This window comes from Methyloligella halotolerans (assembly GCF_001708935.1).
Lineage (GTDB): Bacteria > Pseudomonadota > Alphaproteobacteria > Rhizobiales > Methyloligellaceae > Methyloligella > Methyloligella halotolerans.
Genome location: NZ_MASI01000001.1, coordinates 222,748 through 279,697, shown reverse-complemented (window position 1 = coordinate 279,697; position 56,950 = coordinate 222,748). Strand labels below are relative to the sequence as shown.

General features: G+C 64.0%; 53 protein-coding genes and 5 pseudogenes (2 of these 58 running past the window's edge). 31 read left to right on the top strand and 27 right to left on the bottom strand.

Translation table 11 applies throughout. The annotated features are described in order from the left end of the window. From trpC to A7A08_RS01410, 6 genes and pseudogenes are all read right to left on the bottom strand, one after another. Positions 1–556, bottom strand: the 5' portion of a protein-coding gene (gene trpC / locus A7A08_RS01435; RefSeq protein WP_069093772.1) for an indole-3-glycerol phosphate synthase TrpC. The gene continues 254 nt to the left of window position 1, outside the view; 556 of the gene's 810 nt are visible here — the first part of the coding sequence; its start codon is at positions 554–556; the stop codon falls past the left edge of the window. A 4-nt stretch (positions 557–560) separates the two neighbouring features. Next, positions 561–1,592, bottom strand: coding sequence for an anthranilate phosphoribosyltransferase (trpD, locus tag A7A08_RS01430; RefSeq protein ID WP_069093771.1), 1,032 nt, complete (start codon positions 1,590–1,592; stop codon positions 561–563). Positions 1,593–1,617: 25 nt separating this feature from the next. After that, a pseudogene (locus A7A08_RS01425) lies at positions 1,618–2,237 on the bottom strand (anthranilate synthase component II). Between the two features lie 93 nt (positions 2,238–2,330). Beyond that, positions 2,331–2,870 carry a SixA phosphatase family protein gene (locus A7A08_RS01420; protein WP_083226348.1) on the bottom strand — a complete coding sequence of 180 codons (540 nt, stop codon included), beginning with the start codon at positions 2,868–2,870 and terminating at the stop codon, positions 2,331–2,333. 34 nt (positions 2,871–2,904) lie between these two features. Beyond that, positions 2,905–4,473: an anthranilate synthase component I gene (trpE, locus tag A7A08_RS01415; protein ID WP_069093769.1), complete on the bottom strand. Its 1,569-nt coding sequence runs from the start codon at positions 4,471–4,473 to the stop codon at positions 2,905–2,907. Further along, the gene (locus A7A08_RS01410) at positions 4,470–6,368 is read right to left on the bottom strand and encodes a peptidyl-prolyl cis-trans isomerase (protein ID WP_141693792.1); all 1,899 of its coding nucleotides are present in this window, start codon (positions 6,366–6,368) and stop codon (positions 4,470–4,472) included. Before A7A08_RS01410 ends, trpE begins: the two co-directional genes overlap by 4 nt. Positions 6,369–6,643: 275 nt before the next feature. Here A7A08_RS01410 and tpiA point away from each other — a divergent pair, with 275 nt between their 5' ends. The 5 genes from tpiA to kdsA all read left to right on the top strand — a co-directional run bounded on the left by tpiA (position 6,644) and on the right by kdsA (position 11,115). After that, a complete protein-coding gene (gene tpiA, locus A7A08_RS01405) occupies positions 6,644–7,405 on the top strand; it encodes a triose-phosphate isomerase (protein ID WP_280948578.1) in 762 nt (253 codons plus the stop codon). Between the two features lie 171 nt (positions 7,406–7,576). Continuing rightward, a complete protein-coding gene (locus A7A08_RS01400; protein WP_141693791.1) occupies positions 7,577–7,999 on the top strand; it encodes a hypothetical protein in 423 nt (140 codons plus the stop codon). A gap of 81 nt (positions 8,000–8,080) precedes the next feature. Beyond that, positions 8,081–8,440 carry a preprotein translocase subunit SecG gene (gene secG / locus A7A08_RS01395; RefSeq protein WP_069094256.1) on the top strand — a complete coding sequence of 120 codons (360 nt, stop codon included), beginning with the start codon at positions 8,081–8,083 and terminating at the stop codon, positions 8,438–8,440. Between the two features lie 121 nt (positions 8,441–8,561). Then, the gene (locus tag A7A08_RS01390; RefSeq protein ID WP_069093765.1) at positions 8,562–10,190 is read left to right on the top strand and encodes a CTP synthase; all 1,629 of its coding nucleotides are present in this window, start codon (positions 8,562–8,564) and stop codon (positions 10,188–10,190) included. A 64-nt stretch (positions 10,191–10,254) separates the two neighbouring features. Then, positions 10,255–11,115 (top strand): 3-deoxy-8-phosphooctulonate synthase, encoded by an 861-nt coding sequence (gene kdsA / locus A7A08_RS01385; RefSeq protein WP_069093764.1) that lies wholly within the window; start codon positions 10,255–10,257, stop codon positions 11,113–11,115. Between the two features lie 130 nt (positions 11,116–11,245). On the opposite strand, the gene A7A08_RS16120 is transcribed toward kdsA, so the two are convergent. The 8 genes and pseudogenes from A7A08_RS16120 to A7A08_RS16660 form a co-directional block, all read right to left on the bottom strand. Then, positions 11,246–11,413, bottom strand: a complete 168-nt coding sequence (locus A7A08_RS16120; RefSeq protein WP_169822890.1) for a hypothetical protein — start codon at positions 11,411–11,413, stop codon at positions 11,246–11,248. Between the two features lie 8 nt (positions 11,414–11,421). Further along, positions 11,422–12,162 (bottom strand): hypothetical protein, encoded by a 741-nt coding sequence (locus tag A7A08_RS01380; RefSeq protein WP_069093763.1) that lies wholly within the window; start codon positions 12,160–12,162, stop codon positions 11,422–11,424. 94 nt (positions 12,163–12,256) lie between these two features. Further along, positions 12,257–12,736, bottom strand: coding sequence for a preQ(1) synthase (gene queF / locus A7A08_RS01375; RefSeq protein WP_069093762.1), 480 nt, complete (start codon positions 12,734–12,736; stop codon positions 12,257–12,259). A 23-nt stretch (positions 12,737–12,759) separates the two neighbouring features. Then, entirely contained in the window at positions 12,760–12,894 is a 135-nt protein-coding gene (locus tag A7A08_RS17060; RefSeq protein WP_280948648.1) for a hypothetical protein, read from the bottom strand. A 65-nt stretch (positions 12,895–12,959) separates the two neighbouring features. Beyond that, positions 12,960–13,136: pseudogene (locus tag A7A08_RS17055) on the bottom strand (6-pyruvoyl trahydropterin synthase family protein); the annotation flags it as partial. 69 nt (positions 13,137–13,205) lie between these two features. Beyond that, positions 13,206–13,841, bottom strand: a complete 636-nt coding sequence (queE, locus tag A7A08_RS01365) for a 7-carboxy-7-deazaguanine synthase (RefSeq protein WP_069093761.1) — start codon at positions 13,839–13,841, stop codon at positions 13,206–13,208. A gap of 126 nt (positions 13,842–13,967) precedes the next feature. After that, complete coding sequence (locus tag A7A08_RS16665) at positions 13,968–14,225, bottom strand: helix-turn-helix transcriptional regulator (RefSeq protein ID WP_245290800.1); 258 nt, start codon at positions 14,223–14,225, stop codon at positions 13,968–13,970. A gap of 180 nt (positions 14,226–14,405) precedes the next feature. Next, a pseudogene (locus A7A08_RS16660) lies at positions 14,406–14,869 on the bottom strand (AraC family transcriptional regulator); the annotation flags it as partial. 221 nt (positions 14,870–15,090) lie between these two features. Here A7A08_RS16660 and A7A08_RS01355 point away from each other — a divergent pair. Further along, positions 15,091–15,825, top strand: a complete 735-nt coding sequence (locus tag A7A08_RS01355; RefSeq protein ID WP_069093760.1) for an SDR family oxidoreductase — start codon at positions 15,091–15,093, stop codon at positions 15,823–15,825. 92 nt (positions 15,826–15,917) lie between these two features. Here the strand turns inward: A7A08_RS01355 and A7A08_RS01350 are convergent, their stop codons facing one another. Together A7A08_RS01350 and queC are read right to left on the bottom strand one after the other, a co-directional pair. Further along, on the bottom strand, positions 15,918–16,676 hold the full coding sequence (locus A7A08_RS01350; protein ID WP_069093759.1) for a hypothetical protein: 759 nt from the start codon (positions 16,674–16,676) through the stop codon (positions 15,918–15,920). 170 nt (positions 16,677–16,846) lie between these two features. Continuing rightward, positions 16,847–17,569 carry a 7-cyano-7-deazaguanine synthase QueC gene (gene queC, locus A7A08_RS01345; protein ID WP_069093758.1) on the bottom strand — a complete coding sequence of 241 codons (723 nt, stop codon included), beginning with the start codon at positions 17,567–17,569 and terminating at the stop codon, positions 16,847–16,849. 197 nt (positions 17,570–17,766) lie between these two features. Between queC and eno the strand changes: the two genes are divergently transcribed. From eno to A7A08_RS01290, 10 genes and pseudogenes are all read left to right on the top strand, one after another. Beyond that, on the top strand, positions 17,767–19,047 hold the full coding sequence (gene eno, locus A7A08_RS01340; protein ID WP_069093757.1) for a phosphopyruvate hydratase: 1,281 nt from the start codon (positions 17,767–17,769) through the stop codon (positions 19,045–19,047). A gap of 101 nt (positions 19,048–19,148) precedes the next feature. After that, entirely contained in the window at positions 19,149–19,475 is a 327-nt protein-coding gene (locus A7A08_RS01335) for an FtsB family cell division protein (protein ID WP_069093756.1), read from the top strand. A 333-nt stretch (positions 19,476–19,808) separates the two neighbouring features. Further along, entirely contained in the window at positions 19,809–20,756 is a 948-nt protein-coding gene (gene pdhA, locus A7A08_RS01330; RefSeq protein ID WP_069094255.1) for a pyruvate dehydrogenase (acetyl-transferring) E1 component subunit alpha, read from the top strand. Between the two features lie 17 nt (positions 20,757–20,773). Continuing rightward, positions 20,774–22,189 carry a pyruvate dehydrogenase complex E1 component subunit beta gene (locus A7A08_RS01325; RefSeq protein WP_069093755.1) on the top strand — a complete coding sequence of 472 codons (1,416 nt, stop codon included), beginning with the start codon at positions 20,774–20,776 and terminating at the stop codon, positions 22,187–22,189. 13 nt (positions 22,190–22,202) lie between these two features. Continuing rightward, the gene (locus tag A7A08_RS01320) at positions 22,203–22,688 is read left to right on the top strand and encodes a DUF6980 family protein (RefSeq protein ID WP_069093754.1); all 486 of its coding nucleotides are present in this window, start codon (positions 22,203–22,205) and stop codon (positions 22,686–22,688) included. An 8-nt stretch (positions 22,689–22,696) separates the two neighbouring features. Beyond that, positions 22,697–23,601: pseudogene (locus A7A08_RS16115) on the top strand (2-oxo acid dehydrogenase subunit E2). Between the two features lie 9 nt (positions 23,602–23,610). Next, complete coding sequence (locus tag A7A08_RS01305) at positions 23,611–24,210, top strand: GNAT family N-acetyltransferase (protein ID WP_069093751.1); 600 nt, start codon at positions 23,611–23,613, stop codon at positions 24,208–24,210. An 11-nt stretch (positions 24,211–24,221) separates the two neighbouring features. After that, positions 24,222–24,632 carry a hypothetical protein gene (locus A7A08_RS01300; protein WP_069093750.1) on the top strand — a complete coding sequence of 137 codons (411 nt, stop codon included), beginning with the start codon at positions 24,222–24,224 and terminating at the stop codon, positions 24,630–24,632. 121 nt (positions 24,633–24,753) lie between these two features. Further along, positions 24,754–25,731: a lipoyl synthase gene (lipA, locus tag A7A08_RS01295; RefSeq protein WP_069093749.1), complete on the top strand. Its 978-nt coding sequence runs from the start codon at positions 24,754–24,756 to the stop codon at positions 25,729–25,731. A 27-nt stretch (positions 25,732–25,758) separates the two neighbouring features. Then, complete coding sequence (locus tag A7A08_RS01290) at positions 25,759–26,238, top strand: type II toxin-antitoxin system RatA family toxin (protein WP_069093748.1); 480 nt, start codon at positions 25,759–25,761, stop codon at positions 26,236–26,238. A 23-nt stretch (positions 26,239–26,261) separates the two neighbouring features. On the opposite strand, the gene A7A08_RS01285 is transcribed toward A7A08_RS01290, so the two are convergent. Together A7A08_RS01285 and A7A08_RS01280 are read right to left on the bottom strand one after the other, a co-directional pair. After that, positions 26,262–26,786 (bottom strand): CinA family protein, encoded by a 525-nt coding sequence (locus A7A08_RS01285; protein ID WP_069094254.1) that lies wholly within the window; start codon positions 26,784–26,786, stop codon positions 26,262–26,264. 5 nt (positions 26,787–26,791) lie between these two features. Then, on the bottom strand, positions 26,792–28,006 hold the full coding sequence (locus A7A08_RS01280; protein WP_069093747.1) for a bifunctional 2-C-methyl-D-erythritol 4-phosphate cytidylyltransferase/2-C-methyl-D-erythritol 2,4-cyclodiphosphate synthase: 1,215 nt from the start codon (positions 28,004–28,006) through the stop codon (positions 26,792–26,794). Between the two features lie 177 nt (positions 28,007–28,183). Between A7A08_RS01280 and A7A08_RS01275 the strand changes: the two genes are divergently transcribed. From A7A08_RS01275 to A7A08_RS01245, 8 genes are all read left to right on the top strand, one after another. Continuing rightward, positions 28,184–29,332, top strand: a complete 1,149-nt coding sequence (locus tag A7A08_RS01275; RefSeq protein ID WP_245290772.1) for a two-component system sensor histidine kinase NtrB — start codon at positions 28,184–28,186, stop codon at positions 29,330–29,332. Positions 29,333–29,334: 2 nt separating this feature from the next. Continuing rightward, the gene (gene ntrC, locus A7A08_RS01270) at positions 29,335–30,777 is read left to right on the top strand and encodes a nitrogen regulation protein NR(I) (protein WP_069093745.1); all 1,443 of its coding nucleotides are present in this window, start codon (positions 29,335–29,337) and stop codon (positions 30,775–30,777) included. Positions 30,778–30,973: 196 nt separating this feature from the next. Then, positions 30,974–31,402, top strand: coding sequence for a hypothetical protein (locus tag A7A08_RS15815; RefSeq protein ID WP_141693790.1), 429 nt, complete (start codon positions 30,974–30,976; stop codon positions 31,400–31,402). Beyond that, positions 31,375–33,498 (top strand): sensor histidine kinase NtrY-like, encoded by a 2,124-nt coding sequence (locus A7A08_RS01265; RefSeq protein WP_245290799.1) that lies wholly within the window; start codon positions 31,375–31,377, stop codon positions 33,496–33,498. The genes A7A08_RS15815 and A7A08_RS01265 overlap by 28 nt, the downstream gene beginning before the upstream one ends. Beyond that, positions 33,488–34,879, top strand: a complete 1,392-nt coding sequence (gene ntrX, locus A7A08_RS01260; RefSeq protein ID WP_069093744.1) for a nitrogen assimilation response regulator NtrX — start codon at positions 33,488–33,490, stop codon at positions 34,877–34,879. The genes A7A08_RS01265 and ntrX overlap by 11 nt, the downstream gene beginning before the upstream one ends. A 136-nt stretch (positions 34,880–35,015) precedes the next feature. Then, a complete protein-coding gene (gene hfq / locus A7A08_RS01255; RefSeq protein WP_069093743.1) occupies positions 35,016–35,270 on the top strand; it encodes an RNA chaperone Hfq in 255 nt (84 codons plus the stop codon). A gap of 135 nt (positions 35,271–35,405) precedes the next feature. Beyond that, positions 35,406–36,680, top strand: a complete 1,275-nt coding sequence (gene hflX, locus A7A08_RS01250; RefSeq protein ID WP_083226430.1) for a GTPase HflX — start codon at positions 35,406–35,408, stop codon at positions 36,678–36,680. 212 nt (positions 36,681–36,892) lie between these two features. Continuing rightward, a complete protein-coding gene (locus A7A08_RS01245) occupies positions 36,893–38,857 on the top strand; it encodes an acyl CoA:acetate/3-ketoacid CoA transferase (protein ID WP_069093741.1) in 1,965 nt (654 codons plus the stop codon). A 41-nt stretch (positions 38,858–38,898) separates the two neighbouring features. Here A7A08_RS01245 and mazG read toward each other — a convergent pair whose 3' ends face one another. Further along, positions 38,899–39,738, bottom strand: a complete 840-nt coding sequence (gene mazG, locus A7A08_RS01240; protein ID WP_069093740.1) for a nucleoside triphosphate pyrophosphohydrolase — start codon at positions 39,736–39,738, stop codon at positions 38,899–38,901. 217 nt (positions 39,739–39,955) lie between these two features. Here mazG and A7A08_RS01235 point away from each other — a divergent pair, with 217 nt between their 5' ends. Further along, on the top strand, positions 39,956–40,669 hold the full coding sequence (locus A7A08_RS01235) for a DNA helicase (RefSeq protein ID WP_069093739.1): 714 nt from the start codon (positions 39,956–39,958) through the stop codon (positions 40,667–40,669). 229 nt (positions 40,670–40,898) lie between these two features. On the opposite strand, the gene A7A08_RS01230 is transcribed toward A7A08_RS01235, so the two are convergent. Beyond that, on the bottom strand, positions 40,899–42,419 hold the full coding sequence (locus tag A7A08_RS01230) for a leucyl aminopeptidase (RefSeq protein WP_069093738.1): 1,521 nt from the start codon (positions 42,417–42,419) through the stop codon (positions 40,899–40,901). Between the two features lie 302 nt (positions 42,420–42,721). On the opposite strand from A7A08_RS01230, the gene lptF reads away from it, so the two are divergent. The 6 genes from lptF (at position 42,722) to rsmA (ending at position 50,301) form a co-directional block, all read left to right on the top strand. Beyond that, positions 42,722–43,912, top strand: a complete 1,191-nt coding sequence (gene lptF, locus A7A08_RS01225) for an LPS export ABC transporter permease LptF (protein ID WP_069093737.1) — start codon at positions 42,722–42,724, stop codon at positions 43,910–43,912. A gap of 8 nt (positions 43,913–43,920) precedes the next feature. Next, positions 43,921–45,027, top strand: a complete 1,107-nt coding sequence (lptG, locus tag A7A08_RS01220) for an LPS export ABC transporter permease LptG (protein ID WP_069093736.1) — start codon at positions 43,921–43,923, stop codon at positions 45,025–45,027. Next, a complete protein-coding gene (locus tag A7A08_RS01215) occupies positions 45,024–47,333 on the top strand; it encodes an LPS-assembly protein LptD (RefSeq protein WP_083226346.1) in 2,310 nt (769 codons plus the stop codon). The genes lptG and A7A08_RS01215 overlap by 4 nt, the downstream gene beginning before the upstream one ends. 2 nt (positions 47,334–47,335) lie before the next feature. Continuing rightward, positions 47,336–48,328: a SurA N-terminal domain-containing protein gene (locus A7A08_RS01210; protein WP_083226345.1), complete on the top strand. Its 993-nt coding sequence runs from the start codon at positions 47,336–47,338 to the stop codon at positions 48,326–48,328. A 102-nt stretch (positions 48,329–48,430) separates the two neighbouring features. After that, positions 48,431–49,453: a 4-hydroxythreonine-4-phosphate dehydrogenase PdxA gene (gene pdxA / locus A7A08_RS01205; protein ID WP_069093733.1), complete on the top strand. Its 1,023-nt coding sequence runs from the start codon at positions 48,431–48,433 to the stop codon at positions 49,451–49,453. After that, the gene (rsmA, locus tag A7A08_RS01200) at positions 49,450–50,301 is read left to right on the top strand and encodes a 16S rRNA (adenine(1518)-N(6)/adenine(1519)-N(6))-dimethyltransferase RsmA (RefSeq protein WP_069093732.1); all 852 of its coding nucleotides are present in this window, start codon (positions 49,450–49,452) and stop codon (positions 50,299–50,301) included. The genes pdxA and rsmA overlap by 4 nt, the downstream gene beginning before the upstream one ends. Before the next feature lie 10 nt (positions 50,302–50,311). Here the strand turns inward: rsmA and gmk are convergent, their stop codons facing one another. From gmk to fabD, 7 genes and pseudogenes are all read right to left on the bottom strand, one after another. After that, a complete protein-coding gene (gene gmk / locus A7A08_RS01195) occupies positions 50,312–50,947 on the bottom strand; it encodes a guanylate kinase (protein WP_069093731.1) in 636 nt (211 codons plus the stop codon). Between the two features lie 60 nt (positions 50,948–51,007). After that, complete coding sequence (locus A7A08_RS01190; RefSeq protein ID WP_069093730.1) at positions 51,008–51,895, bottom strand: YicC/YloC family endoribonuclease; 888 nt, start codon at positions 51,893–51,895, stop codon at positions 51,008–51,010. A 166-nt stretch (positions 51,896–52,061) separates the two neighbouring features. After that, entirely contained in the window at positions 52,062–53,231 is a 1,170-nt protein-coding gene (gene mltG / locus A7A08_RS01185; RefSeq protein WP_069093729.1) for an endolytic transglycosylase MltG, read from the bottom strand. A gap of 263 nt (positions 53,232–53,494) precedes the next feature. After that, a complete protein-coding gene (gene fabF, locus A7A08_RS01180; RefSeq protein WP_069093728.1) occupies positions 53,495–54,760 on the bottom strand; it encodes a beta-ketoacyl-ACP synthase II in 1,266 nt (421 codons plus the stop codon). A gap of 95 nt (positions 54,761–54,855) precedes the next feature. Beyond that, positions 54,856–55,092, bottom strand: coding sequence for an acyl carrier protein (locus tag A7A08_RS01175; protein ID WP_069093727.1), 237 nt, complete (start codon positions 55,090–55,092; stop codon positions 54,856–54,858). A gap of 250 nt (positions 55,093–55,342) precedes the next feature. Continuing rightward, entirely contained in the window at positions 55,343–56,080 is a 738-nt protein-coding gene (gene fabG, locus A7A08_RS01170; protein WP_069093726.1) for a 3-oxoacyl-[acyl-carrier-protein] reductase, read from the bottom strand. Positions 56,081–56,111: 31 nt separating this feature from the next. Further along, positions 56,112–56,950, bottom strand: a pseudogene (fabD, locus tag A7A08_RS01165) (ACP S-malonyltransferase); it runs 102 nt beyond the window's last position.

Here is a 56,950-nt window from a genome sequence, read left to right as displayed (position 1 = left end):
GCGGCGCATCGAGCCGCAATGCCCGCGTCAGTTCGGCCTCGTCATGCACCTCGACCAGAACGTCCAGCTCGAAGGCCTTTGCGGTTCGGATCAAGGTGCGGGCCGTCTCGTCGTCCACCGCCGCCATGATGATCAGGATGCAATCGGCTCCCCAGGCGCGCGCCTCCGCGACCTGATAGGGATCGCACATGAAATCCTTCCGCAGGATCGGCAGGTCGACAGCCTCCCGGGCCGCCATCAGATAGTCTGGGCTGCCCTGGAAGGACGGACCGTCCGTCAGAACCGAAAGGCAGGCCGCGCCGCCTTCTGCATAGGCCTTGGCCAGCGCCGGCGGATCGAAGTCTTCGCGGATCAGCCCCTTGGACGGGCTGGCTTTCTTGATCTCGGCAATCAGCCCGAACCCGTCTTCCGCTGCCGCCTTGAGCCTCTCGATGAAGCCGCGCGGTGGGCACGTGGCTTCGGCCTTTTGGCATAGCGCGTCGAACGGCAGCGCCGTCTTGGCGGCCTCCACCTCCGCGCGCTTGTAGGTCATGATCTTCTGAAGGATATCGCCCATGGGCTTACGCAGCGCCTTCGGCGCTCTCCCGGCTGATCTCGACGAGCTTTGCGAGCACGTCCTTCGCCCGTCCGCTGTCGATGGAATCGGCCGCCAGCGCGACCCCGTCGCGCAAGGATTTCGCCTTGCCGCCGATCATAAGCGCCGCGCCCGCGTTGAACAGGACGATATCACGGAAGGGGCCTTCCATGCCCTCCAGCACCGCGCGGATATGGGCGGCATTGGCCGTCGCATCGCCGCCGAGCAGATCCTGCGGCTTCGCTTCCCGCAAGCCGGCATTCTTGGGCGAGACGTTGAAGGTCGAGATCCGGCCCTGATCGAGCGCAGCCACGTGGCTGATCGTCGTGGTGGTCAGCTCATCCAGCCCGTCGGCCCCATGCACCACCCAGGCGCGCTTCACCCCGAGCCGCCCGAGCACATGGGCGAGCGGTTCGACCCATTCCTTGCCATAGACCCCGATGAGCTGGAATTTCGTGTTCGCCGGATTCGCCAGAGGCCCAAGAAGATTGAAGATCGTCCGCGTGCCGAGCTCCCGGCGGACCGGCGCCACATGGCGCATGGCGGAATGATGAGCCGGGGCGAACATGAAGCCGAGCCCGGCCTCGCGGATGCAGCGGGTGACCTGCTCCGGTTCCAAATCGATATTGACGTCGAGCGCGGTCAGGACATCGGCCGAACCGGACCGGGAAGAGATCGAGCGATTGCCGTGCTTCGCCACGGGCAGTCCGGCGCCGGCCACCACGAAGGCCGCGCAGGTGGAAATGTTATGGGTGCCCTTGGAATCGCCGCCCGTGCCGCAGGTGTCGATGGCGCCTTCGGGCGCTTCGACCTTGCGCACCTTCGCCCGCAGCACCTTCGCCGCGCCCGTGATCTCGTCGACCGCTTCGCCGCGCATCTTCAGCGCGACCAGCAGCGCGCCAAGCTGACCCGGGGTGGCGTCGCCCGCCATCACCAGCTCGAAGGCTTCGGTCGCTTCCCGCTCGGATAGCTCTTTTCCCGAGACGACCTTGGCGATGGCATCGCGAAGGTCGGCCATGGGCGGGCGGTCCGCAGCGGGACCGCTAGACGGCACCGACCCGGCTCTCTGTTCCATCGGTTCTTGCCCTGCGCTCGACCCGGGCGAGGTCGAGGAAATTGGCGAGGAGCTGGTGCCCATGTTCGGACGCGATGCTCTCGGGGTGAAACTGCACGCCATGCACGGGGTGCGACTTGTGCTGGACGCCCATGATGATGCCGTCTTGGGTCTCGGCCGTCACCTCCAACACATCGGGGAGACTCGGCCGATCGATCATCAGCGAATGATAGCGGGTCGCCGAGAAATCCTGCGCCAGCCCGGCGAACACGCCACGATTCTCGTGATGCACCTTGGAGAGCTTGCCATGCATCAGCTCCGGCGCGCCCACGACCTTGCCGCCATAGGCCTGGCCAATGGCCTGATGGCCGAGGCAGACGCCGAGGATCGGCACATCCGCGCCGGCGCGCTCGATCAGCTCCAGGCAGATCCCGGCGCGATCGGGATCGCACGGCCCGGGCGAAAGCACGATGGCCGCCGGGTTCTCTGCCAGCACCTCATCCACCGTCACCTTGTCGTTGCGGTAGACGCGCGTCGCGCCCCGAGCTCGCCGAGGAAATGCACGAGGTTGTAGGTAAAGCTGTCGTAGTTATCGATGAGGGTGAGCATGGCCGTAGCTGTTATGCCCGCGCAACCGGGAGGTCAAGGAAACTAAGGCCTTCCGGCGCGCGGATCGTCCGTGACTGTAACCAGGATGTTTATCTAGGGATCGATGGGCGAGGGCGTAAGCCCCAGATCGGCGGGCACCAGGAACAGCGACAGCTCTCCGGTGCCGTAGCGGATATCGGCCCATTCCCCGACGGCGAAATCGGCGACCAGCAGGCCGCAGGTCGGGAATTTCTCGCCGAGCCGCTCCCGTGCATGTTTCGGGCCCCGTCCAATCAGGTCGAAGCCGAACAGATGAAAGCCCGGGTTGTGTCCGATGAGCATGAGATGCTTGGTCTCTGGCATCTGCTCGCGAACGATGTCGAGGAGCGTATCGGGGGCGGCGTGATAGAGCTCTTCGCGATACTCCACCGCCGGCGGCGGCTCCCAGGCCTGGGAGGCGAGGTCCAGCGTCTCCCGCGTCCGCCGTGCCGAGGAGCACAGGACGAGATCCGGCACCATGCCCCGCTCGGCGATGGCATCGCCCATCACAGGCGCCGCGACGCGCCCCCGCGACGATAGCGAGCGGTCGATATCCGCCATGCCGGGATTCTTCCAGCTCGACTTGGCATGCCGCAGAAGGCTCAGTCTCAACATCGTGGGCTCCGGCAACTGCGCGGTCGGAGAGGCCTCAACCGCCGCGCCGGTCCCGCGAGGAGAAGCGTACAGCCTCTTCGGCCGCTCGGAACAGCGCTTTCGCCTTGTTCACACATTCGGCCTGCTCCCGCTCGGGAACGGAATCGGCGACCAGCCCGGCGCCCGCCTGGACGTACATCTTGCCGTCCTTGATGACCGAGGTGCGCAGCACGATGCAGCTGTCCATCTCGCCGCCGGCGGAGAAATACCCGACGCAGCCTGCATAGGGCCCGCGACGCTCGTCCTCCAGCTCGTCGATGATCTGCATGGCGCGAACCTTCGGCGCCCCCGAAACCGTGCCGGCCGGAAAGCCCGCCATCAGCGCATCGATCGCGTCGTGGCGGGGGTCAAGCGTACCCTCCACGTTGGAAACGATGTGCATGACCTGGCTGTAGTATTCCAGGAAGAAGCTGTCGGTGACCGAAACGGAGCCGACCTCCGCCACACGCCCGACGTCGTTTCGCCCGAGATCCAGAAGCATCAGATGCTCCGAGCGCTCCTTGGCGTCGGCCAGCAGTTCCTGGGCGAGGGCAACATCCTCCTCAGGCGTCGCGCCTCTCGGCCGCGTGCCGGCAATCGGCCGGATGGTGGCCACCCCGTCGCGAACCCGCACCAGGATTTCCGGACTGGAGCCTGCCACGGCGAAATCGCCGAAATTCAGATAGTAGAGATAAGGCGATGGGTTCACCCGTCGCAGCGCCCGGTAAAGCGAGAAGGGCGGCAGGGTGAAGGGCGCCTCGAAACGCTGGCTCAGCACGACCTGGAAGATATCGCCTGCGGTGATGTAGTCCTTCGCCGCCGCGACCTTCTTCATGTAGTCCTCGGGCGCCGTCACATGCTGGGGCGTCGGTGCCTCGGCCAGGCTCTCCTCGCGCGGCTGATGGGGCAGCGGACTTTCCAGCTTGGCCAGCGCTGCGCCCAGCCGGGCCCGCGCCGCCTCATAGGCCGCCTCGGCGCCCACATTTGCAGACGGGCGCACCGGCGTGACCAGAATCATCTCGTCCCGCACGGAATCGAAAATCGCGATCAGCCGCGGCCGCACCATGAGGCTGGTCGGCAGCCCGAGCGGATCGGCCTTGTCGTTCGGCAGATCCTCCACCAGACGGACCGTGTCGTAGCCCATATAGCCGAAAACGCCCGCCGCCATGGGCGGCAGCTGATGGGGAAGATCGATCGCCGATTCCTTCAGCAGCGCCCGCAGCGACTCCAGCGGGGCATCGGCTTCGGCAGCGAAGGAATCCGCATCCTCGTCCGGCGTCCGGTTGATCTCGGCCTTGTCCGCCACGGCGCGCCAGATCAGGTCGGGATCGCAGCCGATAATGGAATAACGGCCGCGCGTTGCCCCGCCTTCCACCGACTCGAGCAGGAAGCTGTTCGGCCGTTCGTGGGCCAGCTTGAGGAACGCCGAGACAGGGGTCTCCAGATCGGCGACGAGCTGGGTCCAGACGACCTGGGCCGCGCCTGCGTCATACGCTTTCCGAAACGCCTCGAAATCCGGCTTCACGGATTCCGCACCGCCATTTCCGGCCGCGTCCCCAGTTGGAGCGGCGGTCTCCGAACTCACTGCTGTTCGGCCCCCGTCAGCCGGTTGATGGCTTCGTGGTTCACGCTCACCTGGTAACGGTCCTGCAGCGCACCGAAATACTGCGACAGGATATCGTCGCTGATGAACACCTTCAGCTGACGCTCAAGCTCCGCGCGCGCCGGTCCGTCGAGCGCCTTGGGCGGCGTGACCTCTGCGACCTGGAACAGGATACGCGCGCCCTGGACGCCGGCTTCGGCCGATCCGTAGGCCTTATCGGGCAGCGAGAAGGCCTGAGCCACCGCCTGAGGCAGCACGTTCAGCGCCATGCCGGACCGCTTCAGCGGCTGGGTGGTGACGACATCCTCCTCATGCTTCTTGGCGATGTCGGCGAGGGTCGCCTCGCCCTTGTCGAGCTCGGTGACCAGCTTGGCGGTGTATTCGGCGAGACGCTTCTGCCGGTCGTCCTGGCGCCACATGCGCCCGACCTCGGTCTTCACCTCCTCGAAGGGACGGACCCGCTGGGGGGTGATATCGACCACGTCGTACCAGACGAAGCCTTCATCCCCCGCATCGACCGGATCGTTCTCGACCCCCACATCGGAAGCGAAGGCCTCCTGCAGCAGCTTCTGCTTCTGCGGGATCTCCGGCTGCACGCCCGAGGCGGTGTTGCCCTGGGCGTCGACCTTCTCGATTTCCTTGTAGGGAAGATCGAGCTTCTCGGCGACTTCTTCCAGGGTGGCGCCCGAGGCACGCTCGTCCTCGATCCGGTCGTGGGTATCGAAAATGACGCTCTCGGCGCGGCTGGCGAGGATCTTCTTCTCGATCTCGGGCTTCACCTTGTCGAAGCTCGCTTCCTTGCCGGGAATGATATTGCTCACATGGAGCAGGGCGATCGCCCCCAGCTTGCCGGTGACCGGCTCGCTGACGCCGCCATCCTCCAGCTTGAACGCAGCCTCGGCCAGAACGGGATCGACCATGCCGGTGCGGGTCAGCACGCCGAGATCGACGTCACTCTCCTTCATGCCGCCGGCCTTGGCGACCTCCAGAAAGTCCTTGCCGCCCTTGATCTCGTCATAGGCTTTTTTGGCGTCTTCCGTGTTGGCGAAGGAGATCTGATAGACATGCCGCTTCTCAGGCGTGTCGTATTCGGCCTTGTTGGCCTCGTACTCGTCCTTCAGCTCCTTCTCGCTGATCTCCACCTGGTCCTTCACGGTCTCAGGCGACACCGCGATCACGCCGATGGTCCGGTATTCCGGCTGGGTAAACTCGGCCTGGTGGTTGTCGTAGAAGCTCTTGAGATCGGTCTCCGTGGGATCCGGAGAGGCATCCACGGCGCTCTCCGGCACCAAAACGTAGCGCAAGGTGCGGGTCTGATTGTTGTAGGTGTCCAGCGCATCGATCAGCAAATCCGGCGTGGCCACGGTCTGGCCGAGGGTGGACAGGATCTGGCGGCGCAGATTGCGCTCCCGCTGAATCTCCAGGAAGGTCTGCTCGCTCATGCCCATCTGAGCGAGATATTGCTGCAGCATGGCGCCGTTGAAGTTGCCCGCGTCGTCCTGCAAGCCGGGATCCTTCATGATCTCTTCCAGCAGCTTGTCGTCGCTGATGCCGAGGCCGAGATCCTGGGCATGGGTATCGAGCGCGGCACCGCCGACCAGCCGCTCCAGCACCTGGGCGTCGAGCCCCTGGGCGCGGGCTTCCTGAAGGCTCATGGTACGGCCGGCCTGGCCGCTCATCCCCTGCAGCACTTCGCGCTGGACCTGGAGATAGTCGTCACGGTTCACTTCCGTATCGCCGACCTTCACCAGGGTCTGGCTGCCGTAGCCGGTGAAGATGTCGGCAATGCCCCACACCCCGAAGCTCACCACCAGCAGACCGATGAGGATAACGCCGAAGAAGCGGCTGGCGCCTTTGCGCATAGAATCGAGAGCCACGCGTCTAACCTTCCCTAGGAGCCGGCACCGTCACCCTCGCGAAAGAAGAGGCGCTCGACCGTTCGAATTGTTTTCTACCGGTGCGGAATTCCACGCCAGAGCGCGGAAATGCAAGTTCAATCTTTGGACATTCCGGTGAGGCGGCGGCATCATAGGGAGCAACGTTTCGGGCGGCAAGCCGGGCCGACGCTGAGACGCGCGGGCCCGACCATAAAATAACCAACTGAAACGACTATGGAATCAGCCATCCAGCCAGAAAGGCGAGGGGGAACAGCGTGGGCGTAAGACCGCTTGTAGCCGGAAATTGGAAGATGAACGGGCTCGAGACCTCGTTGGCGGAACTCACGGCCCTGGGCAAGAAGCTGAAAGACGAGCCCATCGACGAGGCGGACATCATGATTTGCCCTCCGTCCACCCTCATCGCCCGCGCCCACGACATGCTGGCCGGGACCGCCATCGCCCTGGGCGGCCAGGATTGCCACGCCGCCGAATCCGGCGCCCATACCGGCGATATCTCCGCCGAGATGCTGGCGGACGCGGGCGCCGACGCCGTCATCGTGGGCCATTCGGAGCGCCGTGCCGATCACGGTGAGACCGACGCTCTCATCGCCGAAAAGGCCGCCGCTGCCCACCGCGCAGGACTGGTAGCCATCATTTGCGTCGGTGAGACGGAGCAGGAGCGGCGCGACGGCATCACCCTCGCGATCATCGGCAAGCAACTCGAAGGGTCGCTCCCCGACGATATCGACGCCGAGGACACGGTCATCGCCTACGAACCGGTCTGGGCCATCGGCACCGGGCTCACGCCGACCCCTGAGGATGTCGCCGAGGTACACCGGTTCATCCGCGGTCATCTCACTGAAAAGTTGGGCGAATCGGGCGAATCGGTCCGCATTCTCTATGGCGGCTCCGTGAAGCCTTCCAACGCCGCCGAGCTCCTGGCCGTGCCGGACGTGAATGGCGCTTTGGTAGGCGGAGCAAGCCTCAAGGCCGACGATTTCTATGGTATTCTGGCAACTTACGGCAAAAACTCGTGAGTCTCGGCCCCGTTTGAACCCTACAACGGTTGGCAGACCCCATCATCTTCGCCATTCTTCGGCCTAGTTCCGAAGCCAGACCGCGATCTCAGCCTGAGGTTGCGGCTGCAAGCTTCGGGTAACGAAAACGTGCCAAGGTTTTGGGGCTGAATGCGTCTGACAAGGGGCAGGATGTTGGTTTCGCGCACTGCGACTTTTCTTATAGCCGCCATCGCTTTTGCGTTGGTCTCCGGCGGAAGCGCGTATGCGCTGCCGCTCGATAAGGAGGCGTGCGACCAGCTCAAGGCCAAGCATGACGCCAAGCTCACCCCCGAGATCAAGGATGCCCTCGATCACGGGCCTGACTGGGTGAAGACGAATCTCGACGCGGCCAAGCTCGACCAGGTCCGCGAGTATCTCGTGCTCGAGGAGCGACTGGAGTTCCAGTGCCGCAAGGGCCGCTACATCAAGAAGTATTGGGACATGATCCCGCTCCCCATTCGCCGGCCTGAACCGCCCGTGCAAAAACGCGAGGAGGAGCAGCGGGCGGAGCATACGCCGCAGCACGAAGCGGGGCAGCGGGTCGTAAGCACTAGCCAAGCCCGCATCGATTAGCTAAGACCCCGCTTTGAAACAGTGCGTGCTCGCGCCGGACCGGCGTTGGAGCCGCTTTCTTGGATTCACGGACAGCTTCTGATGAGCACAATTCTTCTGGTCATCCATCTCATGATCGCCGCCGGCCTCGTGGCCGTGGTTCTGCTGCAGCGCTCCGAAGGCGGCGCGCTGGGCATTGGCGGCGGCGGCGGTGGAGGCGGCGGGCTGATGACCGGACGCGGTGCAGGCAACGCGCTCACCCGCGCAACCGCCGTGCTCGGCGCGGCCTTCTTCGCCACCAGCCTGCTGCTTACGATCCTGGCCGGATACAACACGGGCGGCACCTCGCCGCTCACCGGCGGCACGATCGGTGGGGATACCAACCTGCCGGCTCTGCCGTCGAGCCCGGCTCCGGCGACGCCGAAGGCGCCCGCCGAGCCACAGGCGCCCCAGTCCGAATAGGCGGGTAGGGCGGCAGGCCGCGAAAGACCGGCCGCCCGCGTCAATCTTTCCATCGCAATGCCGGTGGACGGCTGTTCTTTAAGCTACGCGTGCAACTGATTCCGGTGTAAGGTCGAGGCCCATGGCGCGGTACATATTCATTACCGGCGGCGTGGTTTCTTCCCTCGGAAAAGGACTGGCCTCCGCCGCTCTCGGAGCATTGCTGCAGGCGCGCGGATACAAGGTCCGCCTGCGCAAGCTGGACCCCTACCTCAACGTCGATCCGGGGACCATGAGCCCCTATCAGCACGGCGAGGTCTTCGTCACCGACGACGGCGCCGAGACCGATCTCGATCTCGGCCATTACGAGCGTTTCACGGGAACCCCGGCGAGCCAGGCCGACAACATCACCACCGGCCGCATCTATCAGGACATCATCGCCAAGGAGCGCCGCGGCGATTACCTCGGCTCGACGGTGCAGGTGATCCCCCACGTCACCGACGCCATCAAGGAGTTCATCGTCACCGGCAACGAGGGCGTGGACTTCGTGCTCTGCGAGATCGGCGGCACGGTCGGCGATATCGAGGGCCTGCCTTTCTTCGAAGCCATCCGCCAGCTCTCCAACGAACTGCCGCGCCAGGATTCGATCTTCATCCATCTCACCCTGGTGCCGTTCATTCCGAGCGCCGGCGAACTGAAGACCAAGCCGACACAGCACTCGGTGAAGGAGCTACGCTCCATCGGCATCCAGCCCGACGTGCTGCTCTGCCGGGTCGACCGGGAGATCCCGGAGGACGAACGCCGCAAGATCGCGCTGTTCTGCAACGTCCGGCCCGAATCGGTCATCCAGGCGCGCGACGTCTCGAGCATCTACGACGTGCCGTGCGCCTATCACGAGGAGGGGCTCGACACGGAGGTGCTGGAAGCGTTCGGCATCAAGGATGCGCCCCCGCCCAATCTCGCTGCCTGGCGGGAGATCGCCGAGACCGTCCACAACCCCGATGGCGAGGTGACCATCGCCGTCGTCGGCAAGTATACCGGCATGAAGGACGCCTATAAGTCCTTGAGCGAGGCGCTGGTCCATGGCGGCATCGCCAACCGGGTGAAGGTCAATCAGCGCTGGATCGAATCTCAGATTTTCGAGAAGCAGGATTCCGCGGCCTATCTGGAGGATGTCCACGGCATCCTGGTGCCCGGCGGCTTTGGCGAGCGGGGTGCGGAAGGCAAGATCGACGCCGCCAAGTTCGCGCGCACCCGCAATCTTCCCTATTTCGGTATCTGCTTCGGCATGCAGATGGCGGTGATCGAGACCGCTCGCCACCTTGCCGGCCTCGATGGGGCAAGCTCCACGGAATTCGGCCCGACGGAAGAGCCGGTCGTCGGCGTGATGACCGAATGGATGAAGGGCGAGGAGCTGCAGATCCGCCGCAATGGCGGCGATCTCGGGGGCACCATGCGGCTCGGCGCCTACGATGCCATTCTGGACGGTGGAAGCCGGGTGGCGAAGATCTATGGCGGCACCGAAATCTCCGAGCGCCATCGTCACCGCTACGAGGTGAACATGCGCTATCGCAACGTGCTCGAAGCGGCGGGCTTGCGCTTCTCAGGCCTCTCGCCCGACGGGCTCCTGCCCGAGATCGTCGAAATTCCCGATCATCGCTGGTTCGTCGGCGTGCAGTTCCACCCGGAGCTGAAGTCGCGGCCCTTCGCGCCCCATCCGCTCTTCGCCTCATTCATCGGCGCCGCGGTGGAGCAGAGCCGCCTGGTGTAATCGGGCGCCACTACCCATTTATCGAGGCTCGACGCGTCCCCGGAATTAGTGGCAGAAAGCCCGAATGGCTCTTTTCAAGAACGACCCCCACAAATCCGTCGCCGTCGGCAAGGTCGATTTCGACAATACCAAACCCTTCGCCCTGATCGCCGGCCCCTGCCAGATGGAGAGCCGCGACCACGCCATGGAGATGGCGAGCGCCCTGAAGGAGATGGCCCAGAACCTCGGGCTGGGTCTCGTCTACAAATCCTCCTTCGACAAGGCGAACCGCACATCCGGTTCGGCGAAGCGCGGCATCGGACTCGACAAGGCGCTTCCCATCTTCGCCGATATCCGCGAAGAGCTCGGCCTCCCCGTCATCACCGACGTCCACGAACCGGATCAATGCAAGAAGGTCGCCGAGGTCGTGGACGTGCTGCAGATTCCGGCCTTCCTCTGCCGCCAGACCGATCTGCTGGTTGCGGCTGCCGAGACGGGAAAGCCGGTCAATGTGAAGAAGGGGCAGTTCATGGCGCCCTGGGACATGAAGAACGTCCTGGCCAAGCTCTGCGACGCCGGCAATCAGGACGTGCTCCTGACCGAGCGCGGCGCCTCTTTCGGGTACAACACCCTCGTCACCGATTTCCGCAGCATCCCCATCATGGCGGAAACCGGCGCGCCGGTGATCTTCGACGCCACCCATTCGGTGCAGCAGCCGGGCGGGCAGGGGAATTCGTCGGGCGGCGAGCGCCGCTTCGTGGCGACCCTGGCCCGGGCGGCCGTCGCGGTCGGCGTCGCGGGGCTCTTCATCGAGACCCATGAGGATCCCGACAGCGCGCCCTCCGACGGGCCGAACATGGTGCCGTTGAGTGAGCTGGAAACGCTTCTCACCGACCTGATCGCCATCGACTACCTGATCAAGACGCCGGCGACGGAGACGGCCTAGCCCGACGCTGGCCTAGTCTCCTCATCGTCACTGGATCCCTGCTTTCGCAGGGATGACAGCCTGCGCGTCTGTCACCGCCGCAGCGACGCCCTCTGTCCTGCCCGTTTCAGCGGGAAGACACCGTCCTGATCTAAACCTCGATCACACCCGGCGGGATCAGCTCCTGAGCCTCCCGGTCCCAGCGCCAGAGATTGTCGTCGGTGAGGTGGGTCCCGCCCCACCAGCGATCGATGGAATTCTCCGAATACCGGTCCGCTTCGCCCATCACGACGGCCTTGCCGAATTCCGAAAGGCCCACCGAGCTCTTCAGATAGGTCTGGGTTCCGGCGGCGTCTTCGGGGCTGAAGAAGACGTTCTGAAGCCCGTCGACCAGCGGCGTATCGCAAAGCGACAGCCGTCCAGCACGGCCCAGAAGCTCCAATCGCCCATGAACATCGCCTCTTCCTGGCGCTGGGAAAGGGCGAACATCTGGGGCGGATTGAGCTCGGTGACTGCGAGTGGCTGCAACATCTGCCGCTCGGTGCGGGTCAGCCCGTCACGCCCCGGCAGCTCCTCCAGCATGCGCAAGACCGCCGGCCGGAGATAGGGCAGGGACGCATCCGCGCTGTCGAGAAGCTCCGCCCATTCCTCCGGCGTATCGGAGCGGAAGGCAGCCCAGCCTCGCGCGGCGAGCGCAAGCTGCTCCTCGGTGACCGGCTGCTCGGACGCGCGCAGATCCGGCAGGTCCTCCGCCGTCATGTGGGAGATGAACTCCGACGATTGCACCAGCAGGAGCTTGCCCGGCTCCCGCGGATGGGCGTCGAACCAATCGAGGATCTGGAGCAGCTGGAGCTGATCGTAGAGATCGTGCTCGAACCACAGCGCCACCCGGTCGAACACCTCCGAGACCATCAGCCCGCGATTGCGCGACTCGAAATCGTTGCGAAGCTGCTCGGGCGTTGCCCAGCCCCGGGAGGCCAGATAGTCGGCGCGGATCGCATCAAGCTCCTCGCGCTCCTCGGTGAAAGGCACCGGGCCTTCGTGCAGCACGTCACGCCAGGGCAGCACCTCGCGCCGGCGATGGACGAGCGCAGCAGGTTACCCGCCTGATCGCCATTGGTGATGATGAGGTCGTGCTCCATCGCAACCATGAAAACGCTCCTTAGCCGCGCCCGCGATAGGGCGCCACGCCTTGGTCCGGCAGCCAGAGGCCTTGCGGCGCCTCACCATGCTGCCAGAAGACATCGATGGGAATTCCGCCCCGCGGATACCAATAGCCGCCGATCCGCAGGAAGGGCGGCGCGATCTCCTCGACGATCCGCTTGCCGACGCTGACGGTGGTCTCCTCGTGGAATCCGCCGTGATCGCGGAAGCTGAACAGGTAGAGCTTCAGGGATTTGGATTCGAGCAGCCAGTCGCCCGGCACGTAGTCGATCACCAGATGGGCGAAATCCGGCTGACCGGTCACCGGACAGAGACAGGTGAATTCCGGACAGGTGAAGCGCGCGAGATACTCCGTCCCAGGATGCGGGTTCGGCACCCGCTCGAGCCGCGCCTCATCGGGCGACCGGGGAATGGCGGTCTCGTGGCCGAGCTGGGTCAGCTCTTCCGTATGTTTGGGCGTATCGGCCTCTCCGGCCATCGCAAGATCCTATTCGGCAAATGCTACTCGGCCGCGAGCGGGTGCGGCCCGTGATAGATGCAGCCTTCCTGGCAGCTGTCCCGGGACACGGCAACCTCCGACAGACCCGGCAGGCGGTTATGGAGCCGGTCCCAGATCCACATGGTGATACGCTCCAAGGTCGCAGCTCCAGCCCCTCGATATCGTTGAGGAAGCGGTGATCCAGCGCCTCGCGCGCCTCCGAGATCGCCTTCGCAACCTCTTCGAAATGCACGACCAGGCCGGTCTTCGGATCCGGCGCGCCGTCGATCGAGACGCGCACGCGGAACGAGTGGCCATGCACCCGCGCATTCGGGTGGCCATCGGGCGCCGACGGCAGCAGATGGGCCGCCTCGAAGAAGAATTCCTTATAGATCCGCATGGGCGCTGTTTATGAGATTTCGTTGGGCCAGACCAGTGGTTCGGCCAATTTGGCGCAAGCTAGGCTAATTTAGCGTAAGCCCAAGATCTTGTGGCTTTGCACGCTCAACCGCCATTTGGGGTGCGCCATGCAATAGTCAATCACGGCGTGGGTATTCTCCGCCTTGTGCGGACCGTCCATGGGCTGCAGCAGATGATGGGCGAAGTCGAGATCCCACAGGTCCTCGGGTCTGAGGCTGTCCTGAGGATAGACGAGCTTCAGTTCGTCGCCGCTCCGCTGCTGAAGCGGCGCGCCCGCCTTGGGGCTCACGCAGATCCAGTCGATGGAGCGCGGTACGGGCAGGGTGCCGTTGGTCTCGATGGCGATCTCGAAGCCGACCCCATGCAGCGCGTCGATCAACGCATCGTCCACCTGCAACATGGGCTCGCCACCGGTCAGCACGATGAATGGCCGTGTCCCGCCATTGCCCTTCCATTCGGCCTTGCAGGCAGCCGCGAGCGCCTCCGCTTCGCGGAACTTGCCGCCCCCGGTGCCGTCCGTTCCGACGAAATCCGTGTCGCAGAACTGGCAGACCGCCTCGCCTCGATCTTCCTCGCGCCCCGACCACAGATTGCAGCCGGCAAAACGGCAGAAGACGGCCGGCCTTCCGGCCTGCACCCCTTCGCCTTGCAGCGTGTAGAAGATCTCTTTGACGGCGTAAGTCATCTTGGCCCGGAAATTGGCGATTTATGCGGAGATGCGCAAGGGAACCCTTGAGTTCAGATCTCGGACCAATACTCCGCCTCGTCATCACCGGGTGAACCCGGCATGACGCTCGAGCGTGGTGGACCGCTAAGCCGCCACCAAACTCTGCGGCAGATCCCGCAACCGCTCGATATCCTGAGACGGCGGCAGGCCGAACAACCTCCGGTACTCCCGGCTAAACTGAGAGGGGCTGCTGTAGCCCACATCGTAGCTGGCTGACGCCGCATCCCGCATCCCCAGCAGCATCAGCCGGCGCGCCTCCTGAAGCCGGAGCTGCTTCTGGTACTGCAACGGGCTCATGGCGGTGATGGACTTGAAGTGGCTGTGGAAGGCCGACGCACTCATGCCAGCGGTCTCCGCCAGATCGTCCACCCGTAGCGTCTCGCGGTAATTGGTCTTCAGCCATCCGATCGCGCGGCTGACTCGCTGCAAGCGGCTATCGGCCATGGCGATCTCGCGAACTTTCGCCCCTTGCTCGCCCTGGAGAAGACGAAACAGGATCTCCCGCTCGATCAGCGGCGCGAGCACCTTGGCGTCTTCCGGCGAATCCAGCAGGCGCAGCATGCGGATGGCGGCATCCGTCAACTCCGGCGTCACCGCGCTGACCGAAAGGGCAGGGGCCGGCGCCATCGGCCGCACCTCAGAAAACGCCTGATCGAGCAGCAGGCTCGCCAGCGTCTCACGGTCCAGATCGAAGCGAAGGCAAAGATACGGCTCTTCCGGCGTCGCTCCATGATCTGGCCCACCGCCGGCACGTCGACGGAGATCACCAGATACTTCTCCGCATCGTAGGAAAGCACCTGTTCGCCCAGGATCGCCCGCTTGCTGCCTTGGGCGATGATGCAGACCGCGGGCTCGTAGACCGTATGGAGGGGAAGGGTCGGCGTGGAGCTCTTGATCAGGAACAGGCGCGGGATCGCAGTTGCCTGAACCCCGTCGGCCTCGGAAAATCGATCAATGAGAGAGGCGAGCTCGCGCCGCTTTTCCATTCTTTGCAATCCTTTTGTAAGCCCAAGACCGCGGGAGAAAACCGCGCATCCAGCCCGACGCCAACCTAGCGCCTCCCGATCCGCCGCGTCTTGCGCAAAACGGCAACTTTAGAGGATTAGGCAAGAGGCCCGGACCATCTGACTACCGCTCCACGCGCACAAGCCCCACTTTCCCAACCAGTCACAAGGCGCCGAGGCGCAGATTAAGAAGGAGAGTGACCATGGCGAATATCGAAGGAAAAGTCGTACTGATCACCGGCGCCAGCAGCGGCATCGGCGAGGTCACCGCCCGCCATCTGGCGAAGCAGGGCGCCAAGGTCATGCTGGGTGCCCGCCGCACCGACAATCTCGAGAAGATCGTGAAGGACATCAAGGATGCCGGCGGTAGCGCAGCATTCAAATCCGTCGACGTCGTCAAACGGGACGAGGTGGATGCCTTCGTCAAGGCGGCGATCGACGAGTTCGGCAAGGTCGACGTCATCGTCAACAACGCCGGCCTGATGCCGCTATCGCCCCTGACGGCCCTGAAGGTGGACGAGTGGGACCGCATGGTCGACGTCAACATCAAGGGCACCCTCTACGGCATCGCCGCGGTGCTTCCTCTCATGAAGAAGCAGGGCTCCGGTCAGGTGATCAACCTGTCCTCCGTGGCCGGCCACGTCGTCTTCCCGGGCGGCGCGGTCTATTGCGGGACGAAATTCGCCGTCCGCGCGATTTCCGAAGGTCTGCGCCAGGAGAACAAGGATATCCGGGTGACGATCATTTCGCCCGGCGCCGTAGCGACCGAGCTTCTGGAGCACATCACCGACGAGGAGACGGCGAAGATGGCCGACGGGTTCGGCCAGATCGCGATCTCGTCCCAGGCCATTGCTGAGTCCGTGGCATTCGCCATCGGCCAGCCGGATGATGTGGATGTGAACGAGATGATCGTGCGCCCGACGGTGCAGGATCTCTAGGCTTGGTTCCCTCTGATCGAGGGATGAGAATAGGGGAGGCGGAGGACGCAAATCTTCCGCCTCCCTTTTTCATGCTGGGAAGCGAGAAGTGCTTACTTCTCCCAGTCCTCAAGCTCCATCTTGCCCGGAATCACCTTCTCGGGCGGATTGGTGCCCGGAGGGTTGATGGACCGGATGAAGGCAATGATCTTCCAGAGGTGATCGGCGGTCTTGATGGTGTGGCCCATCGCAGGCATGCCCGCATGGACGCTGCCCCACTGACGGCGGTAGAAGCCCTGCTTCTCCAGGCCGTCGGAACCGAGGGTGATCAACCGGAACAGCACGTCGTCCGTGTTGCCCCAGAACCAGACACCTTGGCTGAGCGCGGGGCAGAAGCCGCCGCCGCCCGTGCCGCCATGGCACTCGTTGCAGCCCGGAAGCCGGAACTGAACGACGAGCTTGGGGTCGTCGGCTGCCATCTTCTTGTAGTCGGGATAAGGGCTGTGCAGACCGCCCGGTGGTATCTTCTCGACAAGCTCCGTTGGCGGGGTCTGATCGCCGGGCTTGCAGCACTCCACAGCGTCGCTGGCTTTGTCGGCTGCCTCAGGTGCGCCATCTGCCGCGGCGCCGGCCTTCTGGTCGTCATCGCCGGAAGAAGAGGTCTCGTCTTCGGCGACCTCCACGGTTTCGCCCGTCTTATCCGACGAGACGGCGGTATCGGACGTATCGGAAGGGGCAGTCGTCGAGGCCTGCGCCGTCGCCGGCGCGGCTTCGGACTGAGCGACGACCCAGGGCACGCCCTCGGTCAAGAACAAGACGCCGATCGTCAGACAAAACGCGACGAGCGGCGCATGTCGCATCAAAGCTTTCATGCGTATCTCCGTATGATTCTCCCAGTTTCTCATCATGCCGCGCGGTGGGAATAGCCGAACGACGGCATCAGCTATGCCATTTTTCGGCATGAAGGGCGAATTTATCCCGTCGCGGACATGGAGAAGAGGAGACGGAACCCGGCGCGCTAGCGCTCTGAAATGGCTCTCGCTTAGTCGCCGGCGGTGTCCCGCGCGGCGTGCCATTCCCGATACCCGCGGGCCCGAAGCTCGCAGGCCGGACAATCGCCGCAGCCATAACCCCAGTCGTGGCGGGTCTGATGGTCGCCGCGATAGCAGGTGTGGCTGTGCTCGATGATGAGATCGACGAGGGGTTGCCCCCCGAGACGGTCAGCCAGGGCCCAGGTCTCCGCCTTGGACAGCCACATCAAGGGAGTCTCGATGGCGAAGTCGAATTCGGTGCCCAGCCGGAGCGCCCGCTCCAGCGCCTCCAATGTCTCGTGGCGGCAGTCCGGGTAGCCGGAATAGTCCGTCTCGCACATCCCGCCCACGAGCACCCGCAGATCCCGCCGATAGGCGAGAGCCGATGCATAGGTGAAAAAGACGAGGTTCCGCCCGGGCACGAAGGTACTCGGCAGACCGGACTCCAGCATCACGATCTCGGACTGGCCGGTCAGCGCCGTGTCGCTGATGGCACCGAATCCGGAAAGGTCGAGCATGTGATCGGCGCCCAGCTTGCGCGCCCAATCCGGGAAGGCCTCCCGCAGCCGGTCGAGAACTGTCTGCCGGCACTCGAGCTCGACCGCATGCCGCTGGCCGTAATCGAACCCCACTGTCTCGACATGGGTGTAACGGGAAAGAGCGTGAGCCAGGCAGACAGTCGAATCCTGCCCGCCTGAGAAGAGCACGAGGGCACGGTGGGAATTATAGGCCATTTTTCGCAGTCTCGGACGCTTTCATCATGCCGCTTATGTTGATGTCTTCCGGCCCTGCAAAGCCAGGGTGACGCAACAACGCGCTTTCGCTTTTACGGGGCCTTTGTTAAGAGGACGGAACCTTGGGCGCGGTCCGATGCGCCCTCCATGAAATCCGTAAAGCCGCGAAGAAGCGCTTTTTAAAGCGAGGAACCCCTATGACCGCAATCAAATCCGTGAAGGGCCGCGAAATTCTCGACAGCCGCGGCAACCCGACGGTCGAGGTGGATGTCACGCTGGAAGACGGCGCTTTCGGTCGCGCTGCGGTGCCCTCCGGCGCCTCCACCGGCGCCCACGAGGCCCACGAGCTGCGCGACGGCGGCAGCCGCTATCTCGGCAAGGGCGTCCAGAAGGCGGTCGAGGCCGTCAACGGCGAGATCGCCGAGACCCTGAAAGGCATGGACGCCCTCGACCAGGAAGCCGCCGACAAGGCGCTCCGGGATCTCGACGGGACGGAGAACAAGAAGCGCATCGGCGCCAACGCCATTCTCGGCGCGTCGCTTGCCATCGCGAAGGCGGCCGCGGCCTCCAAGGGCCAGCCGCTTTACCGCTATCTCGGCGGCGAGCAGGCCAACCTGCTGCCCGTCCCCATGATGAACATCATCAATGGCGGGGCCCATGCCGACAACCCGATCGATTTCCAGGAATTCATGATCGTGCCCGTGGGCGCGGACAAGTTCTCCGAGGCGCTCCGCATGGGCGCCGAGGTCTTCCACGCCCTGAAGAAGGCGCTGAAATCCGCCGGCCACAACACAAATGTCGGCGACGAGGGCGGCTTCGCCCCCAATCTTGGCTCCACCCGCGAGGCCCTGGACTTCGTGCTGACCGCAATCCAGGACGCAGGCTTCACCCCCGGCGACGACATGTATGTCGCCCTCGACGTGGCCGCGACCGAGTTCTTCGAGGACGGGAAGTACAATCTCGCCGGCGAAGGCAAGGTTCTCGAAGGCGCCGACATGGCCGAGTATTACGGCGAGCTCCTCTCCAACTATCCGATCTTCTCCATCGAGGACGGCATGGCCGAGGACGACTGGGACGGCTGGAAGGCCCTCACCATGCTCATCGGCAACAAGTGCCAGCTCGTTGGCGACGATCTCTTCGTCACCAACGTCACCCGCCTGAAGCAGGGTATCGACAAGGGCATCGCCAACGCGATCCTGGTGAAGGTGAACCAGATCGGCTCGCTGACCGAGACCCTCGAAGCGGTCAAGATGGCCCAGGACGCCGGCTACAACGCCGTGATGTCCCATCGCTCCGGCGAGACGGAAGATTCCACGATCGCCGACCTGGCGGTGGCCACCAACTGCGGGCAGATCAAGACCGGCAGCCTGGCGCGGTCCGACCGGGTGGCGAAGTACAATCAGCTTCTCCGCATCGAGGAAGAGCTGGGCGCATCCGCGAAATATGCCGGTAAATCAGTCCTGAAGCGCGGCGCGTAACCAGGCCTTAACTCTCTCTCGCCGAGACTGCCGATTCGCCCCCGCGCCAAAGCGTGGCGCCATCGGGGGAAGGTTTCCGGGGAGGGGGTTTCGCGTCTGTCATGGGTGTCCGGTCACTGATCTTCCCGCTGCTCGCCTGCGGGATCGGCGCATATTTCGGCTACAGCCTGCAGAGCGGCGATCACGGTATGAAGGCCCGTGAGGAGCTGCAGTCCCGCAAGGAGGTGCTGCAGGGCGAGCTCGCTGGGCTCCAGGAAGTCCGCAAGCGCCTGGAGCGCGACGTGGCGCTGCTGCGTCCCGAAAGCCTCGACCCCGACATGCTCGACGAGCGCGCCCGCGCCATTCTCGATCTCGCCCATAACGACGAGGTCGTCATGATGAAGCGACGAGCGCCCAACGAATCCTTCATGCCGCGTCCCGAACGCTAGCCGGCCGATAGCTGGGAAAAGCCCGGCTGCGTCGGTGGCGGGGCAGGGTCGATCCGTGTAAAACTGCCTCCAGTGGCTTGAGCCGACGGAGGCCCGGTTGAGTACTCAAAGCCAAAATTCCCAGCCCATTCCACGCTTCCTGTCTCAGGCGGCGCAAAACCCGTCGGAAGACAAAGGCCGGTTGGAAGCAGATCCGCCGGAAGCCGCGGCGGGACCGCGCAACGGCGCTGCCGGCGGAAACGGGAATGGACACACCGAGAGCTTCGCGGCCGAGGTCGCGACGAGGTGATCGGCCGCAAGGGCGACACCTCCAGCCTCGACACCTATCGCGCCATGCTCCTGATCCGCCGCTTCGAGGAGAAGGCGGGACAGCTCTACGGCATGGGGCGGATCGGCGGCTTCTGCCACCTCTATATCGGCCAGGAAGCCATAGTCACCGGCATGCGCACGGTGATCGAGGAGGGCGACCAGGTCATCACCGCCTATCGCGATCACGGCCACATGCTGAGCTGCGGAATGGATCCGAAATACGTCATGGCCGAGCTCACCGGCCGCCGCAGCGGCTACTCCAAGGGCAAGGGCGGCTCCATGCACATGTTCTCCGTGGAGAAGGAGTTCTACGGCGGCCACGGCATCGTCGGCACGCCCGCACCACTCGGCACTGGCATCGCCTTTGCCAACCACTACCGGGACAACGGCCGCGTCTGTCTGACCTATTTCGGCGAAGGCGCCGCCAATCAGGGCCAGGTCTACGAGAGCTTCAACATCGCATCGCTGTGGAAGCTGCCGGTCGTCTACGTGATCGAGAACAACCGCTACGCCATGGGCACGTCGGTCGAGCGCGGCAGCGCCAACGCCCACAAGCTCTATAATCGCGGCGCCGCCTTCGGCATTCCCGGCGAGCAGGTGGACGGCATGGATATCTCCGCCGTGGCGGACGCGGGCGCCCGCGCAGTCCACCATGCGCGCCAGGGCGCCGGGCCCTATATTCTGGAGATGCTCACCTACCGCTATCGCGGCCACTCCATGTCGGACCCCGCCAAGTACCGCACCCGCGAAGAAGTGAAGGACGTGCGCGAACATCACGATCCCATCGATCTCGTGGGCAATCGCCTGATGGATGCCGGCATCGCCACCGAAGAGGATCTCAAGACCATCGACAAGGAGATCCGCGCCGTCGTGAACGACGCCGCCGAATTCGCCCTCGAGGATCCCGAGCCCGATCCGGAAGAACTTTGGACCGACGTTCTCGTCGAGTCCCAAGCCCCCTCTGAAGCCTGAGGCTGCAAAGCGCCGCAATGTCTCAAGAAGTCCTGATGCCGGCCCTGTCGCCCACCATGGAGGAGGGCACCCTCGCCAAATGGCTGGTGAAGGAGGGCGATGCGGTGAAGACCGGCGACGTGATCGCCGAGATCGAGACCGACAAGGCGACCATGGAGGTCGAAGCCCTGGACGACGGTAAGGTCGGCAAGCTGCTGGTCGCGGAAGGCACGGAGCACGTTCCGGTCAACCAGCCCATCGCCATCCTGCTCGGCGAGGACGAGGACGCCTCCGACATCAAAATTCCCGAAGCTCCGGAACCAAAGCAGACGGAGCCGGAAGCAAGCGGCGAAACTCAGGCCAACGAGTCGTCACCGGAGCCTAAGCCGGCAGACCACAAAGAGCCCGAAGCCAAGGCACCGCCCAAACCGAAGATCGCCCCCGACCCGAAGATTCCCGAAGGCACCGAGTTCGTCGACCAGACGGTTCGCGAAGCCTTGCGCGACGCCATGGCCGAGGAAATGCGGGCCGACCCCGACGTCTTCGTCCTGGGTGAGGAGGTCGCGGAGTATCAGGGCGCCTACAAGGTGACCCAAGGCCTGTTGAAGGAGTTCGGACCGAAGCGCGTCGTGGACACGCCTATCACCGAATATGCCTTCGCCGGCATCGGGGCCGGCGCAGCCTTCACCGGCTTGAAGCCCATTGTGGAGTTCATGACCTGGAACTTCGCAATGCAGGCCATCGACCACGTGGTGAATTCCGCCGCCAAGACCCATTACATGTCGGGGGGCCAGATGCGCTGCCCGATCGTGTTCCGCGGCCCCAACGGCGCCGCCGCCCGGGTCGCGGCCCAACACAGCCAGGATTACGCGTCCTGGTATGCCCACGTGCCCGGGCTGAAGGTGATCGCGCCCTATAGCGCCGCCGATGCCAAGGGGCTCCTTAAAGCCGCCATCCGAGATCCGAACCCCGTCGTCTTCCTGGAGAACGAAATTCTCTACGGCCAGCAGTTCAAGGTGCCGAAGCTCGACGACTGGGTGCTGCCCATCGGTAAGGCGCGCATCCTGCGGGAAGGCAAGGACGTGACCCTGGTCTCCTATTCCCACGGCCTGACCTACACCATCGAGGCCGCCGATAAGCTTGCGGAGGAGGGCATCGAGGCGGAGATCATCGATTTGCGCTCCCTCCGCCCCCTCGATCTTGAGACGATCCTGGCGTCGCTCGCCAAGACCCATCGCCTGGTCGCAATCGAGGAGAGCTGGCCCGTCTGCTCCATCGCATCGGAGATATGCGCGCGCGTTACCCAGGAGGGGTTCGACGATCTCGACGCCCCGCCGCTCACCGTCTCCGGCGCCGACGTTCCGATGCCCTATGCCGCGAATCTGGAGAAGCTTGCCCTACCGCGGACAGAGCAGGTGATCGCGGCGGCCAAGAAGGTGCTCTACAAAGACTGATGCAGGACGACCGATGACCCGCAACCTGACAGACGACGAGTTCGCCCAGGAAATCGAGTCCAATCTGACGGCGATCGAGCGCCTGGCCGCATTCCATCGCGACGAGGCCGGCTGGGACGAGATCTGGGAAGGGATGTTCGCCATCATGGCCGGCCATAAGGCCGCGGTGCGTCACGCCTTCGGCCTCGATCCGCGCCGCTCTGTGCTCTATGCGGAGTTCCCCGACCTCCTTTGGTCGGCTTGCGACCCGCAGCATCCCATCGCCTACGACCCCGTGTTCCGGGAGTTCGGCATGCCGGTCTTCGACGGCGGTCCGTCCCGTATGACGTTGCCCTTCGACCCGTGGTCCGGCAAGAAGCTGCCGGGCTCGGTACGCGACGCCTATATGGATGAAGCGGAAAAGCGCTTCGGCCCCGACATCGGCATCCTCGACCAAATCCTCGACACCTTGCCCCAGGAGTTCCGCTCCGAGGCCTGGTGGATCGCCAGGGACCTCTGAGCACCGCCATGGACCGCCTGATCGCATCGCCCTACGCCAAGCGCCTCGCGAAAGAGCAGGGGATCGATCTGGCGCGCCTGACGGGGTCCGGCCCGAACGGACGCATCATCGCCCGCGACATCGAGGGCGCGCCGAAGCAGCCGCCAACCGCGACAACCGCCGCCGCGCCGCAAGCCCTATCCGACGAGACGATCCTCGCCCTCTACGAGCCGGACGGCTACGACCGGGTCGAACATTCCACCATGGCCCGGATGATCGCCGAGAAGCTGACCCAGGCAAAGGCGACCATCCCCCATTTCTACCTGACCGTGGATTGCGAGCTCGACGCGCTGCTGGCCACCCGCAAGAAGGTCAACGCGGCCTCACCCTCCGAAGGCCCGGACAAGTTTCGCGTCTCCGTGAACGACTTCCTGATCAAGGCCATGGCGCTCGCCCTGCAAAAGGTGCCGAAAGCAACGCGACCTGGACCGACGGCGGCATGCTCTTCCATAAGGCCTCGGACATCGGGGTGGCCGTGGCCCTGGAGGAGGGCGGCCTTCACACGCCGGTCCTGCGCGATGCGGACAGCAAATCCTTGCGGGAGATCTCCGTGGAGATGAAGGACCTGGCCAAGCGCGCACGGTCCAAACGGCTCGCCCCGCATGAATATCAGGGCGGCGTGACCGCCATCTCCAATCTCGGCATGTACGGCATCAAGCGCTTCTCGGCGATCATCAACCCGCCTCAGGCCAGCATCCTCGCCGTCGGTAAGGGCGAGAAGCAGCTCGTTCCGCGGGGTGAGGGTATCGCCACGGTCACGACCATGTCTGTGACCCTCTCCTGCGACCACCGGGTGATCGACGGCGTTCTCGGCGCCAAGCTTCTCGCCGCCTTCAAGTCTTTCGTGGAAGATCCCGTCATGATGCTGATCTAGGGTCGTCTCATGACATCGGACATCGATTACCGCCCAGCAACACTTGCCGATTCTTCCGCGCTCGCCGTCCTTATCGACATCGCCGGCGAGGGCCTTCCCGCGTTTCTCTGGCGCGGCCTGAAGGCACCCGGCCAGTCGGTGCTCGAGTTCGGCCGCTACCGTGCCAGGCGGGAGGAGGGCGGGTTCTCATACCGCAACGCCATCATCGCCGAACTGGACGATGAGATCGCCGGCACGCTGATCGGCTACCCGCTCGACGATCCCTACGAGCTGGGCAATCTGGACGAGCTGCCGGAGCTGCTGCGGCCGATGGTCAAGCTCGAAGCGCAGGCGCCGGGCTCCTGGTATGTGAACGTCCTCGCCACCTTCCCGGAATTCCGCCGGCGGGGCGTGGGCGAAGGTCTGTTGGCGGTCGCCGACGAAAAGGCGCGCGAAGCGGGAGCGGCGACCTTGAGTGTCATCGTCGGAAGCTGGAACCAGGGCGCCGCCCGGCTATACGAGCGCGCGGGATACGTCGAAAGCGCCCGCCAGGAGGCTCACCCGCCGGCCGAATGGACCCATCGCGGCGAATGGGTGTTGATGGTGAAAGCGCCGGAGACGGCTCCCTAGGATCGTGCGCCATGCGCGCCAGAGCTCTGATCATCGCGGTTCCCGCAGCGGCAGTCCTGGCCGGTGGTCTCGGCCTGGCTCTCACCTTTGCGGCCGATCTTCTGCCCTGTAGTGGCGAGCAGCTTAGCTGCAATATCGAGGCGGCGATCGGCGTCTCCGCAACATTGATAGCCGCAGGCACAGGCCTTTTGGCGTTTGCCCTCGCGCTTATTATCTTCAGAAAGCGCAGCGCGGCCGACTGGGCATGCGGCCTCCTGCTGCTGGTCCTTGCGGTCTGCTTTATCGTCTCGCGTTCGGAGACGTATTGGGGACTTGCGGACGACCCGTATCGCTGGATGAGGACCGTGCTCGTGATATGGGCGCCGCCGCTCATAGCGGTGGTCGCCCAGTGGCTAGTGGTCCGCAAGCTCGTGGTCCAGTAGACGTCGAGGCCGGTATACGCCTTAGCCGCGTTGAGCCTATAGTTTGATTGGCCGAAGCGGGAGTATTCCCCCTCGGTGTCCGCGGAGACGGCTTCCCGAGCGAAGCCGGGATGGATTGTCCATGGTGACGTTGATCGACAGGCGAGGAGGAAGAGGGCCAAGGCCGGACTCCCCACGCCCGCGCCATCCCGAGAAGATGCGCCTTCCGGACACGCCAGCGGTACCCAAACCTTCCTGGATCCGCGTGAGGGCGCCGGGGGGAGAAGCGTTCCGGGAGACCCGGAAGATCGTCCAGAGCCATGGGCTCCATACGGTCTGCGAAGAGGCCGCCTGTCCCAATATCGGCGAATGCTGGGACAGGCGCCACGCGACCTTCATGATCCTCGGCGAGATCTGCACCCGCGCCTGCGCGTTCTGCAACGTCGCCACCGGCAAGCCCCACGCTCTCGATTCCGAGGAACCGGAGCGCGTCGGCCGGGCGGCCGGCGATCTCGGCTTGGAGCATATCGTCATCACCTCCGTCGACCGGGACGATCTGAAGGATGGCGGCGCACGTCATTTTGCCGAGACCATCGCCGCGATCCGCCGATATGCGCCCGCCACCACCGTTGAGGTCCTCACCCCGGATTTCCGGAAGAAAGAAGGGGCTCTGGAGACGGTCATCGCCGCGAAGCCCGATGTCTTCAATCACAACCTGGAGACCGTGCCGGAGCTTTACCGGCGCATCCGCCCCGGCGCCGATTATCGCCACTCCCTGGATCTGCTGAAAAACGTCAAACGCCGCGATCCGGCGGCCTTCACCAAGTCCGGCATCATGGTGGGACTGGGCGAGACCGATGAGCAGGTCTTCGCCGTGATGGACGACATGCGCGAAGCGGATATCGATTTCCTTACCATCGGACAATATCTCCAGCCCACCCGGAAGCACGCGGCGCTCGAACGCTACGTGACCCCGGAAGCGTTCGCGCGCTATAAGGACCTGGCCTACGAGAAGGGCTTTCTACTCGTGGCCGCCAGCCCACTCACCCGCTCGTCCTTCCACGCGGGCGAGGACTTCGCGAAGCTCCGGGCCGCCCGCGAAGCGACGCTCCGCAGCTGAACCGACAACACAAACGAATATCCCGGCATGCACACTTACGAGGTCACTCACCGCGTCGGCCACTCCGCCCGCAACATGTTCGATCTGGTGGCCGACATCGAGAAATACCCCGGCTATCTGCCGCTCTGCGAGGATTTGAAGATCGTCAGCACCGAAGAGCGCAACGACAAGCGTGTGCTCATCGCCAAGATGCAGGTCGGCTACAAGCTGATCCGGGAGAGCTTCACCACCGAGGTGGTGCTCGATCCGGCGGACCGGCTCATCCTGGTGGAATATCTCGACGGCCCGTTCTCCTTTCTGGAGAACCGCTGGCGCTTCATGCCGCTGACCGACACGTCCTGCGACATCCATTTCTTCATCCGCTACAGCTTTCGCTCGCGCATGCTCGAGCGAATGATGGGCGGGTTGTTCGCCAAGGCGGTTCGCAAATATTCCGAGGCCTTCGAGGAGCGCGCGAATCAGATCTACGGACCGCCCTCCATGAAGCCGCGCGCTATCGGCGCGTAGCCTTTGGTGCAGGAGCGCGGACTTTAGTCGAGAATCGAGGCGAGAAGCTTGAGCGCCCGGTCCACGCTCAGAGAGCGGACCTCCGTGCGGCCGGCATCGCCGAACAGCATGCGCTCCGAAATCGGCTGCTCCCCGCGCCGCGCCGCGGCGAGATAGACCAGTCCCACCGGCTTTTCGGTCTCCTGGCCGCCGGGCCCCGCGATGCCGGTGATCGAAAGCCCGACATCGGCGCCGGAGCGTTCGAGCACGCCTTCCAGCATGGCGAACGACACCGCCTTGCTGACAGCGCCTTCCGCCGCGATCAGCTCTGCCGGGACGCCTAACATCTCCGTCTTCGCCCGGTTGGAATAGGTGACGTAGCACCGGTCCACCACCGCCGAGGAGCCCGGGATGGCCGTAAGCGTACCGGCCAATAAGCCGCCGGTGCAGGATTCGGCAAACGCCATCTGCAGCCCGAGTGCCTTCGCGCGGTCGAGAACGGCCGTCGCCTGGGTCTCCAGGCTCTCGCCGATGCAGATAGTTTCCGTCTGGTCCAGGTCGCTATGCATGTCCGTCACATCAGGCTGATCGTCACCGTCGCCATGGCCGCGATCCCTTCGCCCCGGCCGATTGCGCCGAGGCCCTCCTGGGTCGTCGCCTTGACGCCGATACGATCCAAGGTCACGCCGAGCAGCTCCGCAATGCGGCTGCGCATCGCATCCCTGTGAGGGCCGATCTTCGGCGCTTCGCAGAGGATCGTCACGTCCGCATTGATCACCCGCCCGCCGCGCTCGGTCACACGGCGCAGGGCCTCGGTGATGAAGACGGCCGAATCCGCCCCCGCCCATTGGGCGTCCGATGGCGGAAAATGCATGCCGATATCGCCGTCGCCGATGGCGCCGAGCAGGGCGTCGGTCAGCGCATGCAGCACGACATCCGCATCGCTATGGCCGGACAATGCCTTGTCGTGAGGGATCGAAACGCCCCCCAGAACCACCGCATCGCCGTCGCCGAAAGCGTGCACGTCGTAGCCGGACCCGACCCGCAAGCCGTCCAGCCGGGTCGTTCCCGTCAATCGTGCCTCCGCCAAAACGAAATCCTCATTGGTCGTCACTTTCTGATTGGCCTCCGAGCCTTCGACCTGAGCGACCGGCAGTCCGTACCACTCCGCGATCGACGCATCGTCGGTGAAATTCATGCTGAGGCCCACCGCCGCCCGGTGCGCATCGAGAATGTCCTGGAACCGGAAGCCTTGGGGCGTCTGCGCACGCCACAGCCCGGCCCGGTCCACGGTCTCGGTCACGATGCCGTTCTTGCTCCGCTTCAGCGTATCGGTGACCGGCAAGCAGGGAAGGGCGCCCATGGTGGTCTTCAGGCTTTCCACCACCCGCTGGATCAGCGCCGCATCGACGAACGGCCGCGCCGCATCGTGGATCAGCACCTGATCCGGCGCATCCGCCGCCAAGGCCTCGAGCCCCGAGCGCACCGAATCCTGCCGATGGGATCCGCCGACCACCGCCGGACGCAGCTTGTCCAGAGCGCCCTCAAGACCCGCTGCGATCCCATCGTAACGCTCCTGATCCCCTTCATGGATCACCACCAGCACATCCGTCACGGCCTCGTGGGCGCTGAACGCCTTGATGGCGTGCGACAGCATCGGCGCACCGCCGATTTGGCGATATTGCTTCGGCGTCTCGTCCGCTCCGGAATCGGACGGAGCCGCCGTGCCGGCGGACTGGAGCGCTCTACGGCCACGCCCGGCGGCCACGATTAACGCTGCAACTCTCACAAAAACTCCCCCTTCGCCTTCAATTTCAAGCCGTTAAGCACATTGTCGCAGCCGCATGATTGCCGTGTTGCTCCGCGGCACAAACCTGCGTATCGTGCCCAATTAAATGTCATTACGCAGTCTTGCGCAAAATTTGTGCACCATAGCGGGTCGAGGGGTACCGTCCTATTGCAGGCCTTGAGTAAACAGTCGGCATCCGAAACGGCCGGCACGTCCAGCTATTCGCTCGAAGCGCTTTTGGGCGCTCTCCCGCATCCGCTCCTCGTGGTGGGTGATAATCTTCAGGTCGAATACGCCAATAGCGCAGCGGAAGACTTTTTCCAAATGAGCATTGCCGTGCTAAGCCGGCATACGCTCGAGGATGTCGTCGCCTTTGGCAGCCCGGTGATTTCGCTCGCCGAACAGGTCCAGCGGACCGGCAGCACGGTCAACGAGTACGGTGTCGAGCTGTCCTCGTTCCGGCTCGACGCGCCCAAGCTGGTGGACCTCTATGCCGGTCCCGTGCCCGATGCGCCGGGCAAGGTGCTGATCATGCTCCAGCAGCGCTCCATCGCCCAGATGATCGAGCGCCAGCTCAACCACCGCGGTGCCGCGCGCTCCGTATCCGCGCTGGCCGCCATACTGGCCCACGAGATAAAGAACCCGCTCTCCGGAATAAGGGGGGCAGCGCAGCTCCTGGAGACCAACACAGACGAAGCCGATCGCGCGCTGACCCAGCTTATCTGCAACGAATCCGACCGCATCCTGAAGCTGGTGGACCGGGTCGAGATCTTCGGCGACGAGCGTCCCCTGGAGCGCGAGCCCGTCAACATCCATGACGTGCTGGACCATGTGAAGCAGATCGCCGTCAATGGCTTCGCCCGCCGGGTGAAGATCGTCGAGAACTACGACCCGTCCCTGCCGCCGGTTCCTGGCAATCGCGACAAGCTGGTGCAGGTCTATCTCAACCTGATCAAGAACGCCGTGGAGGCGATCGGTGACGATCAGGCCGACGGCCAGATCACCCTGTCGACGGCATTCCGCCCCGGCGTGCGTCTGTCGCTCCAGGGCGGCCGGTCTCGGGTAAGCCTCCCGCTGGAGATCTCCGTGGAGGACAACGGCTCGGGCATCCCGCCGGACCTCATGCCCAATTTGTTCGATCCGTTCGTGACCACCAAGCAGACCGGCTCCGGGCTGGGCCTCGCCCTGGTGGCCAAGATCGTGAACGACCATGGCGGCATCATCGAATGCGACTCCCGACCGAAGATGACGGTGTTCCGCACCCTCATGCCGGCGGCGGAAGGCGATCTCGTACCCAACCAAAACAAAGAAAACGGCCAGGATTGAGCATGGCGAAGGGCAACATACTCATTGCGGATGACGATGCCGCCATTCGGACGGTTCTCAACCAAGCCCTTGCCCGCGCAGGCTATTCGCCCCGCGCCACAGGCAATGCCTCGACACTGTGGCGGTGGATCAGCCAGGGCGAGGGGGATCTGGTCATCACTGACGTGCTGATGCCCGACGAGAACGCCTTCGAGCTCATTCCGCGGGTGAAGAAGCTGCGGCCCGAACTTCCCGTTATCGTCATGAGCGCCCAGAACACCTTCATGACCGCCATCACGGCCACGGAACGAGGTGCCTACGAATATCTGCCCAAGCCGTTCGATCTGAACGAGCTGGTGGCCGTCGTCGGACGGGCGCTCGCCGAGCCGCGCAAGAAGAGCCAGCGCCTCACCCCCGACGACAACGAGGGCATGCCGCTGATAGGCCGCAGCCCCGCCATGCAGGACATCTACCGGGTGCTCGCGCGGCTGACTCAGACCGATCTCACGGTCATGATCACCGGCGAGTCCGGCACCGGCAAGGAACTCGTAGCCCGCGCGCTCCACGAATTCGGCAAGCGCAAGACCGGGCCGTTTGTCGCCATCAACATGGCCGCGATTCCGCGGGAGCTTATCGAATCGGAGCTGTTCGGCCACGAGAAGGGCGCCTTCACCGGCGCCCAGAACCGCCATATCGGCCGCTTCGAGCAGGCCGAGGGGGGCACGCTCTTCCTGGATGAGATCGGCGACATGCCGATGGAAGCCCAGACCCGGCTCCTGCGCGTGCTTCAGGAGGGCGAATACACCACTGTCGGCGGGCGCACGCCGATTCGCACCAATGTGCGGATCATCGCCGCCACCAATCGCGACCTGAAGCAGCAGATCGACCAGGGCTTCTTCCGGGAAGATCTCTATTACCGGTTGAACGTCGTGCCGCTGCGGCTTCCGCCCTTGCGGGAACGCCTGGAGGACATCTCCGACCTCGTCCGCCACTTCCTCGCCATCGCCGAGAAGGAAGGCTTGCCGCCCAAGAGCGTCGAGCCCGGCGCCATCGAGCGCCTCAAGCGCTACCACTGGCCCGGCAATATCCGCGAGTTGGAGAACCTGGTCCGCCGCCTGTCGGCCATCTACGCCCAGGACATCATCACCACGGATATGGTCGAAGCCGAGCTCGCCAGCACGACCCGGCCCGCCTTCGACAACCAGGCCGAGCAGCCGGGCGACCTGTCCGAGTCCGTGGAGCGCTTCCTCAACGACTATTTCATGGGATTCGGCCAGGAGCTGCCGCCCCCCGGCCTTTATAATCGCATCCTGAAGAAGGTCGAATTTCCGCTCATCACCGCGGCCATCACCGCCACCCGGGGCAATCAGATCCGCGCCGCCGATCTTCTGGGCCTAAATCGCAATACGTTGCGTAAGAAAATCCGCGACTTAGGGATCAAGGTGATACGCTCGCCCGGCGGTTGAAGCGAATAAGCTGTGGATGAAGCGAAAGACTGGGAAAATCTGCTCGCCAGTCGCCAAAGCGCCACAATGTGATCTTATTGCATCAGGGCTGCGTCAGCGGATGGTTACCGCTGTCCGAATCGCATTTCCTGACGGACCTTTTTCGCGCCCCATATGCGTTTTGGCCGTTTGCTAGCAGAGGCAGGTTGGGGGAGTGGTGAGTAGCGTTTTTCAGAGACTACGCAACGCCGTCACCAAGCGAGACGCCCGAGGGGACGCCGACGCCGACCAGGCCCGCGACGATGCCGCTGCCGAAACGTCTGAGGATCCTGCCTTGGACGAAACCGGCTCTGAAAGCGCCGCCTCGCAACCATCACCGGAAAACTCGACAGAGGACACGGCCGGCACCGCCGGCAAGGTCACAGGCAAGATCGCCGGCAGGCGCCATAGACGGCGCGTCTCGCGCCGCATCGCCTTCACCCTCGGCCTCATCACCATGGTGCTGTCGCTCATCTCGGGCCTCGCCACCTATCTCATCCTGACCGGGCTGACTCCGATCGTGCCGAGCCACGAGGTCGTGATCGGCGTGCTGATGATCAACGGCGCCTGGTGCTCGCCATGGTTGCCGTGCTGGCCTGGCAGGTGACCGGGCTGTTCCTGGCAAGGCGACGCCAGACGGCCGGCGCTCAGCTCCACGTCCGCATCGCGAGCCTGTTCAGCGTCATTGCCGTGGTCCCGGCCATCCTGCTGGCAATCTTCGCCACCATCTCTCTGGATCGCGGCCTGGACCATTGGTTCTCGGACCGCACCAAATCCATCATCCAGAATTCCATCGATGTGGCGACGGCCTATCTGCAGGAGCATGGCCAGGTTATCCGCGCCGACACGCTCGGCATGGCCAAGGACATCGACGAAGCGGTCGCGCTGGTGCGCTCGCGCCCGCAAGGCTTCGGCAACTTCCTCACGGCTCAAGCCGCCATCCGCGCCCTGCCGATCGCCTATCTGATCGATGAGAAGGGGGAGATCCTCGCCACCGCCGCGACCTTGCCCGACTTCACCTACCGGCCACCGCCGGAGAAGGCCATGGAGCTGGCCAAAAGCGGCCAAGCCATCGTGATCGCACCGGGCAAGACCAACATGGTCGGCGCCATCAAGGCGCTGGAGAATTTCAACGACACCTATCTCTATGTCATCCGTCCGGTGAACGCGAAGGTGCTGACCCAGCTGCGCCAGACCCGCGCATCCGTCGCCGAGTATCAGCTTCTCGAGCAGCGCCGCGCCGGCGTCCAGGTCGCCTTCGGTTTGATGTATATCGCCATCGCGCTGACCCTGCTGCTCTCCGCCATCTGGATCGGCATGTGGTTCGCCAACCGCCTGGTCGCCCCGATCGGCAAGCTCATGAGCGCGGCGAAGCAGATCTCCGAAGGCAATCTGAATGTCGAAGTCCCGGTGAACCGCGCCGATGGCGATCTCGCCATGCTCGGCACCACCTTCAACACCATGGCGGCCGACCTGAAGAGCCAGCATGACGAGCTGGTCGGCGCCAATGCCAAGGCCGAGGAGCGGCGCCGCTTCATGGAAGCCGTGCTCTCCGGCGTCACCGCCGGCGTGATCGGCGTCGACACGGAAGGCGTCATCACTCTGGTGAACCGCTCGGCGGAGAACCTGCTGGACGTCAAGAACAAGGCCATGACCGGCAAGCCGCTGGAGAAGATCGTGCCCCAGTTCGGCCCGATCCTGGACCGGGCTCAGAAGCAGCACAGCAAACGGCTGCTAAACGATCAGATCACTCTGCGGGTCGGCGATCAGGAACGCTATTTCGCCGTCCGCGTCACGGCCAAGGGCACGGGGCGGAACCTGGAAGGCTACGTGGTGACCTTCGACGACATCACCGAATTGGTGAGCGCCCAGCGCTCCACCGCCTGGGCGGATATCGCCCGGCGCATCGCCCACGAGATCAAGAATCCTCTTACGCCGATCCAGCTTTCCGCCGAGCGCATCCGCCGCAAATGGGGTGACAGCATCACCAAGGACCGCGAGATCTTCGACCAATGCACCGACACGATCATCCGCCAGGTCGGCGATATCGGCCGCATGGTGGACGAGTTCTCAGACTTCGCGCGGATGCCGAAGCCGGTCATGGAGCTGCACGATCTGCGCGACATCCTCCGCGAGGCGATCTTCCTGTTCCAGGTGAGCCGCAACGAGATCGACTTCGAGATCGAGGTGCCGTCAGAGCCGGTCATCACAATGTGCGACCGCCGCCTGCTGTCCCAGGCGGTCACCAATCTGGTCAAGAACGCCAGCGAAGCCATCGACAGCGCCTTCGAGGCCGACCCCGACCGTACCGAGAAGGGGAAGGTCGTCGGCAAGCTCGAAGTCACCGGCGACCATATCGAGCTCAGCGTGATCGATAACGGTTGCGGCCTTCCCCAGGAGAACCGCCAACGCCTGGTCGAGCCCTATATGACGACCCGCACGAAAGGCACCGGCCTGGGCCTCGCGATCGTGCAGCGGATCGTTGAGCAGCATGGCGGCGTTCTTCATCTCTCCGATGCCCCCAAGCGGGACGGCGCGACCGGCGGTGCAGCCATTCGCGTCGAGCTGCCCCTGGTGGAGAAGGAAGACGATACCGATTTCGAGAATGACGAAACGGACGACGAAGTCTCAAGCCCCGCGACGGCCGAGGCCGCCGAAGACGCGGGCGAGAAGCAAAAAGAGGGAGTGAGCGATGGCATCTGACATTCTAGTGGTCGACGACGAGGCCGACATTCGCGATCTCATCTCCGGACTCCTGGAAGACGAGGGCCACGAGACCCGTCTCGCCAAGGACAGCGACGACGCCCTTGCCGCCATTGAGGAACGCCGGCCGACCCTGGTGATCCTGGATATTTGGCTGCAGGGCAGCAAGCTCGACGGCCTGGAGCTGCTCGATGCCATCAAGCAGGTTCATCCGGATCTTCCGGTGATCATCATCTCCGGCCACGGCAATATCGAAACCGCCGTCGCCGCTATTCAGCGCGGCGCCTACGATTATATCGAGAAGCCGTTCAAGGCCGACCGTCTGGTGCTGATCACCGCTCGCGCCCTGGAAGCCTCACGCTTGCGCCGGGAGAACCGGGAGCTGCGAGAGCGGAGCCCGCACTCCACGGAGATGATCGGCCATTCCGCCGCCATCTCTCAGCTCCGCCACGCCATCGACAAGGTCGCCCCGACCAACAGCCGCGTGCTCATCACCGGTCCCTCGGGCTCCGGCAAGGAGCTGGCCGCCCGCGTCCTCCACGACAAATCCGCCCGCGTCGACGGCCCCTTCGTCGTGATGAACGCCGCCGCCATGGTTCCCGATCGTGTGGAGCTCGAACTGTTCGGCACCGAGGAGGGGACGGGTCCCCGCAAGGTCGGTGCTCTGGAGGAGGCCCACAAAGGTACCCTCTATATCGACGAGATCGCCGACATGCCCCTGGAAACCCAGGGCAAGATCCTGCGTGTGCTCGTGGAGCAGCGCTTCCAGCGCCTCGGCGGCGGCTCGAAGGTGCATGTGGACGTCCGCATCATTTCGTCGACCGGCCGCGACCTGCAGAAGGAGATGGCCGCCGGCAACCTGCGCGAGGATCTCTATCACCGTCTCAACGTGGTCCCGATCAAGGTGCCCGGACTGTCGGAGCGCCGCGAGGACATCCCGGACCTGATCCGCTACTTCATCCAGCAAATCTCAGCCACCACCGGCCTGCCGCCGCGGACCATCGGCGAGGATGCCATCGCCGTCCTTCAATCCCACGATTGGCCCGGCAATATCCGCCAGCTTCGCAACAATGTTGAGCGGCTGATGATTCTGGTTGGCGGCGATCCGGACAGCACGATCACCGCCGACATGCTGCCCGACGAGATCGTTTCACCCGTGCCGCTCTCGATAAATGGCGGCGGCGGGGAGCACCTCATGTCGCTTCCGCTGCGCGATGCGCGGGAGATTTTCGAACGGGAATACCTGCTCGCTCAAGTGAACCGGTTCGGCGGAAATATCTCCAGAACCGCCGAATTTATCGGCATGGAGCGGTCCGCGCTCCATCGCAAGCTGCGCGCACTCGGTGTGAACGCGGCCGAAAGAACCGCTACGGCCCGCTAAACGCGCCGTCGGCATACGCTAGTCTTTGCTTGCAGATTCGGGCTTCCATCGCGTCTAATGGCCGGTCTAGGGAGAAGGAAGACAAAGCCCCCTCTAAAATTGGGGGCCATAAGCCACGAAGGGGACGGGGAAGCCCATGGCATCAGAGCGCGCTCAGAGTCTACAGGATACTTTTCTAAACCACGTAAGGAAAACTAAGACGCCTCTCACCATATTTCTGGTGAACGGTGTGAAGCTCCAAGGCGTGGTGACCTGGTTCGATAGCTTTTGCGTCCTGCTGCGGCGGGACGGGCATTCGCAGCTGGTCTACAAGCACGCCATATCGACCATAATGCCGGGGCAGCCGATTCAGCTGACCGACATGGGCGAGGCGGAAGGCGCAAGCGAGTAATTGCGGCAAAACGATCCGAGACGACAAACCGACAAGGGCAAGGACGGTAGCGGGGAGGAATCTGCGCCGGCTTTCGACCCGTCGCGCGCGGTCGTGTTCTCTCCGCATCTGGAAGGAAAAAGCGGCAGCCGGGGTATGCCGGGCGGCGACGCCGTAGCCACGCGCTCGCCCGAGGCAAGGCTGGAAGAGGCCGTCGGCCTCACCCGCGCCATCGAGCTCGACGTAGTGGCCGAAGGTGTCGTGCCCGTGCCCAATCCGCGTCCCTCGACCTTGTTCGGCTCCGGGAAGGTGGAGGAGCTGAAGGGCATCATCCGGGCCGAAGAGGCCGAGCTCGCCATCGTCGACCATCCCCTGACGCCGGTGCAGCAGCGTAATCTGGAGCGCGCCTGGAACGTCAAGGTGCTCGACCGCACCGGGCTCATCCTGGAGATCTTCGGCGAACGGGCGCTGACCAAGGAAGGTCGCCTCCAGGTCGAGCTGGCCCATCTCACCTATCAGAAGGGCAGGCTGGTCCGCTCCTGGACCCATCTGGAGCGCCAGCGCGGCGGCGTCGGGTTTCTCGGCGGTCCGGGCGAAACCCAGATCGAGGCCGACCGGCGCATGATTCAAGAGCGCATCACCTCGATCCGCCAGGACCTGACGCAGGTGCGTCGGACCCGCGCCCTCCATCGCAAATCCCGTGAGCGGGTGCCGTATCCGACCGTCGCGCTTGTCGGTTACACCAACGCCGGCAAATCGACCCTCTTCAATCGGCTGACCGGCGCCGAGGTGCTGGTCGAGGACAAGCTCTTCGCGACCCTCGATCCGACCATCCGCGCGATCCGGCTGCCCGGCGGCTCCAAGGCCGTGCTCTCCGACACGGTGGGCTTCATCTCCGAGCTCCCCACCATGCTGGTGGAGGCCTTCCGCGCCACCCTGGAAGAGGTCGAGGAAGCCGACCTCATTCTCCATGTTCGCGACATCGCCGATCCCGATTCCGAAGGTCAGCGCAGCGACGTGCTCAATGTGCTCGCGGAACTCGGCATCGATGCCGAAGCGGCCCCCGAACGTATCCTCGAGGTCTGGAATAAGATCGATCTGCTCGAAAAAGAGGCACTCGTCGCGGCGACCAATGCCGCACCGCGGGATAGCGGCAATCCGGTCATGATCTCCGCCATCACGGGGGAGGGCATCGAGCGTCTTCTGTCCGAAATCGAGCGCCGGCTCAACAGCTCGCGCGAGCGGCTGCAGATCTCCCTGGGCCCGGAGGAAGGGGCCCTGACCAATTGGATTTACGAGAATTGCGAGGTTGTCGAGCGCAACGAACGCGGCGAGGGCGTCGTCGAGCTTGGGGTTCGCATCGCCCCGGAAAAGCGCGCCCGGCTGGCCAAGCTCGCCGGCCCCGAAAGGCTCCCACCAGCTGCCGAATAATTCGGCGCTACCGCGCTGCAGCATCGGTTTTGTCTTGCGCTGCAACAGACCGCAACGCCACAGATGCTTGAGTCAGAAGGCAAATTCCGAGTATGACAGAATCCTCCGCGTGCGGCGGAGGGGGTATGAGATAGAGCCGCAGGACGTCGCCCTGGACCTCAGGTTCCGGCGCGCTGCTCTCTTTGCGGATACGTTGGGAAAACACCTTCGAGATGAAAAAAGACAAGGTCATCACGGCTGACCAAGCCATCGCCCTGATCCAAGACGATGACGTGATCTGCACGACCGGTTTCGTCCAGAGCTGTATTCCGGAGGCGCTTCATGCCGCCCTGGAGAAGCGCTTCGTGGAGAGCGGCGGACCCAGGGGTCTGACCCTCATCATGTGCGCCGGCGCCGGCGACAGTAAGGGCCTGGGCACGGGCCGCCTGCATCACGAAGGTCTATTGAAGCGCGTGATTGCCGCAAATTTCGGCCGCATGCCGAAAGTCGCCGAGGCGGCCGCCAACAACCAGATCCAGGGCTACAACCTGCCTCAGGGCGTGATCTCGAAGCTCTACCGCTCCTGCGCCGCCGGCCAGCCGGGCCTTTTCTCGAAGGTCGGCCTCCACACCTATGTCGATCCGCGCCTGGACGGCGGCAAGGTCAACAAGATGACCGAGGACGACATCGTCTCGGTGGTCGAACTCGATGGCGAGGAGTGGCTGTTCTACAAGGCCACACCCATCGATGTGGCCTTCATCCGGGCCACCTCGGCCGATCCCTCCGGCAATCTCAGCATGGAGAAGGAATCCCTGACCCTCGACTGCCTGGCCCAGGCCATGGCCGCCTACAACAATGGCGGCATCGTCATCGCCCAGGTCGAGCGCATCGTGGAGCAGGGCTCCATCATGCCCAAGGACGTGAAGATCCCCGGCATCATCGTCGACTGCGTAGTGGTCCCCGAGGAAGCCGAGCTGCACCGGATGAATTACGGCGTGATGTACGACCCCGCGCTCGCCGGTGAGATCCGGGTGCCGGTCGATGCGATCCCACGGCTTCCCCTGGACGAGCGCAAGATCATCGCCCGGCGCGCATCCTTCGAGCTGCCCATGAACGGCGTGATCAATCTCGGCGTCGGCGCGCCGGACGGCGTGGCTTCGGTCGCGGCGGAGGAGAAGGTGACACCCTTCCTCACCATGACGACAGAAGCCGGCGCCATCGGCGGCGTTCTGGCGGGCGGATCGAGCTTCGGCTCGTCGGTCAATGCCGACACCATCATCGACCAGAACCAGATGTTCGATTTCTACCATGGCGGCGGTCTCGACCTGACCTGCCTCGGCATGGCCGAATGCGACGCAGTTGGCAACGTCAATACCTCCCGCTTCGGCGGCAAGCTCAACGGCTGTGGCGGCTTCATCGACATCTCGCAGAATTCACGGGCGGTCGTCTTCGCCGGCACCTTCACTGCGGGCGGCCTGGACATCGCGGTCGAGGATGGCGAGCTGCGCATCCTGCAGGAGGGCAAGCACCGCAAATTCGTGAAGGCGGTCAATCAGATCACCTTCTCCGGCAAATATGCGGCGTCGAAATCCCAACCCGTGATCTACGTCACGGAGCGCTGCGTCTTCCTGCTGACGCCGGAGGGGCTTGAGCTGATAGAGGTCGCCCCCGGCATCGATATCGAGCGCGATATCCTGCCTCACATGGATTTCGACCCGATCATCAACAAGCCGGTGAAGATGAACTCGAAGATCTTCGTCGACGGCGCCATGAACCTCATGGACGATCTGCTGAACCTGAACCTTGCGGAACGCGTGTCCTACGATCCGGACCGCAACATCCTCTTCCTCAACCTGGAAGGCTGGAGCGTGCGCAAGAAAGCGGATGTGGACGATCTCCAGAAGGTTCTCGTGGAGGCCTGCGAGAAGGCCGGCAAGCGCGTCAATGCCGTGGTCAACCACGACGGCTGCCGCATCGCCGACGATCTCTACGATCGCTATGCGGGCATGATCGAGCACATGATGGACCACTACTACTCCTCCACCACCCGCTACACGACCTCTGCCTTCATGCGCATGAAGATGCAGGAAGCCCTGAGCCGCCGCGGCCTGCCGCCTCATATCTTCGAGAGGAAGGAAGAGGCCCACGCAGCCCTGGAGCCGGAGGCAGAGACCGAGGCTGAAGAGCCCGTCGCGTAGGCCTCATACGGCGCAACGAGACGAAACGAGAGCAGGGCGGCTCAGCCGCCCGCTTTCTCCTTACGCTTCGCCGCGTCCCAGAGCGCGTCCATTTCTTTCAGCGTAGCGTCTTCCATGGGCTTGCCGTCCGCCATCAGCGCCTGTTCGATGGCTTGGAAGCGCCGGCGGAACTTCTCGTTGGCGCCCCGCAGTGCCGCCTCCGGATCGATCTTGAGATGGCGCGACAGGTTCGCCATCACGAAGAGCAGATCACCGAACTCCTCCTCGACATGCGCCTGGTCGCCGGACTGGATCGCTTCCTTCAGCTCGCCGAACTCCTCCTCCGCCTTGTCGAACACGGGCGCCATCTCGGGCCAATCGAAACCCACCCGGGCCGCCCGCTTCTGCAGCTTCACCGCACGGGAGAGGGCGGGGAGGGGGAGGGGCACATCGTCCAGAAGAGAGGAGGGGGCGCCCTGCTCTCCACGCGCCTCTTTCTCCTGCGCCTTGATCTCGTCCCAGCGCCCGGAGCCCAAGAAGCTGTCGCGTAGGCTGGGATCGTCGAACACGTGAGGATGCCGACGAACCATTTTCGCGGCAATGGCGTCCACCACATCGTCGAACGCGAAGGCGCCTTCCTCGTCAGCCATCTGCGCGTGGTAGACGACCTGAAAGAGCAGGTCGCCAAGCTCGTCCTTTAGAGCCGCACGATCGTCCCGCGCGATGGCGTCTGCCACCTCGTAGGCTTCCTCGACGGTGTAGGGCGCGATGGAGGAAAAATCCTGCTTGGCGTCCCACGGGCAGCCGGTCTCCGGATCCCGCAAGCGCCGCATGATGGCGAGCAGCGCGTCCAGCGTGTAGCGGCCGTCGGCGTCTTTTCCGAACTCTGTCTCGTTGGCCATTCAGGATACCGGTCCGTGATGAGGTGGTCGGGAAGGGCGCTCCGCAATTCTCAAGCTTGCGCGACTCGGCCTATCATAGCGGTCAGGCGCGGCCCAAGCCTCCCCCCTCCACTCGGGAAAGTATCTGCCATACAGGGCGACCGATCATCCGAACCGACTGTTCGAGCATGCGCATAAGGAGGGGCTGCGAAATCCTGCTCGCCTCAGGAGGTTATCGATGAAGCTTTCCGCGCCCATTTACCGTCTCAAGCACCAGGCAAAGCAGCTCGCCCGCCAGGCGAACATCCCGCTCCACACAGCCCTCGATCGCGTCGCCCGGCAGGAAGGCTACAGCCGATGGAGCCTGCTCGCCGCCAAGCATGCGGACGCCGGCCCGGCGACGCGTCTCTTTCCAAAACTGCGGCCCGGCGAGCTGATGCTGCTCGGCGCACGGCCGGGCCAGGGCAAGACGCTGCTCGGCTTGGAGATTGTCGCGGAGGCGATAAGACAAGGCACGCCGAGTTGGGTCTTCAGCCTCGAGGAGACGGAGGAGACCCTCGCCGCCCGCTTCCGCGATCTGGGCCTCGATACCGGCCGCTTCGACGGCCTTCTGAACCTCGATTGCTCCGACGCCATAACGGCCGCTCACATCGTCGGAAGGCTCGAGGATGCGCCCAGAGGCACGCTGGTCTTGGTCGACTATCTCCAGCTCCTCGATCAGCGCCGCGAGACGCCGCCACTGGCAGAACAGGTGCGAACGCTGAAGGTCTACGCAGAGGAGCGAGGGCACGTCGTGATCTGCCTGTCGCAGATCGACAGGCGCTACGACGCCGAACGCAAACCATGTCCTGACATCAGGGATGTGCGTCTGCCCAACGCACTCGACGTCGCGCTGTTCGACAAGTCGTGCTTCCTGCAGAACGGGAAGGTGCAGCTCAGCCCGTCACCATAGAGTGGTGGCACGGCACTGATTTATCGTTTCGGAGGAAGAGGTTAGCGCTGCAGGGGAAGAGGATAACTGCAAGCGATTTCCGCGCCGGCCCCTGCAAATCCGCCCATATCCGAAATTCGCATAAGGTATATTATGGAAAATATACGGATATGGGCCTCGGCGCGAGATCCGCTAAAATTGCAACGATCGGGCGAGCGTCAAAACCGTCCGCCCGATCGAAGCGCGTGCCCTATTTCTCGTACTGGTCGCGCACCAGACGATCCAGCAGCCGCACGCCGAAGCCCGACCCCCAGCTGCGGTTAACGTCGGTCTCAGGGCTCCCCATCCCCATGCCGGCGATGTCGAGATGCGCCCAAGGCGTCTCCGGCTTCACGAAGCGCTGCAGGAACTGTGCGGCGGAAATCGAGCCGCCCCACCGTCCGCCGGTGTTCTTGATGTCGGCGACCTTGGAGTCGATGAGCTTGTCGTATTTGGGACCGAGGGGCAGACGCCACAGCTTCTCGCCACTCTCCTCCCCTGCCTTGATCAGCTCGTTCGACAGGTCGTCATTATTGGAGAAGAGACCGGCATGCTCCTTGCCGAGCGCCACCATGACGGCGCCGGTCAGCGTTGCGAGGTTGATCATCGCCTTCGGCTTGAAGCGATCCTGGGTGTACCAGAGGCAGTCGGCCAGAACCATCCGACCTTCCGCGTCGGTGTTGAGCACCTCGATGGTCGTGCCCGACATGGCTTTCACCACGTCGCCGGGCCGCGTGGCATTCCCGTCAGGCATGTTCTCCACCACGCCGATCACACCGACCGCATTCACCTTGGCCTTGCGCTCGGCGAGCTCATGCATGAGACCGACCACGCAGGCCGCGCCGGCCATGTCGCCCTTCATGTCTTCCATGCCGCTGGCGGGCTTGAGCGAGATGCCGCCCGCATCGAACACGACGCCCTTGCCGACGAAAGCGACGGGCGCCCCGCCCTTCTCGCCGGCGCCGTTCCACTGCATCACCACCACGTGGCTCGGCTGGGTGCTGCCCTGGCCGACGGCCAGGAGCGCGTTCATGCCGAGGCGCTTCAGCCGCTGCTCGGTCAGAACCTCGACCTCGACGCCGAGCTTGGCGAGTGTCCGGGCGCGCTTGGCGAATTCCTGAGGGGTGAGCACATTGGCCGGCTCGTTGACCAGGTCGCGCGCGAAGTTGACCCCCTTCCCCACCGCCTTCTCCTTGGCGAAGGCGCGCTGGGCCGCCCGCGGATCGGCGCAATGGATGACGATCTTCTTCAGGGTCTTCTCGGGCGTCTTCTTGCCGTCGTCGCTCGCGTTCTTCTTCGATTTGTATTTCTTGAAACTGTAGGAGCGCAGGATCGTGCCGAGCGCGAAGTTCGCGATATCCTCAGCCGAGATCTCGGCCTTCACCCCATCGAGGAAGACGTGGGCCTCGGGCGCTTCTTTGCCGGTGACGGCCGCCCTCACCTTCCCTCCAAGATTGAGCCAGTCCTCGCCGGTAATCTCGTCCGGCTTGCCGAGACCGGCGAGCACGATGCGAGAGCAATTCAGGGACGCCGGTGCCAGGAGATCCACGGAGCTTTCAGCCTTGCCCTTGAAGTCCGTCATCTGCATGGCTTTGGTCAGAAGTCCCTTGGACTCCTTGTCGAAAGCCTTGGCGGACTCCGTAAGCTTAGGTCCTTCCTCCGCAAAAACCACGACGACACCGTCGCTTTTGGCGGTCAGGTTGGCGAAGGAAATCGATGTCTGATCTGTCAAAGGATTGCTCCGTTAGGATCGCTCTATGCACATGCCGCGCCCGATTGCCGCGCAGGGTAGCTTTTGCCGGAAAATCACGAGAAAAGAGGCCCTGCGGATGGTGCAATCGCGCAACAGCGATCAAGATAATGCTTCGGCGTAACTACCGGCTGCCGCGGCGGAAAGCAAGCGGCGTGCCTGGCCGAATTTCCGCCATTTTACCCTGTGTTTATCCCTTCAGGCGCTAATTTTCGCGGGGCTCGGGGGAAACCCGCGCGGTGCCGATTGGGGGGGCGCATGACCGGGGGATACTGTACATCGCCATGATGTCCTTCCGCCCAACACTGTTCAGCCGGTATGTGTTCCGGCAGGTGGCGAGCGCGTTTTTGCTCATCTTGCTGACGCTGACCGGCATCGTCTGGATGGCGACGGCGCTGAAGCAGCTCGACCTGCTCACCTCCAAGGGACAGGGAATCCTCCTGTTCCTGCACATGACGATGCTGACCCTGCCCAGCCTGATCGGCCTCATCGCGCCGAATGCGGTGCTGATGTCGGTGCTCTACACCCTCGACCGCATGAACAGCGACAGCGAGGTCATCGTGACCGCCGCCTCCGGCGGCACCATCTGGCGCATCGGCTCCGCCCTCCTCGCCCTCGCCGCCATCGTTTCGAGCCTGATCTTGATGATCAACGTGTTCGTCACTCCGGCGAGCTCCCGCGCCCTGCGCGATCTGATCCTCGAGGTTCGCACGGACCTGATCTCCCAAGTCCTTCAGCCGGGCCGCTTTTCCAGCCCCATGACCGGGCTGACCTTCCATATTCGGGATCGCGACGATTCCGGCGACATGCTGGGTCTGCTCGTCCATGACGAGCGCGATCCCGAAACCACCATGAGCTATCTCGCCAAGCGCGGCCGCATCCTGAAGCACGACGGCGACGCGTATCTGGTGATGTTCGACGGCCAGGTTCACCGCTCCAACAACGCGGAGACCGACAAAGGCGTGCAGATCGTCGATTTCGACCAGTACATGCTGAACATCTCGACCTTCTCCCCCACCGGCGACAGCGACCGCACCCTGAAGCCCAAGGAGCTCTCGCTCTGGGAGCTGCTCAACCCCGATCCGGAGAACGTCAAAGGCGGCATGGGCAAGATCCGCTCAGAGCTGCACGAGCGTATTTCCTCCCCCCTCTACCCCATGCTGTTCACCTTCCTCGCGGTGAGCGTGCTGGGCCATGCGCGCACAACCCGTCAGAGCCGCTGGGGACCCGTCATGTTCGTCGTCGGACTGGCCATCGCCGTGAGAATTGCAGGCATCACAATGACGAACCTTGTTGCCCTGAATCCATGGGCGGTCGTGCCGCTTTATGCTATTCCAGTCATTGCGATTCTCGTTGCGGCGTGGGCCGCGCACGTTAGAATGGCGCCAGAATTGCGATCCAAACTGAGCGTGGACCTTAAGTCCAAGCTCCCAAACATAAAATTCGGGATCGCACGGGGGATTAAGGCGAAGTGAGAGCGCAGATGCCAGGCATCAGTGCAGCAGGGACACTTGCGCGCTATTTTTCAGTGCGTTTCCTGGTGGCTATGGTCGCCGTGTTCGCCCTGTGCTGCCTGCTCATCTTTTTTGTCGATTTCATCGAGATGCTGCGGCGCGCCGGCAATTACGACGGCGATATTTCGCCGGCGATGCTTATCGGCATCACCCTGTTGCGGGTGCCCTCCTTTTCCGAGCTCACCCTGCCCTTCGCCGTGCTGATCGGCACCATCATCGTTTTCGTGATGTTCAGCCGCTCGTCCGAGCTGGTCGTCGTGCGCGCCGCCGGTATTTCGGTGTGGCAATTCACCATTCCGGCCATCGTCGTCGCCTTCACGCTCGGGGTGACCTTCGTGCTGCTCTACAACCCGCTGGCCGCCATGGCGCGTGCCCAGGCCGAGGAGATGTATACGGCGGCGTTCGGCAAGGACGAATCCGTGCTGAGCAGCAGCAAGGGCGGTGCGTGGCTGCGCGAGGACGGCATCGACGGCCCCTCCGTTCTCCAGGCAACCCACGTTCTGAATCAAGGGCTTGAGCTGCGCGGCGTCACGGTCTTCCAGTACGACAAGGACAACAACCTGACGGAACGCGTGGCTGCCGAAAGAGCCATGCTGAAGAACGGCCGCTGGGAGCTGGAGAATGCGACGGTGACCCCGGTCGGCGCCGAATCCCAGCATCACGACCAGTATCTTCTGAGCACCTATCTCTCCCCCACCCAGGTGCGCGACAGCTTGGGCACCGTGTTCTCGATCTCGTTCTGGGACCTGCCCAACTTCATCGAAATCGCTGAGAAAGCCGGCCTGCCGGCGACCCAGTACCGCGTGCAGTACCATTTGCTGCTGTCGCGGCCCTTCCTGCTCGTGACCATGGTTCTGGTAGCGGCGACCTGCTCCTTGCGCGCTTTCCGCCAGGGCAACGCCCAGATGCAGGCCGTGGTCGGCCTGGTCGCGGGGTTCGGGTTTTTCCTGTTCTCGGAAGTATCCCGGAATTTCGCCCTTGCCGGGCTCACCTCGGCCATCGCGGCGGCCTGGGTGCCGGTCATTATCGCTGCAAGTCTTGCGGTAACTGTTCTCCTGTATAAGGAGGATGGATGATGGCGTTTGTAACGAGTATGCCGCGATTTGCGCGCCGGGCTCTGCCCGGCCTTGCTGCGTCTAAGGGCGAGATTTTCTCCCGTGCGCAGCGCGGTTCTGCACGTCTGCTGTCTGCCCTCGTCCTCGGCATTCTCGTCGGCTCTTGCTTCGCCTTCCCCCGCGCGGCAATGGCCCAGAACGAGGACAATCTGAACAATATCGTCAGCCCGCCGAAGATCGACGAAAACGCGCCGATGCTCTTGCAGGCCGACGAGATGGTCTACGACAACGACTCCAACAAGGTCACGGCCAAGGGCAGCGTCGAGATCTATTACGGCAACTACACCTTGCTGGCCGACCGGGTCGTCTACGACCGCAGCGCGAACACCCTGTCCGCCGAGGGCAATGTCCGCATCAAGGATCCCGACGGCGCCGTCATCAGCTCGAACCAGATGACGCTGACCGACGATTTCCGCGACGGCTTCATCGATGCCTTGAAGGTCGTGACCCAGGACGACACGCGCATCGTCGCCAATACCGCCCAGCGTCAGGCCGGCAACGTGACCGAGTTCCAGCAGGGTTGGTTCACGCCCTGTAAGCCGTGCAAGGACAACCCGGACAAAGCACCGACCTGGCGTATCCGGGCGAAGGAGATCACCCACAACAAGGAAGATGCGACGATCACCTTCCGTGACGCCGCCTTCGACCTGTTCGGCGTGCCGATCGCCTATACGCCCTATCTGCAGACCGCCGACCCGACGGTGAAGCGCAAGACCGGCTTCCTGATGCCCGTCTATACGCACTCCAACGACCTCGGCAACACGCTGACGACGCCCTACTACTTCGCGCTGTCCGACCATTACGACTTCACGTTCTCGCCGATGTTCACCACCAAGCAGAACGTGCTGTTGCGCGGCGACTGGCGTCACCGTCTGGCCAACGGCTCGTATCACGTGGAGCTCGCCGGCGTTTACGACAACGGCGACCCCGACAGCCCCGCCAACACCGATTTCCGCGGCAGCATCAAGACCGCCGGCCGCTTCGCCCTGAACCCCTACTGGTCATGGGGCTGGGATATCCTGGCGGAATCCGACGATACGTTCCGGCGCTTCTATCAGCTCGACAGCTATCTGAAGACGGACCGGGTCTCCCAGGTCTATTTGGAGGGCTTGCACGACCGCAACTACATGAGCATGCGGGCGTACTACACCGACGGCCTGATCTATTACGATGACGACGAGTCCAAGTCGCGCGTCCACCCGATCATCGACTACGACTACATCGTCGATCAGCCGATCCTCGGCGGCGAGCTGAGCTTCAACTCCAACGTCATGAGCCTCTCCCGGGTCGACGCGGAGGACAGCAACCGCGTGATCATGGAGGCCGACTGGCGCCGCGAGATGATCGACGGCATGGGCCAGGTCTACACGCCCTTCGCCCGCCTGCGCGGCGACGCCTACGGCATCTCCGATTACCCGCAAGGCGACGAAAGCTCCCTCGTCCGCGGCAATGCGGTCGCGGGTGCGGAATACAAATATCCGTTCGTCGCCAACACGGGCAGCGTGACCCACATTATGGAGCCCGTGGCCCAGCTCATCGCGCGGCCCAACTCCGTCGGCGACCAGGAAAACGTCCCGAACGAAGACGCCAACAGCCTGGTGTTCGACGACACGATCCTGTTCGAGATCGACAAGTTCTCCGGCTACGACCGGATCGAGACCGGCACCCGCGCCAATGTCGGCGTGCGCTACACCGCCCAGCTGTTCTCGGGCGCGTATATGCGCACGGTCTTCGGCCAGAGCTATCAGCTCGCGGGCGACAGCCCGTTCGCGGAAGGCACCGGCCTCTACAACGACACGTCCGATTACGTGGCGGGTGCCTACATCCAGGCCAACGACTATCTCGGCTTCTCGGCCCAGAGCCGCTTCGCCGAGGACGATTTGGACATCCGCCGGACCGATCTCGGCGCCAATGCGGATTACGGCCCGATCTCCGTCTCGGTGAACTATGCGGACGTCCCGCATGACAACGACTTCTACGTCGAGGACCGCGAAGAGGTCCGGACCCGCGGCGCCCTGGCCGTGACCGACAACTGGGCCCTGCTCGGTCAGCTGCGCTACGACCTGGTCGACGATCTGACCCTGCAGGACGGCATCGGCCTGCGCTATCAGGACGACTGCTTCACCTTCGCCCTGACCTATCTGCGCTCTAACTTCGAAGACCGGGATATCGACCCCGACAAACGCATTATGGCCCAGTTCTCGTTTAAGTATCTTGGCGACTACGAGCTGAAAACCGACGCCTCGACCTTCGATTCTGAAAACTAGCCATGATCGGACATCGCCACATCTTTACTGGCGCAAGCACCCCGCCACCGTCTGGTACGGCGGTACTGCGCCGGTTGTTCGGCGCACTCGCGCTGATGACCATCGCCCTCGCCTGCTCCATGGCCGCCCCGGCACCTGCCGCGGCCCAGAGCGAGCAGTCCATCGTGATGCTCGTCAACGACGATCCGATCTCCGCCTACGATATCGAGCAGCGCACGCGCTTCCTCGCCATCACCTCCCAACAGCAGCCCAACGCCGAACTCAAGAAGAAGGCGGAGGATATGCTGATCGAGGAGCGCCTCCAGATTCAGCAAGGCAAGGAGCTGAAGGTCTTCCCAGACGAGGCCGACGTGAACAAGGTCGTGTCGAACATGGCCTCAAAGAACAAGCTTACGGCCGATGGTCTGGCCGCCGCGCTGGGCAAGGCCGGAATCAACATCAAGACCCTCAAGGATCGCATCCGCGCTCAGCTCGTCTGGCAGGACGTCATCGTGCAGAAGTTCCGCCACACCGTGAATGTTGGCGAAAGCGATATCGACGAGGCCCTGTCCCAGGCCGACACCGGAAGCGTGGCCCAGAACACGAATTTGGCCCTCCTGAAGATCCGTTTCTCGGCCCGGGGCGATGCGGCGATCGCCCGGCAGCTTGCCCAGGCGGATACGCTGCGCACCCGGTTCCGGACCTGCGAGCGCACCGAGGCGCTCGTGAAGGATTTTCCGGGCGCGAGCATGCAGACCATCAATCAGACCCGGGCGACCAACGTCCCCCAGCCGGCCCGCACCATGCTGATGCATGCGGATGTGAACACCATGATCGCCCCGACGATCTCCTCGGGAAGCGTGGATGTCTACGTTCTCTGCGGCAAGGAAAGCACTTCCGACGTGCCGCTGGAACGCGACACGGCCAAGCGCGAGTTGATGACCAAGGAGATGAAGGTAAGCGCCGAGAAGCTCCTGCGCGACCTCAAGAACGACGCCTATATCGAGCGCCGCTGACGTCGCGCCACCAGGGCTCCCACCGAGCCATCATCGAGCGTATCCATCGTCGAACGCCCTGACCGAAGGGCCCAAGATGAAGGGCCCAAGATTAAGCATCCGATGACTGAGCATCCCATCGCGTTGACCATGGGTGATCCGGCCGGAATCGGCCCCGATATCACCCTCGCCGCCTGGATACGGCGGAAGGACGAGCGGTTGCCCGTCTTCTTCCTTCTCGGCGATCCGGACGTCCTGACGTCCCGCGCCGCGCTGCTCGGCCTCGATGTTCCGCTGTGTATCATCGACGAGCCGGACGAAGCTCTCGAGGCTTTCTCCGACTCGCTCCCCGTCATGCCTATCGCCGTCGCCAGCGCCGTAGAACCCGGCAAACCGGACGGCGCCGCCGCCCCGGCCATCTTGGGCGCGATCGAGCAGGCGGTCGATCTGGTCCGCGGCGGCCTGGCGAGCGCGGTCGTCACCAACCCGATCAGCAAGGCAGTGTTGACCCGCGCCGGCTTCGCCCATCCCGGCCATACGGAATATCTCGCCAGCCTCGGTGCGGAGCCCGGCGAGACGCTTCACCCGGTGATGCTGCTGTCGTCCGATGCATTGAAAGTCGTGCCGGTCACCATTCATATGCCGCTGAGATCCGTCCACGATGTGCTGACCACGGAGCTCATCCTCCGCACCATCCGCATCGTGCATGAGGACTTCCGCCGCTATTTCGGGATCGAAACCCCGCGCCTGGCGCTGACCGGCCTCAACCCCCATGCCGGCGAAGACGGCACCTTGGGAGACGAGGAAGAGCGGATCATCCTTCCCGCGATCGATACGGCCAGGGCGGAAGGGATCCACGTCATAGGTCCCTACCCGGCCGACACCATGTTCCATGCGGCGGCACGCGAGAACTACGATGTGGCGCTCGGCATGTATCACGACCAAGCGCTCATCCCCATCAAGACGCTGGCGTTCGAGACCGGCGTGAACGCGACGCTCGGCCTCCCCTTCGTGCGGACTTCGCCCGACCACGGCACAGCCTTCCCACTCGCCGGCAGCGGCAAGGCCAAGCCGGAGAGCCTGATCGAAGCACTCCGCCTCGCCGATGCCATGGCCAAGCAGGCCGCCGCGAGCAGCGCCGCGTGAGCGTTCCCGAAGACGGACTCCCACCCTTGCGCGAGGTGATCGCGGCCCACGACCTTCGCGCCAAGCGCAGCTTGGGCCAGAACTTCCTGCTCGACCTGAATCTCACCCGGCGCATCGCTCGCGCGGCCGATCCGCTCGACGAAGCGGCGATAGTGGAGGTCGGCCCCGGTCCCGGCGGCCTCACCCGCGCGCTCCTCATGGAAGGCGCCCGAAAGGTCGTCGCCATCGAGCGCGATGCCCGCTGCCTTCCGGCCCTGGCGGAAATCCAGGCTGCCTATCCGGACCGTCTGGATGTGGTGGAAGCGGATGCGCTCGGCTTCGACTATGCAGGCCTCAATCTCCCCGAGCCCGCGCGAATCGTCTCGAACCTCCCCTACAGCGTCGGCACACCGCTTCTCCTGGGCTGGCTGAAGAGCGATCCATGGCCGCCTTGGTTCGACCGCCTCGTGCTCATGTTCCAGCGCGAGGTGGCCGAACGCATCGTCGCCAAACCCGGCGGCAAGGACTATGGCCGCCTCGCCGTCTTCGCCGGCTGGCGCTGCGACTGCCGCCTCCTGTTCGGGGTGCCGGCCCGCGCCTTCACGCCCCAGCCGAAGGTGGATTCCGCGGTGGTCGAGCTGGTGCCCAAGACCAATCCGGCCCCGTCCTGCAACCCGGCAATGCTGGAAAAGGTGACCGCCGCCGCTTTCGGTCAGCGTCGCAAGATGCTGCGCGGGGCTCTCAAGAGGCTGTCGCCTGAGATCGAGACCGTTTTGGAGAGCCTCAACATTCCTCCGACCGCTCGCGCGGAGGAACTGCCGATCGCCGATTTCTGCAATCTGGCGAACGCCCTGGAAAGAGCGTCCTAGCGCAGCGGCCTCAGAGATCGGCCAGCAGCGACTTTACGAAGGGATCGATCCCGGTTTGGCGATCGCGGCGCACGCGCTCAGCCGCAAGCACCGCCTTCAGAAAGGCGAGAGATCGCTCCACGTCGGAATTCACGATCACGTAATCGTACTCTTCCCAATGCTGGATCTCGTTGCTGGCGCCCTGCATGCGCTTTTTCACCACGTCCTCGTGGTCCTGGGCGCGCTGCCTGAGTCTCTCTTCCAGTGCGCGTGCCGAGGGCGGGAGCACGAACACCGAGACGACATCCCTTGCCGCATTCCCCCGCAGCTTCTGGGCCCCCTGCCAGTCCACATCGAAAAGCACGTCGCGGCCCATGGACAGCGCGTCTTCGACAGGCTTCCGCGGCGTGCCGTAGCGATTGTCGAAGACCACCGCCCATTCCAGGAAGGCGTCCTGGCTCTGCATCTCGATGAAGCGGTCGTGATCGACGAAGAAATAGTCGCGTCCCTCCTGCTCCCCGGGCCGCGGCGGCCGGGTGGTGCAGGAGATCGACATTTCGAGCCCATCGTCGTCCTCGAGCAGCCGGCGCGCCAATGTGGTCTTGCCGGCGCCCGACGGCGACGACAGAACCAGCATCATCCCCCTGCGCGCGATCTCTTCGCTCATCCCAGCCTCACTTCCCCGCCTCTCCTCATACGCATCGCCTTCGCGCTTCTCTTGCGCGCCTCATTCGATATTCGCCACCTGCTCCCGGAACTGATCGATCACGCTTTTGAGCGCGAGCCCGGCATGGCTGACCTCGATGCCGTTCGCCTTCGAGCAGATGGTGTTGGCCTCACGATTGAACTCCTGCGCCAGGAATTCCAGCTTCCGCCCTATCGGTCCCGCCTCGGCCAATAGCGCCCGCGCGGCCGAGACATGGGCCGTAAGACGGTCGAGCTCTTCCTGCACATCTGCCTTGGAGGCCAACAGCACCGCCTCCTGATGCAGCCGGTCGGGATCGAGAGAGGAGTCCCCCTCCGTGAGCCGGGCGATCTGTTCCGACAGCCGTTCGGCAATCGCCTGGGGTTGCCGCGAGGCGGCGCCGGAAATCTTCCCGACCAGCCCGTCGATCTCAGCAAGCTGCGCCTCGACGATCGCCCCGAGCCGCTCGCCTTCCGCGGCACGGGACGCCGTCAGCCCTTCGAGCATCCGGTCGAGACCTGTCAGAAGAGACGTCTCGAGCGCCTTGCGCGCCTCTTCGCTTTCGTCGCTATCGACGGTCTCCACCACACCGCGCATGGCAAGCAGGCTTTCCAGGCTCGGCGCCGGCATGTCGGCGATCTCCGCCGCCGCCTTCGCGACCGCAAGCGCCTGGCGCAGGCCCGCCTCGTTCAGGCGGATCTCGCCCGCCACGATATCGCGCTGGATACGCAAGGAGATCGAGCAGTTTCCGCGGGCGAGTGCATTCTGGCAGCGCTGCCGGGCGTCCCGCTCCAGCCCGTCAAACCCGGGTGGCATACGGAAGCGAAGCTCGAGATTGCGGCCGTTGACGCTCCGCCCTTCCCATTGCCAGCGGGTGTCCTCATGGACGCCGTCGCTGGCCGAAAAACCCGTCATGCTCATTACGGTCATGGGTGACGCCCTGCTTCTCGGATTGATCTGCTCCGCCCGGCTTATAGGCCGAGTCGCTCGGTTTTACGCAAACCGCACGCCCTCATCCAGCCGCAAGACCGTTCGACGGTTAAGACGAGAATCCTACCGTTTGCGCCGAGGGGCACCCTTTAGACAGCGAGCCGCGCTACGGTGCGGCGTCGAGCTTCGGGTTGCGCTTCGGCAAGGGCGGCTGACCGTCACCGCCCCCCTCTGCCGGAATCCCGGCCGAGGCCGCGAGCCCGGCCTCGGCATCGCCGTCGACCCCCGGCTCGTCCGTGCTGGCGGCACCTTCCTGCGCCTCACGCTCTTCTTCTTCCTTCTCGCGCTGACGCTGAATGCGGCGCCATGCGGCGACATTCTCGTTATGGTCGGTGAGCGATGCAGCAAAGGCATGGCCGCCCGTCCCATTCGCAACGAAGTAGAGCGCGTCCGTCTCGGCGGGGTTCAGGGTGGCGAGAATGGCCGACCGTCCCGGATTGGCAATGGGCGTCGGCGGCAAACCGTCGATCTGATAGGTGTTGTAGACGGTCTTCTTGTCGAGCTCGCTCTGCAGGATCCGCCGGCCGAGCTTCCCTTCGCCGCCGACCAGCCCATAGATGATCGTCGGGTCGGATTGCAGCCGCATACCCTTCTTCAGCCGGTTCTCGAACACCGCTGCGATCTGCGGCCGCTCCTCGTCTACCCCCGTCTCCTTCTCCACGATCGAGGCGAGGATGAGCGCCTCCTGGGGCGTATCGATGGGGAGATCCGAAGCGCGGTTCTTCCAGTGCTCGGCCATGAAGACCTGCTGCGCCTGCGCCATCCGCTTCAGGATATCTTCCCGGCTCTCCCCCCTGCGGAAGAGATAGGTGTCGGGCAGCAGGGAGCCTTCCGGCGGGATCTCGGTGATTTCCCCCGTCAGCTCCGGATGATCGAGCAGCTTGCGGACCACCTGCTGGCTCGTCAGCCCCTCGGCGACGGTCACCTTGTGACGGATGCTCTTGCCTTCCACCAGCTTGTCCAGCACATCCCGCATGCTGGTCCCGGGCTCGAACTCGTACTCGCCCGCCTTCAAGGTGGAGTTGTCCTTCAGGTAGTTGAAATAGAGAGAGGTGGTGACGAAGATCCGCCGATCAGCGATCACGCCTTCGTTTTCCAGCTGCTCGCCGATGGCGCTCACACCGCGCCCTTGCGGAATGACGACGACCTTCGCCGTCTCGAGCGGGCCCGGCTTGTCGAACTGGACCTTCAGGAAATAGAGCGACCCTACCCCAATGCCTGCGGCAACCAGGATGAGGGTCAGGAAACGATTGATGATTCTCAAGAACGGATGCATCTGCACATTCCGCGGCTCGCGTTCCGGCCGTGCAGGCGCAGGCCGCGGCTGAAGCGCCTCTGCAGGACTGCGCGGTCTCGGTGCAAAGCTGCGTTCCCCTTGATCGGTTGGTGAGAGCGTATCGTCCCTATCGGATCCCGATTGCTCCCCGCCGGTCATGGACATGAGGCGAAAGCCTTAATGTGGTGGCAACACCGTCTATCCCCTGGGGACAAAATATGGCTAAAGCCGGGACACGCTGACAAGAGAAAGGTCCGCCGTCCTCAAGCGTCGTAGCGCCGCAAGACGAGCGATGCGTTGGTGCCACCAAAACCGAAGGAATTCGACAGAACCGTATCCACCGTGCGCTGCTGCGCATTGTGGGGCACGAGGTCGATCGCCGTGTCGATTGAAGGATGGTCGAGATTCAGGGTCGGCGGCACGATGTTGTCGCGAATCGCCAGGGTGGAGAAGATCGCCTCCACCGCGCCCGCGGCGCCCAGCAGGTGCCCGGTGGCCGACTTCGTCGATGACATGGCCGTCTTGCCGGCCGCGTTGCCGAACAGCCGCTCGACCGCGCCGAGCTCGATCTCGTCGCCCATGGGGGTCGAGGTGCCGTGAGCATTGATGTAGTCGATATCCACCGGTTCGATGCCCGCCCGGTTGACCGCCGCCATCATGCAGCGATAGGCGCCGTCGCCGTCTTCCGCAGGAGCGGTGATGTGATACGCATCGCCGGAAAGACCGTAGCCGATGACTTCGGCATAGATGGTCGCGCCGCGCGCCTTGGCGTGCTCGAGCTCTTCGAGCACGACGACGCCGGAGCCCTCGCCCATGACGAAGCCGTCGCGATCCCGGTCATACGGCCGGGAGGCCTTGGTCGGATCGTCGTTGAAATGGGTGGAAAGCGCCTTGCACGCGGCGAACCCCGCCAGCGCCAGACGGCAGATCGGCGATTCCGTGCCGCCCGCCAGCATGACGTCCGCGTCCCCAAGGCCGACCAGACGGGAGGCATCGCCGATGGCATGCGCGCCCGTGGAGCAGGCCGTGACCACCGCGTGGTTGGGGCCCTTCAGACCGTGGTGGATCGAAATATAGCCGGAGGCCAGATTGATCAGCCTGCCGGGAATGAAGAACGGGCTGAGCCGCCGCGGTCCCTTCTCGTTGAAGAGAAGCGAGGCTTTCTCGATGCCCTGAAGACCACCGATGCCCGACCCGATCATCACGCCCGTGCGGATCTGGTCTTCATAATCGGTGGGCTTCCAGCCGGCATTCTCCAGCGCCTGGGTCGCAGCGGCCATGGCGTAGATGATGAAATCATCGACCTTCCGCTGCTCCTTCGGCTCCATCCAGTCATCTGGATTGAATGTGCCGTCGCTGCCGTCTCCGCGCGGGATCTGGCAGGCGATCTGACAGGAGAGATCCGACACGTCGAACTGATCGATACGACGCGCAGCGCTCTGACCTGCAGTCAGCTTTTTCCATGAGGCCTCGACGCCGCACGCAAGCGGCGAGACGAGACCCAATCCTGTGATGACGACACGTCGCATCGGGCGCTTTATGGAATCCGGTTAGCGGCCGCCAAGGGGCGGCCGGTCATGGAGACAAGTCGGACGCCTATCGGGCCCGACAGGCGAAAATCCGCCTAGGAGCTGTTCTTTTCGAGGAACTTGATGGCGTCGCCGACGGTCAGAATCGTCTCTGCCGCGTCGTCCGGAATCTCGCAACCGAACTCTTCTTCAAACGCCATGACCAGCTCAACCGTATCGAGGCTGTCGGCCCCCAGGTCGTCGATAAAGCTAGCATTCTCGGTCACCTTGTCGGCTTCTACACCGAGATGCTCGACCACGATCTTCTTAACACGCTCTGCGATGTCGCTCATGTCCGCCTCACAGTCCTTCTGTCAGTCCTTAGGCCTCGCACGTCCCCCCTGGAGCCCCGGCTCACGGCCTAACAAACCTCCGAGCGGTGATAATCGTAGGGTCGATAGCGAGTGGGATTTTTCCTTGATTAGCCCCACAAAGCGGCGTTTGGGTAACACACTTTCCGGGACATTGCCAGCAGCCTCGAGCCAAAGAAAGGCCCTTCGAATTGAGGCCGATACTTCCGGTTTTCGTCTCCTAAATCAACGCTTACGCCATTACCATCCCGCCGTTGATATGCATGGTTTCGCCGGTGATATACCCGGCCTCCTCGCTGGCGAGATACACAACGGCGGCCGCGATATCCTCCGGCGTACCGAATTTCGCGGCCGGAATCGCAGCCGCAATAGTCTCCACCTGCTTCTCTGTCAATGCATCGGTCATGGGCGTCTGGATGAAGCCCGGAGCGATGCAGTTCGCCGTGATTCCGCGGGCCGAAACCTCGCGGGCGAGCGATTTCGTCATGCCGACCAGCCCCGCCTTGGAGGCGGCATAGTTCGGCTGACCGGGATTTCCGATCACCCCGCTGATCGAGGCGATGTTTACGATACGGCCGGCCCGGCGGCGCATCATGTTGCGCAGGATCGTCCGGGTCAGGGTAAAGACCGAGGTGAGATTGACGGCGATCACGTCGTCCCACTCCTCGTCCTTCATCCGCATGAAGAGATTGTCCCGGGTGATGCCGGCGTTGTTCACCAGGATGTCGACCTGGCCGAGCTTCTCTTCGGCATCCTCGCCGAGCTTCGTCACCGCGGCACGGTCGCGAAGATCGCACGGCAGCACATGGACCCGGTCGCCGAGTTCCTTGGCGACCTCTTCGAGCTTCTCCGCGCGCGTGCCGGAGATGGCCACCGTGGCGCCCTGCCCGTGCAGCGCGGCGGCGATGGCGCCGCCGATACCGCCCGTGGCACCCGTGACGAGCGCGTTCTTACCGCTCAAGTCGAACATCTACCGGTCTCCTCCTGATCCTTCGCCGCGCTCAGCCAGCAAGCTCGCCAGCCGCGGCATCCACCTCTTCGGCGGTGCCCACGCTCTTCGCGTCAATACCTTCAAAACGACGGGCGATGCCAGTCAAGACCCGTCCGGCGCCAACCTCATAAACTGCTTTAACGCCTTGGCCTGCAGAAACAGCATGGATTCGCGCCAGCGGACACTGCCTGTGACCTGTTCAACCAGCCGCTTGCGAATCTCTTCCGGATCGGTGATCGGCTCCGCCAGCACATTCGCGACCAGCGGAACGCACGGCGCCTTGATCTCGATTCCGGCCAGCGCCTCCTGCATGGCATCGGCGGCAGGCCCCATCAAGGAGCAGTGGAACGGCGCGCTGACCGGTAGCGGCACCGCACGGCGGGCACCGTATTCCGGCGCGAGCTTGATGGCGCGGTCGATGGCCGCCTTGGCGCCCGAAATCACCACCTGGCCAGGCGCATTGTCGTTCGCGACCTCGCAGACATCCCCTTCCGCTGCCGCCGCGGCCAATTCCTTCGCCTGGGGCAGCTCGGCGCCGAGCAGCGCCGCCATGGCGCCCTCTCCCACCGGCACGGCCTCCTGCATGGCCCGTCCGCGCGTCTTCAGAAGCCGCGCGGCGTCGGCGACGCTCAGAGCTCCGGAGGCGGCGAGCGCGGAATATTCTCCCAGGGAGTGGCCGGCGACATAGGTGGCGACCTTCGGAAGCGACACACCCTTCTCCTCGAGCGCGCGCATAGCCGCCAGCGACACCGCCATCAGCGCCGGCTGGGCATTTTCCGTCAGCGTCAGCTCGTCTGCAGGCCCTTCGAACATCAGCTTCGACAGGTCCTGCGACAGCGCCTCGTTCAC

What these genes read in the sequence shown, in the direction of transcription:
- trpD (WP_069093771.1), bottom strand. Translation starts at nt 1,592, where the DNA reads ATGGCCGACCTTCGCGATGCCATCGCCAAGGTCGTCTCGGGAAAAGAG.
- A7A08_RS01420 (WP_083226348.1), bottom strand. Translation starts at nt 2,870, where the DNA reads ATGTTGAGACTGAGCCTTCTGCGGCATGCCAAGTCGAGCTGGAAGAAT.
- A7A08_RS01400 (WP_141693791.1), top strand. Translation starts at nt 7,577, where the DNA reads ATGTTGGTTTCGCGCACTGCGACTTTTCTTATAGCCGCCATCGCTTTT.
- secG (WP_069094256.1), top strand. Translation starts at nt 8,081, where the DNA reads ATGAGCACAATTCTTCTGGTCATCCATCTCATGATCGCCGCCGGCCTC.
- A7A08_RS01390 (WP_069093765.1), top strand. Translation starts at nt 8,562, where the DNA reads ATGGCGCGGTACATATTCATTACCGGCGGCGTGGTTTCTTCCCTCGGA.
- kdsA (WP_069093764.1), top strand. Translation starts at nt 10,255, where the DNA reads ATGGCTCTTTTCAAGAACGACCCCCACAAATCCGTCGCCGTCGGCAAG.
- queF (WP_069093762.1), bottom strand. Translation starts at nt 12,736, where the DNA reads ATGGCCGGAGAGGCCGATACGCCCAAACATACGGAAGAGCTGACCCAG.
- queE (WP_069093761.1), bottom strand. Translation starts at nt 13,841, where the DNA reads ATGACTTACGCCGTCAAAGAGATCTTCTACACGCTGCAAGGCGAAGGG.
- A7A08_RS16665 (WP_245290800.1), bottom strand. Translation starts at nt 14,225, where the DNA reads ATGAGTGCGTCGGCCTTCCACAGCCACTTCAAGTCCATCACCGCCATG.
- A7A08_RS01355 (WP_069093760.1), top strand. Translation starts at nt 15,091, where the DNA reads ATGGCGAATATCGAAGGAAAAGTCGTACTGATCACCGGCGCCAGCAGC.
- A7A08_RS01350 (WP_069093759.1), bottom strand. Translation starts at nt 16,676, where the DNA reads ATGAAAGCTTTGATGCGACATGCGCCGCTCGTCGCGTTTTGTCTGACG.
- queC (WP_069093758.1), bottom strand. Translation starts at nt 17,569, where the DNA reads ATGGCCTATAATTCCCACCGTGCCCTCGTGCTCTTCTCAGGCGGGCAG.
- eno (WP_069093757.1), top strand. Translation starts at nt 17,767, where the DNA reads ATGACCGCAATCAAATCCGTGAAGGGCCGCGAAATTCTCGACAGCCGC.
- A7A08_RS01335 (WP_069093756.1), top strand. Translation starts at nt 19,149, where the DNA reads ATGGGTGTCCGGTCACTGATCTTCCCGCTGCTCGCCTGCGGGATCGGC.
- pdhA (WP_069094255.1), top strand. Translation starts at nt 19,809, where the DNA reads ATGCTCCTGATCCGCCGCTTCGAGGAGAAGGCGGGACAGCTCTACGGC.
- A7A08_RS01325 (WP_069093755.1), top strand. Translation starts at nt 20,774, where the DNA reads ATGTCTCAAGAAGTCCTGATGCCGGCCCTGTCGCCCACCATGGAGGAG.
- A7A08_RS01320 (WP_069093754.1), top strand. Translation starts at nt 22,203, where the DNA reads ATGACCCGCAACCTGACAGACGACGAGTTCGCCCAGGAAATCGAGTCC.
- A7A08_RS01305 (WP_069093751.1), top strand. Translation starts at nt 23,611, where the DNA reads ATGACATCGGACATCGATTACCGCCCAGCAACACTTGCCGATTCTTCC.
- A7A08_RS01300 (WP_069093750.1), top strand. Translation starts at nt 24,222, where the DNA reads ATGCGCGCCAGAGCTCTGATCATCGCGGTTCCCGCAGCGGCAGTCCTG.
- lipA (WP_069093749.1), top strand. Translation starts at nt 24,754, where the DNA reads ATGGTGACGTTGATCGACAGGCGAGGAGGAAGAGGGCCAAGGCCGGAC.
- A7A08_RS01290 (WP_069093748.1), top strand. Translation starts at nt 25,759, where the DNA reads ATGCACACTTACGAGGTCACTCACCGCGTCGGCCACTCCGCCCGCAAC.
- A7A08_RS01285 (WP_069094254.1), bottom strand. Translation starts at nt 26,786, where the DNA reads ATGCATAGCGACCTGGACCAGACGGAAACTATCTGCATCGGCGAGAGC.
- ntrC (WP_069093745.1), top strand. Translation starts at nt 29,335, where the DNA reads ATGGCGAAGGGCAACATACTCATTGCGGATGACGATGCCGCCATTCGG.
- A7A08_RS01265 (WP_245290799.1), top strand. Translation starts at nt 31,375, where the DNA reads ATGGTTGCCGTGCTGGCCTGGCAGGTGACCGGGCTGTTCCTGGCAAGG.
- ntrX (WP_069093744.1), top strand. Translation starts at nt 33,488, where the DNA reads ATGGCATCTGACATTCTAGTGGTCGACGACGAGGCCGACATTCGCGAT.
- hfq (WP_069093743.1), top strand. Translation starts at nt 35,016, where the DNA reads ATGGCATCAGAGCGCGCTCAGAGTCTACAGGATACTTTTCTAAACCAC.
- hflX (WP_083226430.1), top strand. Translation starts at nt 35,406, where the DNA reads ATGCCGGGCGGCGACGCCGTAGCCACGCGCTCGCCCGAGGCAAGGCTG.
- A7A08_RS01245 (WP_069093741.1), top strand. Translation starts at nt 36,893, where the DNA reads ATGAAAAAAGACAAGGTCATCACGGCTGACCAAGCCATCGCCCTGATC.
- mazG (WP_069093740.1), bottom strand. Translation starts at nt 39,738, where the DNA reads ATGGCCAACGAGACAGAGTTCGGAAAAGACGCCGACGGCCGCTACACG.
- A7A08_RS01235 (WP_069093739.1), top strand. Translation starts at nt 39,956, where the DNA reads ATGAAGCTTTCCGCGCCCATTTACCGTCTCAAGCACCAGGCAAAGCAG.
- lptF (WP_069093737.1), top strand. Translation starts at nt 42,722, where the DNA reads ATGATGTCCTTCCGCCCAACACTGTTCAGCCGGTATGTGTTCCGGCAG.
- lptG (WP_069093736.1), top strand. Translation starts at nt 43,921, where the DNA reads ATGCCAGGCATCAGTGCAGCAGGGACACTTGCGCGCTATTTTTCAGTG.
- A7A08_RS01215 (WP_083226346.1), top strand. Translation starts at nt 45,024, where the DNA reads ATGATGGCGTTTGTAACGAGTATGCCGCGATTTGCGCGCCGGGCTCTG.
- A7A08_RS01210 (WP_083226345.1), top strand. Translation starts at nt 47,336, where the DNA reads ATGATCGGACATCGCCACATCTTTACTGGCGCAAGCACCCCGCCACCG.
- pdxA (WP_069093733.1), top strand. Translation starts at nt 48,431, where the DNA reads ATGACTGAGCATCCCATCGCGTTGACCATGGGTGATCCGGCCGGAATC.
- gmk (WP_069093731.1), bottom strand. Translation starts at nt 50,947, where the DNA reads ATGAGCGAAGAGATCGCGCGCAGGGGGATGATGCTGGTTCTGTCGTCG.
- A7A08_RS01190 (WP_069093730.1), bottom strand. Translation starts at nt 51,895, where the DNA reads ATGACCGTAATGAGCATGACGGGTTTTTCGGCCAGCGACGGCGTCCAT.
- mltG (WP_069093729.1), bottom strand. Translation starts at nt 53,231, where the DNA reads ATGCATCCGTTCTTGAGAATCATCAATCGTTTCCTGACCCTCATCCTG.
- fabF (WP_069093728.1), bottom strand. Translation starts at nt 54,760, where the DNA reads ATGCGACGTGTCGTCATCACAGGATTGGGTCTCGTCTCGCCGCTTGCG.
- A7A08_RS01175 (WP_069093727.1), bottom strand. Translation starts at nt 55,092, where the DNA reads ATGAGCGACATCGCAGAGCGTGTTAAGAAGATCGTGGTCGAGCATCTC.
- fabG (WP_069093726.1), bottom strand. Translation starts at nt 56,080, where the DNA reads ATGTTCGACTTGAGCGGTAAGAACGCGCTCGTCACGGGTGCCACGGGC.